The sequence below is a fragment of the Polaromonas sp. YR568 genome (genome assembly GCF_943371715.1).
Taxonomy (GTDB): Bacteria; Pseudomonadota; Gammaproteobacteria; order Burkholderiales; family Burkholderiaceae_C; genus Polaromonas.
Genome location: NZ_CALRVW010000029.1, coordinates 1 through 46,566 on the forward strand (window position 1 = coordinate 1; position 46,566 = coordinate 46,566).

The 46,566-nt window shown below is 63.4% G+C and carries 40 protein-coding genes and 2 pseudogenes; 22 read left to right on the forward strand and 20 right to left on the reverse strand.

The genetic code is table 11. The features are described 5' to 3' along the window. Nucleotides 1-213: pseudogene (gene recA, locus AAG813_RS17000) on the reverse strand (recombinase RecA); the annotation flags it as partial. A gap of 165 nt (nt 214-378) precedes the next feature. On the opposite strand from recA, the gene AAG813_RS17005 reads away from it, so the two are divergent. The 4 genes from AAG813_RS17005 (at nt 379) to AAG813_RS17020 (ending at nt 4,130) form a co-directional block, all read left to right on the forward strand. Next, nucleotides 379-879 carry a MarR family winged helix-turn-helix transcriptional regulator gene (locus tag AAG813_RS17005; protein ID WP_341916942.1) on the forward strand — a complete coding sequence of 167 codons (501 nt, stop codon included), beginning with the start codon at nt 379-381 and terminating at the stop codon, nt 877-879. Between the two features lie 114 nt (nt 880-993). Then, on the forward strand, nt 994-1,668 hold the full coding sequence (locus tag AAG813_RS17010) for a response regulator transcription factor (RefSeq protein WP_096666079.1): 675 nt from the start codon (nt 994-996) through the stop codon (nt 1,666-1,668). Between the two features lie 136 nt (nt 1,669-1,804). Continuing rightward, on the forward strand, nt 1,805-3,241 hold the full coding sequence (locus AAG813_RS17015; protein ID WP_341916999.1) for a sensor histidine kinase N-terminal domain-containing protein: 1,437 nt from the start codon (nt 1,805-1,807) through the stop codon (nt 3,239-3,241). A gap of 79 nt (nt 3,242-3,320) precedes the next feature. Further along, entirely contained in the window at nt 3,321-4,130 is an 810-nt protein-coding gene (locus AAG813_RS17020; protein WP_341916945.1) for a type 1 glutamine amidotransferase, read from the forward strand. A 593-nt stretch (nt 4,131-4,723) separates the two neighbouring features. Here the strand turns inward: AAG813_RS17020 and AAG813_RS17025 are convergent. Together AAG813_RS17025 and AAG813_RS17030 are read right to left on the reverse strand one after the other, a co-directional pair. Continuing rightward, nucleotides 4,724-7,696 carry a DNA topoisomerase III gene (locus AAG813_RS17025; RefSeq protein WP_341916947.1) on the reverse strand — a complete coding sequence of 991 codons (2,973 nt, stop codon included), beginning with the start codon at nt 7,694-7,696 and terminating at the stop codon, nt 4,724-4,726. After that, the gene (locus tag AAG813_RS17030; protein WP_341916948.1) at nt 7,693-8,211 is read right to left on the reverse strand and encodes a TlpA disulfide reductase family protein; all 519 of its coding nucleotides are present in this window, start codon (nt 8,209-8,211) and stop codon (nt 7,693-7,695) included. The genes AAG813_RS17025 and AAG813_RS17030 overlap by 4 nt, the downstream gene beginning before the upstream one ends. A 74-nt stretch (nt 8,212-8,285) precedes the next feature. On the opposite strand from AAG813_RS17030, the gene AAG813_RS17035 reads away from it, so the two are divergent. Genes AAG813_RS17035 through AAG813_RS17045 form a run of 3 tightly spaced genes read left to right on the forward strand, consistent with a single transcriptional unit; the run spans nt 8,286 to nt 10,569 of the window. Further along, a complete protein-coding gene (locus AAG813_RS17035; RefSeq protein WP_341916949.1) occupies nt 8,286-9,011 on the forward strand; it encodes an SET domain-containing protein-lysine N-methyltransferase in 726 nt (241 codons plus the stop codon). Nucleotides 9,012-9,031: 20 nt separating this feature from the next. After that, nucleotides 9,032-9,892, forward strand: coding sequence for a biotin--[acetyl-CoA-carboxylase] ligase (locus tag AAG813_RS17040; protein ID WP_341916951.1), 861 nt, complete (start codon nt 9,032-9,034; stop codon nt 9,890-9,892). Further along, nucleotides 9,886-10,569 (forward strand): SPOR domain-containing protein, encoded by a 684-nt coding sequence (locus AAG813_RS17045; protein WP_341916952.1) that lies wholly within the window; start codon nt 9,886-9,888, stop codon nt 10,567-10,569. The genes AAG813_RS17040 and AAG813_RS17045 overlap by 7 nt, the downstream gene beginning before the upstream one ends. A gap of 92 nt (nt 10,570-10,661) precedes the next feature. On the opposite strand, the gene AAG813_RS17050 is transcribed toward AAG813_RS17045, so the two are convergent. After that, on the reverse strand, nt 10,662-11,594 hold the full coding sequence (locus AAG813_RS17050) for a LysR family transcriptional regulator (RefSeq protein ID WP_341916953.1): 933 nt from the start codon (nt 11,592-11,594) through the stop codon (nt 10,662-10,664). Nucleotides 11,595-11,795: 201 nt separating this feature from the next. Here AAG813_RS17050 and AAG813_RS17055 point away from each other — a divergent pair, with 201 nt between their 5' ends. The 5 genes from AAG813_RS17055 (at nt 11,796) to AAG813_RS17075 (ending at nt 18,570) form a co-directional block, all read left to right on the forward strand. Beyond that, nucleotides 11,796-13,982 (forward strand): indolepyruvate ferredoxin oxidoreductase subunit alpha, encoded by a 2,187-nt coding sequence (locus tag AAG813_RS17055; RefSeq protein WP_341916954.1) that lies wholly within the window; start codon nt 11,796-11,798, stop codon nt 13,980-13,982. 140 nt (nt 13,983-14,122) lie between these two features. Beyond that, a complete protein-coding gene (locus AAG813_RS17060) occupies nt 14,123-15,586 on the forward strand; it encodes an indolepyruvate oxidoreductase subunit beta family protein (RefSeq protein ID WP_341917001.1) in 1,464 nt (487 codons plus the stop codon). Nucleotides 15,587-15,676: 90 nt separating this feature from the next. Then, nucleotides 15,677-16,654: a TRAP transporter substrate-binding protein DctP gene (gene dctP / locus AAG813_RS17065; RefSeq protein WP_341916957.1), complete on the forward strand. Its 978-nt coding sequence runs from the start codon at nt 15,677-15,679 to the stop codon at nt 16,652-16,654. A gap of 66 nt (nt 16,655-16,720) precedes the next feature. After that, entirely contained in the window at nt 16,721-17,251 is a 531-nt protein-coding gene (locus tag AAG813_RS17070) for a TRAP transporter small permease (protein WP_341916959.1), read from the forward strand. Continuing rightward, nucleotides 17,248-18,570 carry a TRAP transporter large permease subunit gene (locus AAG813_RS17075; RefSeq protein ID WP_341916961.1) on the forward strand — a complete coding sequence of 441 codons (1,323 nt, stop codon included), beginning with the start codon at nt 17,248-17,250 and terminating at the stop codon, nt 18,568-18,570. Before AAG813_RS17070 ends, AAG813_RS17075 begins: the two co-directional genes overlap by 4 nt. Nucleotides 18,571-18,577: 7 nt before the next feature. Here the strand turns inward: AAG813_RS17075 and AAG813_RS17080 are convergent, their stop codons facing one another. The 11 genes from AAG813_RS17080 to AAG813_RS17130 form a co-directional block, all read right to left on the reverse strand. After that, on the reverse strand, nt 18,578-19,285 hold the full coding sequence (locus AAG813_RS17080; protein ID WP_341916962.1) for an ABC transporter ATP-binding protein: 708 nt from the start codon (nt 19,283-19,285) through the stop codon (nt 18,578-18,580). Then, on the reverse strand, nt 19,278-20,066 hold the full coding sequence (locus AAG813_RS17085; RefSeq protein WP_341916963.1) for an ABC transporter ATP-binding protein: 789 nt from the start codon (nt 20,064-20,066) through the stop codon (nt 19,278-19,280). The genes AAG813_RS17080 and AAG813_RS17085 overlap by 8 nt, the downstream gene beginning before the upstream one ends. Next, entirely contained in the window at nt 20,063-21,094 is a 1,032-nt protein-coding gene (locus AAG813_RS17090; RefSeq protein ID WP_341916965.1) for a branched-chain amino acid ABC transporter permease, read from the reverse strand. Before AAG813_RS17090 ends, AAG813_RS17085 begins: the two co-directional genes overlap by 4 nt. After that, the gene (locus AAG813_RS17095; protein ID WP_341916966.1) at nt 21,087-21,980 is read right to left on the reverse strand and encodes a branched-chain amino acid ABC transporter permease; all 894 of its coding nucleotides are present in this window, start codon (nt 21,978-21,980) and stop codon (nt 21,087-21,089) included. The genes AAG813_RS17090 and AAG813_RS17095 overlap by 8 nt, the downstream gene beginning before the upstream one ends. 63 nt (nt 21,981-22,043) lie before the next feature. After that, a complete protein-coding gene (locus AAG813_RS17100; protein WP_341916967.1) occupies nt 22,044-23,213 on the reverse strand; it encodes an ABC transporter substrate-binding protein in 1,170 nt (389 codons plus the stop codon). A 47-nt stretch (nt 23,214-23,260) separates the two neighbouring features. Beyond that, entirely contained in the window at nt 23,261-24,073 is an 813-nt protein-coding gene (locus AAG813_RS17105; RefSeq protein WP_341916968.1) for an enoyl-CoA hydratase/isomerase family protein, read from the reverse strand. Beyond that, nucleotides 24,070-25,638, reverse strand: a complete 1,569-nt coding sequence (locus tag AAG813_RS17110; RefSeq protein WP_341916970.1) for an AMP-binding protein — start codon at nt 25,636-25,638, stop codon at nt 24,070-24,072. Before AAG813_RS17110 ends, AAG813_RS17105 begins: the two co-directional genes overlap by 4 nt. Beyond that, entirely contained in the window at nt 25,631-26,179 is a 549-nt protein-coding gene (locus tag AAG813_RS17115; protein ID WP_341916971.1) for a (2Fe-2S)-binding protein, read from the reverse strand. The genes AAG813_RS17110 and AAG813_RS17115 overlap by 8 nt, the downstream gene beginning before the upstream one ends. Next, the gene (locus tag AAG813_RS17120; protein ID WP_341916972.1) at nt 26,176-27,021 is read right to left on the reverse strand and encodes an FAD binding domain-containing protein; all 846 of its coding nucleotides are present in this window, start codon (nt 27,019-27,021) and stop codon (nt 26,176-26,178) included. Before AAG813_RS17120 ends, AAG813_RS17115 begins: the two co-directional genes overlap by 4 nt. Then, nucleotides 27,018-30,011, reverse strand: a complete 2,994-nt coding sequence (locus AAG813_RS17125) for a molybdopterin cofactor-binding domain-containing protein (protein ID WP_341917003.1) — start codon at nt 30,009-30,011, stop codon at nt 27,018-27,020. The genes AAG813_RS17120 and AAG813_RS17125 overlap by 4 nt, the downstream gene beginning before the upstream one ends. Before the next feature lie 197 nt (nt 30,012-30,208). Further along, nucleotides 30,209-31,093 (reverse strand): AraC family transcriptional regulator, encoded by an 885-nt coding sequence (locus AAG813_RS17130; protein ID WP_341916973.1) that lies wholly within the window; start codon nt 31,091-31,093, stop codon nt 30,209-30,211. Between the two features lie 310 nt (nt 31,094-31,403). Here AAG813_RS17130 and AAG813_RS17135 point away from each other — a divergent pair, with 310 nt between their 5' ends. Continuing rightward, nucleotides 31,404-31,823 carry a response regulator gene (locus AAG813_RS17135; protein WP_341916974.1) on the forward strand — a complete coding sequence of 140 codons (420 nt, stop codon included), beginning with the start codon at nt 31,404-31,406 and terminating at the stop codon, nt 31,821-31,823. Between the two features lie 194 nt (nt 31,824-32,017). Further along, nucleotides 32,018-33,211: an MFS transporter gene (locus AAG813_RS17140; protein WP_341917005.1), complete on the forward strand. Its 1,194-nt coding sequence runs from the start codon at nt 32,018-32,020 to the stop codon at nt 33,209-33,211. An 18-nt stretch (nt 33,212-33,229) separates the two neighbouring features. On the opposite strand, the gene AAG813_RS17145 is transcribed toward AAG813_RS17140, so the two are convergent. After that, complete coding sequence (locus AAG813_RS17145; RefSeq protein ID WP_341916976.1) at nt 33,230-34,939, reverse strand: ATP-binding protein; 1,710 nt, start codon at nt 34,937-34,939, stop codon at nt 33,230-33,232. A 296-nt stretch (nt 34,940-35,235) separates the two neighbouring features. Further along, complete coding sequence (locus AAG813_RS17150) at nt 35,236-35,388, reverse strand: hypothetical protein (RefSeq protein WP_341916978.1); 153 nt, start codon at nt 35,386-35,388, stop codon at nt 35,236-35,238. A 412-nt stretch (nt 35,389-35,800) separates the two neighbouring features. Here AAG813_RS17150 and AAG813_RS17155 point away from each other — a divergent pair, with 412 nt between their 5' ends. Continuing rightward, nucleotides 35,801-36,598, forward strand: coding sequence for a transglutaminase family protein (locus AAG813_RS17155; protein WP_341916980.1), 798 nt, complete (start codon nt 35,801-35,803; stop codon nt 36,596-36,598). Between the two features lie 309 nt (nt 36,599-36,907). Continuing rightward, on the forward strand, nt 36,908-39,634 hold the full coding sequence (locus AAG813_RS17160) for a PAS domain S-box protein (RefSeq protein WP_341916983.1): 2,727 nt from the start codon (nt 36,908-36,910) through the stop codon (nt 39,632-39,634). Nucleotides 39,635-39,830: 196 nt separating this feature from the next. Here the strand turns inward: AAG813_RS17160 and AAG813_RS17165 are convergent, their stop codons facing one another. Then, nucleotides 39,831-40,589 (reverse strand): class II aldolase/adducin family protein, encoded by a 759-nt coding sequence (locus tag AAG813_RS17165; RefSeq protein WP_341916984.1) that lies wholly within the window; start codon nt 40,587-40,589, stop codon nt 39,831-39,833. A gap of 60 nt (nt 40,590-40,649) precedes the next feature. Beyond that, nucleotides 40,650-41,270 (reverse strand): flavin reductase family protein, encoded by a 621-nt coding sequence (locus AAG813_RS17170; protein ID WP_341916986.1) that lies wholly within the window; start codon nt 41,268-41,270, stop codon nt 40,650-40,652. Nucleotides 41,271-41,700: 430 nt separating this feature from the next. On the opposite strand from AAG813_RS17170, the gene AAG813_RS17175 reads away from it, so the two are divergent. The 3 genes from AAG813_RS17175 to AAG813_RS17185 are packed head-to-tail and all read left to right on the forward strand — an operon-like array spanning nt 41,701 to nt 43,683. Next, a complete protein-coding gene (locus tag AAG813_RS17175) occupies nt 41,701-42,537 on the forward strand; it encodes a bis-aminopropyl spermidine synthase family protein (RefSeq protein WP_341916988.1) in 837 nt (278 codons plus the stop codon). 1 nt (nt 42,538) lies between these two features. After that, nucleotides 42,539-43,099: a hypothetical protein gene (locus AAG813_RS17180; protein ID WP_341916990.1), complete on the forward strand. Its 561-nt coding sequence runs from the start codon at nt 42,539-42,541 to the stop codon at nt 43,097-43,099. A gap of 5 nt (nt 43,100-43,104) precedes the next feature. Beyond that, nucleotides 43,105-43,683 (forward strand): ATP-binding protein, encoded by a 579-nt coding sequence (locus AAG813_RS17185; RefSeq protein ID WP_341916992.1) that lies wholly within the window; start codon nt 43,105-43,107, stop codon nt 43,681-43,683. A gap of 8 nt (nt 43,684-43,691) precedes the next feature. Here AAG813_RS17185 and AAG813_RS17190 read toward each other — a convergent pair whose 3' ends face one another. Continuing rightward, nucleotides 43,692-44,375: a hypothetical protein gene (locus AAG813_RS17190; RefSeq protein ID WP_341916994.1), complete on the reverse strand. Its 684-nt coding sequence runs from the start codon at nt 44,373-44,375 to the stop codon at nt 43,692-43,694. Between the two features lie 163 nt (nt 44,376-44,538). Here AAG813_RS17190 and AAG813_RS17195 point away from each other — a divergent pair, with 163 nt between their 5' ends. The 3 genes and pseudogenes from AAG813_RS17195 to AAG813_RS17205 form a co-directional block, all read left to right on the forward strand. Further along, complete coding sequence (locus AAG813_RS17195; protein ID WP_341916995.1) at nt 44,539-45,552, forward strand: ImmA/IrrE family metallo-endopeptidase; 1,014 nt, start codon at nt 44,539-44,541, stop codon at nt 45,550-45,552. Between the two features lie 167 nt (nt 45,553-45,719). After that, complete coding sequence (locus tag AAG813_RS17200; RefSeq protein WP_341916997.1) at nt 45,720-46,214, forward strand: hypothetical protein; 495 nt, start codon at nt 45,720-45,722, stop codon at nt 46,212-46,214. 87 nt (nt 46,215-46,301) lie between these two features. Then, a pseudogene (locus AAG813_RS17205) lies at nt 46,302-46,427 on the forward strand (VOC family protein); the annotation flags it as partial. Between the last annotated feature and the right edge of the window lie 139 nt (nt 46,428-46,566).

The window sequence follows — 46,566 nt, forward strand, 5'->3', positions numbered from 1 at the left end:
CACCCGGCCGCGTGGCAGGCCGCCGACGCCGAGCGCGATGTCCAGGCCCAGCGAACCGGTGGAGACCACCTGGATGTCCTCGATCACCTCGCCGGCGCCCAGCTTCATGATGGTGCCTTTGCCGAACTGCTTTTCGATCTGGGCCAGGGCGGCTTGCAGGGCCTTGGCTTTTTCGGTGTTCAGGGCGGGGTTGGCTTTGTTCGGCAGGTCCATGGAAAACTCCTTGAAAATCAGTGAGGGTGAAACTTTTGCTCTGGAACCAGAATCTGCTTTTAATCACAGTACTGGGTGCATGACCAGTACTTTATGGCTGCCGTATAAATAAGTAAACCTTGTTTTTAGTCAGTTTGCCTGATCAATCGGCTTTATCATTTCTGCATGGATTCCAGCCCCGTTCCCGCGCCCCTCAGCCACCCCGACGAGGAGAACTGGCGCCTGACCCACCTGGGCCGCCTGCTGGGTCACGCCCTGCGCCGCTTCGACGAGCGGGTGCTGGTGCTGATGGCGCGCAACGTGGATGTGCCGCTGGCGCTGTCCAACCTCGCGGCGCGCGCGCAGGTGGGCGCGGCCCACATCCACATCACGCGCCACCTGGCGGTCGGCGGTTCGCGCCTGACGGATCTGGCGCAAAGCGCCGGCATGAGCAAACAGGCCATGGGCGACCTGGTGGACCAGTGTGAAGCCTGGGGCCTGGTCACACGCCAGCCCGACCCGCACGACAAACGCGCCCGCACGGTGGTGTTCACCGCCGCCGGCCTGCTCTGGCTGCAGGCCTTCCGCGACGCCGTGGCGCAGGCCGAAGCCGAGTTCCGCCAGGCCGTGGGCACCGACGTGGCGACAGTCGTCGCACTGGGCCTGGAAGCCTATGCCGGCGCCTGAGGCGTGTCAGCAAACAAAGGACGATAAAAGCCTAGAATTTGGAAAACGGCCCCAGAGCCGTTTCACCCTGAACGTTCCGCCGGAGCGCGCCAGGGACCCCATCAGGAGACAAGCATGCGTATTTTGATTGCCGAAGATGACCAGGTGCTGGCCGACGGTTTGCTGCGTACGCTGCGGGCTTCCGGCGCAGCGGCCGACCACGTGGCCAGCGGCACCGAAGCCGATGCCGCGCTGATGACCAACACCGAGTTCGACCTCTTGATCCTGGACCTGGGCCTGCCGCGCATGCACGGGCTGGAAGTGCTCAAGCGCCTGCGCGCGCGCGGCTCGGCCATGCCGGTGTTGATCCTCACCGCCGCCGACAGCGTCGAGGAACGCGTCAAGGGCCTGGACTACGGTGCCGACGACTACATGGCCAAGCCTTTTTCGCTGCAGGAGCTCGAAGCCCGCGTGCGCGCGCTGATCCGGCGCGGCATGGGCGGCGCCAGCAGCACCATCAAGCACGGCCCGCTGGTGTACGACCAGGCCGGACGCGTGGCGACGATTGACGGGCAGATGCTGGAGCTGTCGGCACGCGAACTCGGCCTGCTGGAGGTGCTGCTGCAGCGCGCCGGCCGCCTCGTCAGCAAGGACCAGCTGGTCGAACGCCTGTGCGAATGGGGTGAGGAAGTCAGCAACAACGCCATCGAGGTCTACATCCACCGGCTGCGCAAGAAGATCGAAAAGGGCCCGGTGCGAATCGCCACGGTGCGCGGACTGGGCTATTGCCTTGAGAAGATTCCCGGCTAAATATGGCCCCCACGCTTTTCACTGCGTGTAATGCGCTGCCCCCCGAGGGGGCCGCTGCGCCTGCGGCCCGGCAAAGCCGGTTCCGCGGCCCCGGCTGGCGTGAAGACAACGCATACGCGTTTCCCGATCAGTGGCGTTGAGGCTTTTCCAGCGCGAACGGCGCAGCCTGTTCGGCGAGATCCTCGACTGGATGCTCACGCCGCTGTTGCTGCTGTGGCCGATCAGCCTGGCGCTGACCTGGCTGGTGGCGCAGAACATTGCCGGCAAGCCGTTTGACCGCGCGCTCGAGTACAACGTGCAGGCGCTGGCCAAACTGATCGTCGTCAAAAACAAGCAGGTGCAGTTCAACCTGACCGCGCCGGCGCGCGAAATCCTGCGTGCCGACGACACCGACCTGGTGTTCTACCAGGTGCTGGGCGCGCGCGGTGAATACATCAGCGGCGAACACGACCTGCCCCTGCCGACGGACGAGGAGATGACCTTTGACGGCGAAGTGCGGCTGCGCGAGGACATCATGCAGGGGCAGGATGTGCGTGTGGCCTACACCTGGATCAGGACCGACGTACCGGGCGGCCATCCGGTCCTGGTGCAGGTGGCCGAGACACTGGAAAAACGCAAGACGCTGGCCACCGAGATCGTCAAGGGCGTGATGGTGCCGCAGTTTGTCACGCTGCCGCTGGCCGTGCTGCTGGTCTGGCTGGCGCTGGTGCGCGGCATCAAGCCGCTGGACCAGCTGGAAAAACGCATACGCGCACGCAAGTCCGACGACATGAGCCCGCTTGACGAAACCATCGTGCCCGAAGAGGTCGCGCCCCTGGTGTCGTCCATCAACGACCTGCTGGGCCGGCTAAGGGTGCTGCTGAGCACGCAAAAGCGTTTCCTGGCAGACGCTGCCCACCAGCTCAAGACCCCGCTGGCCGGACTGCGCATGCAGGCCGACCTGGCACAGCGCGAAACCGACGCCGACGAACTGAAAAAATCCCTCAAGCAGATCGGCCGCGCCAGCATCCGCGCCACCCACACCGTGAACCAGCTGCTGGCCCTGGCCCGCGCTGAAACCACCGGCCGCAGCCTGGCCAAGCAGCGGCTGGACCTGGTGCACATCCTGGCCGAGGCCATCCAGGACTCGGTGCCGCGGGCGCTGGAAAAACGCATCGACCTCGGCTACGAAGGCCCGCCGGCCGGTGAGGCCGCCAACATGCTGGAAGCCAACCCCACGCTGCTCAAGGAGCTGGCGCGCAACCTGCTCGACAACGCGCTCAACTACACGCCCGAGGGCGGGCAGGTCACGGTGCGCCTGCTGACCGACCGCTTCAGCGGCGTGGTGGTGCTGCAGGTCGAGGACTCGGGCCCGGGCATCCCGGCCGTCGAGCGCGAGCTGGTGCTGCAGCCGTTTTACCGCGCCCTCGGCACCAATGTCGACGGCTCGGGACTGGGGCTGGCCATCGTGGAGGAAATCGCCAAACAGCATGGCGCCACGGTTTCGGTCGATGACGCCATGCCCGGACACACGCCGCCGGGGACTCGCATCACCGTCCGGTTCATGGGGTTTGCCGACCTGCCGCAGGAATAAAAGCCGGCACGTCACTACACTGGGGCACTGCCCCCGAACCGACGACCTGCCACTGGATCCGATGCGTAAAACAACAGCCATGAACAGCCAGCGCCACATGCGCACCCGGCTCAAGATCGGCCTCTCGGCCTGTTTTTCACACGCCGACCCGACCCGCTCGCTGTTCACCGGCAAAACCCTGCAATACGTCGAGCAGTCGGTTGCCCACTGGATCATGTCCTCGGGCGCGATGGTGGTGATGGTGCCCTGCCCGACCGGCGCCACGCAGCGCGGCGATGTCGGTTTTGACGACTACGCCCAGTGGCTCGACGGCCTGGTGCTGCACGGCGGCGCCGATGTCTGGCCCGGCAGCTACGGCGAAGAGCCGCTCGAGGAACGCTGGTCCGGCGACCGCGTGCGCGACGACTATGACAAGGCCATGGTCGCCTCCTTCGAAAAAGCCGGCAAGCCGGTGTTCGGCATCTGCCGCGGCCTGCAACTGCTCAACGTGGCCTTCGGCGGCACGCTGTACCAGGACATCGCCACCCAGGTGCCCGAATCCTTCCTGCATCGCGACGCGGTAATTTACGACCAGAACTTCCACAGCGTGGAGATCGTGCAGGGCACGCAGCTGTCGCGCCTGTATCCCGGCGTGGAGCGCGCACGTGTCAACAGCATCCACCACCAAGGCATCAAGGACCTGGCGCCCGAGTTCGAGGCCGAGGCCTTCAGCGTGCCCGACGGCATGGTGGAAGCCATACGCCGCAAGGACAAGTCAAAAAGCTACATCGCGGCGTTGCAGTGGCACCCCGAGTTCCACCAGCCGGGGTCGGACACGATTGACGATGCGGCAGTGCTGGAGGATTTTCTTTCTGCGGTGGCCGCTGCGAAAAAGCACGTGACAGCCTGAGGCGCCGCCGCTTTTAAGCAAAAAGCCTTTACCCCCAATTGGGGTGAGCGCCGATAGCTATTGAATTCATAGCATTCTTACGCGCTCCGACTGAACCTGTTGAAGCTGGTTCTTCGGTTACGTTTTGCGGTGCGCCAGCAAGCCGGGTCTCGCCCCGGCGCGCGAGGCACTTTTCTTTGTCTCGCCAAAGAAAAGTACCCAAAAGAAAGGCGACCCGATGGTCCGGGTCCCCTGCGCTGCGCTTCGGGGCAACCTGCGGTGCTCGACAAAAGCGGGGTCTCGCTCGAACTCGCCTTCGGCTCAGACAATCGCGAGCCCTGATCCGCTTTTGCCTGCGCTCCTCGGCCCAGCCCGACGGGTGGGAGATTGAAAACCAATACCAATTCGGGGAGACATGACGCGCACAGCGCGTCATGTCGAAGAACGTGGCCGTCATGTTTGCACGCGGATGCAGCACACGCAGCCAAATGAAGTCCCCCTCCATCGCCCAGCGGGGCGAGGGAGGGGTTAGGGGTGGGAGTGGGAGTGGGGAGTTAGTCCTACTGCCGGAAGAGGACCGGGAACGCTGCGTGATGCAGCGAATGGCGCGGAATTTACTCTGCCGTCAAATGCTTCCCGACAATCCCCGCCAGCTCAAACATCGTCACCTGCGGCTTGCCGAACACGGCCAGCAGCTTGGCATCGGCGTTGATGGCGCGTTTGTTGGTGGCGTCCTGCAGGTTTTCGGCCTTGATGTAATCCCAGAGTTTCTTGATGACCTGGGTGCGGGCCACCGGTTCGGCGCCTATCACCGCGGCCAGGGCGTCGCTGGGTTTCAGGCCGCTGCCGGGCTTGGCCACGCGTGGCACTTTCGGTTTGGCGGTTTTGGCAGCGGGGGCCTTTTTGGCCGCGACTTTCTTGGCCGCCACCTTCTTGACGGCGGGTCCGGCCGCTTTTTTGGCAGCCACGGTTTTGCCGAACGGGGTTTTCACCGTGCCGGTGCGCGGCGGGCCGGCGGTCTTGCGCGGCGGGAATTTCGACGGCGCAAACTCGAAGTTCACCTTGCCGGCTTCCGCGTCCCAGGCCAGCATGGCCTTGAACGGCCGGCGCGTGCGCATGGAGACAAACTTGTCGAGCAGGTCGGTCTTGCCGGTGGTGAGCAGCTTGACCATCTGCTCGCGCTCGACCGGCTGCTGCAGGATCATCTGGCCGGTCTTGAAGTCGCAGCTCGGCGTCGGCTGCGCGTTGGTCGGCACCGACTTTTCACACACATAGTTCTTGCCGTGTTCGAACACGCCCGCGCCGCACTTGGGGCAGGCGCCCAGCGACTGCTGGCCTGAAAAATCGACGATCTCGCCGGTCTCGCCGGCCTTGTCGTCGCCGAAATCGAATTCGAGCTTGTAGTTCTTCGTCTCTTCGTCGAACTTGATCACCATCTCGGCGGTGAACGGCCAGCCGGCCTTGGAGCGGAAACCGTCCAGCGGCCCGATGCGCTTGTCGCGCAGGAACTGCTCGACCTCGGCCACCTCGAAGGTGCGTCCGGCCGGCGTCTTGCCGAACGAGAAGCCGCAGCCATCGTCGCCCTTTTTGCCGACGCAGGTGTAGCGCCGGTAGTTCTCCTTGATCACACCGCCGCAGTTGGGGCAGGGCGCCGTGAGCGTGGCGTAGTCGCCGGGGATGGTGTCCTTGTCGTAACCCTTGGCCTTGTCGACCAGCTTCTTCGTCATGGCGGCAATTTCGGCCATGAAGGTCTCGCGGCTCAGCTTGCCGTGTTCCATCTGCGCGAGTTTGTATTCCCACTCGCCGGTCAGATCGGCGCGCGAGAGTTCTTCCACGCCCAGGCCGCGCAGCAGCGTCATGAGCTGGAAGGCCTTGGCCGTCGGGATCAGCTCGCGGCCTTCGCGCAGCATGTATTTCTCGTTGATCAGGCCCTCAATGGTGGCTGCGCGCGTGGCCGGTGTGCCCAGGCCTTTTTCCTGCATGGCTTCACGCAGCTCGTCGTCGTCAATCGTCTTGCCGGCGCCTTCCATCGCGCCCAGCAAGGTGGCTTCCGTGTAACGGGCGGGTGGCCGTGTCTTCAGACCCTTCGCTTCGACCACCTCGGCGCGCACCATCTCGCCGGGTTTGACCGGCACCAGGCTCTGGCCCTTGTCGCCTTCCTTGGCGTCGGCCACTTCATCGGCGGCTTCCTTGCCGTAAATCGCCAGCCAGCCCGGCTTGACCAGCACCTTGCCCTCGGTCTTGAAGCTGTGGCCGACGGCCTGCGAAATCCGCGTGGTCACCAGGTATTCGGCGCTCGGGAAAAACACCGCCATGAAGCGGCGCACCACCAGGTCGTACAGCTTCTGCTCGGCATCGCTCAGGCCGCTGGGGGCCTGCAGCGTAGGGATGATCGCAAAGTGATCGCTCACCTTGCTGTTGTCGAAAATGCGCTTGCTCGGCTTGATGTAGTTGCCCTTGAGCGCCGTGGCCGCGTGCGGCGCCAGGTGTTTCATGGAGCTGGCGGCCAGCATCTCGAAGGTCTGCTTGACCACCGGCACATAGTCTTCCGGCAGCGCGCGCGAATCGGTACGCGGGTAGGTCAGCGCCTTGTGGCGCTCGTACAGGCTTTGCGCAATCGACAGCGTGGTCTTGGCCGAAAAGCCGAACTTGCCGTTGGCCTCGCGCTGCAGCGAGGTCAGGTCAAACAGCAGGCCCGCGGCCTGCGTGGTCGGCTTGCTTTCTTCAGTCACCGTGGCGGCCTTGCCGCGCACCGCGTCGGCAATCGCCAGCGCCTCGCGCTCAGACCAGACGCGGTCGGCCTTCAGTTCGGCATCGGGCTCGGCGTTGTCCGCATTCGCGGCGGCCTTCTTCCACTTCGGGTCAAACCACTTGGCCGGGTACTCGCCGGCCTCGGCCAGAAAACTCGCGTGGATTTCCCAGTAATCGCGGGAGACGAACTTGCGGATTTTTTCCTCGCGCTCGACCACCACCGACAGGGTCGGCGTCTGCACGCGGCCCACGGTCGTCAGAAAGAAACCGCCGTCGCGCGAGTTGAAGGCCGTCATGGCGCGCGTGCCGTTGATGCCGACCATCCAGTCGGCCTCCGAGCGGCAACGCGCTGCATCCGCCAGCGGCAGCATCTGCGCGTCGGTGCGCAGGCTGTCAAACCCCTCGCGGATCGCGGCCGGCGTCATGGACTGCAGCCACAGCCGCTTCACCGGGTGCGCGCTCTTGGCGTACTGCTGGATCAGGCGGAAGATCAGCTCGCCCTCGCGGCCCGCGTCGCAGGCGTTAACGAGGGCACCCACGTCCTTGCGTTTGGCCAGCTTGACGATGGCATTGAGCCGCGTCTTGGTCTTGTCAATGGGTTTGAGGTCGAAGTAGGGCGGAATCACCGGCAGGTTGGCAAAGCTCCATTTGCCGCGCTTGACGTCAAACTCCTCCGGCGCCTGGATTTCCACCAGGTGGCCCACGGCCGAGGTGACCAGCCAGTCGTCGCTCTCAAAGTACTCATCGTGCTTTTCAAACTTGCCCACGGTCGGCGTCATCGCCCGCACGATGTCCTGTGCGACCGAGGGTTTTTCTGCAATCACCAGCGTTTTCATAAGTACTTCTTCAAACCTTCTACATCTTCGGGGAACATTTCCCCGGCTTCGGCAAACAGCACTTTTCCGCGCTTGCCACTGACTTTCACCACCACCACCACCGGCAGACCGTCCGGCTTGGGCAGAACTTTGGCCACGTCAGGGGTCAGCATCCCGGCGGGAAAGCTGTAACCCCTGGCCTTCATATAGTTGACCGCCGCAGCGGCCTCCTTATCAATCGACAGCGCCAGAACCTCCAGGCCCCGCGCCTTCTGCGCCCGCCACAAAGCCTCGATGTGCGGCGACTGAACCGCACAAAAAGGGCACCAGCTGGCCCACCAGTACACCACAAGCACCTTTCCCTCCACCTGCTCGGGCGTCCAGGGGCGTCCGTCCAGCAGTCTCAAGGCCGGCAAGGCCAGGGTGCTGCCGACCGGCGGCAGGGGGCTGTCCGAGCCCCGGGCCCACGCGGGCAGCCCCAGGCCCGCGGCGGCCAGCGCGGCGACGGATTCGAGGGCCTGGCGGCGGTTCATCATGGCTTGTTCCTTGCGTGCTTCACTACAATAGCGGCTTCGCGCGTACGCACGCGCGCACCCGCATGTGCGCGCACATGCATGAATTAACCATACCAAAAAAATACGTCGTGTCAAAAACTCAGGTCTCTGCCCCCCTTTCCAGCCCGCCCGCCCGGCCCGCCGCTGACGCCGGCCGCCGTATTCAGACGCGCGTCTCCAACGTTCATGGCAAGGGCGTGTTTGCCGTGCAGGACCTCGCCGAAGGCGAAACGCTGATTGAATACGTGGGCGAAGTGATCACCTGGAAGGAAGCCCTGCGCCGCCACCCGCACGACCCGAAGGACCCGAACCACACCTTCTACTTTCACATCGATGAAAAGCATGTGATCGACGCCAAGTACGGCGGCAACTCCTCCCGCTGGATCAACCACAGCTGCAACCCCAACTGCGAGGCTGACGAGCAGGACGGCCGCGTCTTCATCAAGGCGCTGCGCAACATCCCGGCGGGCGACGAGCTGTTTTACGACTACGGCCTGATCATCGACGCGCCCTACACCAAGAAGCTGCTGGCCGAGTACCCCTGCTGGTGCGGCGCCAAGAACTGCCGCGGCACCCTGCTGGCCCCCAAGGACGACAAGCCGGGCAAGAAAAAAGACAAAAAGAAGAGCAAGCCTGAAAAAACCGCCAGCGCCGACAAGCCCGTGAAAGGCAAGCAGCTCAAGAAAGAGCTCAACAAGGAACTGAAAAAAGTCCTGAAGAAGGCCGGCAAGACCGGTAAAGCCCCCAAACCAATCAAACCGGCCAAAGGCAAAAAGCCCTGACCTGTCATCGCGGGCCCGGCATGACAGACACCGTCCCCATCCGCTGGCCCGCCGAGGCCATCTGGGAAGCTGTGGCGCCGGTGTTGCCCGGTTTCACGGTCGAGGTGTTGCCGCAGCTGGACTCGACCAACACCGAACTGATGCGGCGCTTTCGGGCCGCCGGGCCGGACGCGTGCGGGCCCGTGCTGCTGGTGGCCGAGCAGCAAACCGCCGGCCGTGGCCGCATGGGTCGCAGCTGGCAAAGCAGCATCGGCGACAGCCTGACCTTTTCACTGGGCCTGCCGCTGCAACCGGCCGACTGGTCGGGCCTGTCGCTGGCAGTGGGCATCAGCATTGCCGAGAGCCTGGAACCCGGCAACCCCGCCGCACCCGCCATCCGCCTCAAGTGGCCCAACGACCTGTGGCTGAGCGATGCCCGGGGCGAATCCAAGCTGGCCGGCATCCTGGTCGAAACCGCCAGCTGGGGCGAGCAGCGTTATGTGGTCATCGGTGTCGGCATCAACGTGCGTCCGATGGCGCAGCCGCTGGCGCCCTCGGGCACCGGCCAGCCGGCCGCCCTGGCACCCGGCGCCCTGCAGACGCTGCTGCCCGGCATCGACGTGGCCCAAACACTGCTGCGCGTGGCGGCGCCGCTGGTGCAGGCGGTGCAGGCCTTCGGCCTGTTTGGTTTTTCGCCGTTTCAGGCGCGGTTTGCGGCGCGTGATGCACTCGCCGGGCGCGCCGTGCAGCTGTCCGACGGCACCCAGGGCGTGGCCCACGGGGTCGGGGAAAACGGCGCGCTGCTGGTGCATACTGCGGCTGGCATGCAAGAAATCACCAGTTCCGAAGTCAGCGTCCGTCCCGTGACGCCCCCCACCGCAGGCAGCACACGCCCATGCTGAGGCTGCTGGTGTTGCTGCTGGCGCTGGCCAACGTCGCCTACTTCGCCTGGTCCCGGGGTGCGCTGGCACCGCTGGGCATGGCGCCCAGCGTACAGACCGAGCCCCAGCGCCTGGCCACACAAATCCGGCCCGAAGCCATCCGCCTGCTGACGGCCGACGAAGCCCGGCAACTGGAAACCAGCGGCACGGCCCGCCCGGCCAATGGCGCCAGCGCCACGGCCGAAGCCGCCGAATGCCTGCAGGCCGGCCTGTTCAACGAGCAGCAGACCACGGCGTTGCGGGCCAGCCTGGAAAAAACCCTGCCCGCCGGCAGCTGGCAATTCGAAAGCAGCGCCGAACCGGCACGCTGGATTGTTTATATGGGCAAATACCCCAGCGAAGAGGCCCTGGCCAAAAAACGCAACGAGTTGCGCCAGCTCGGCGTGTCCTTCCGCTCGGTCAACAACGAAGCGCTGGCGCCCGGGCTGGCACTGGCCAGCTTTGCGCAGCAGGCCGACGCCGACAAGGAGCTCGCGCGTATTGCCGGCAAGGGCGTGCGCACCGCCCGCGTGGTGCAGGAGCGCGCCGAGGCGCGCGGCCAGACCCTCAAGCTCGCCGCGGTGGATGCCGCGCTGCGCGCACAGCTCGACGCGCTCAAGCCACAGTTCGAAGGCAAGCCGCTGCGGCCCTGCCTTTGAAGCGCCACGCGCCCGTTTCGCTACACATTCCATAGCTGCTCACGCCCGCTGCACTTGGGCTGGCGGCCAATTCGGCTTCAAAACCGGTCGACTCAGCGGACCTCCGCACGCACCGGCCGCTTGAACAGCTTGTGCACCAGCGCGCGCATCCACTGGTGCGCCGGGTCCTTGTCGGTGCTGCTGTGCCAGACCAGGCGAACCTCGTAGGCCGGCACGCCGGGAATGCCCCAGACCCGGCAGTCGTAACGCTGGCGCAGGTTGCGCGCATACATTTCGGGCACGATGGACAGCAGGTCCGAGGTCAGCGCCAGCTCGGGCAGCGCGCCGAAATGACGCGCCCGCAGCACGATGCGGTCTTCCAGTTTCATGCGCGCCAGCATCTGCTCGACGCTGCCGTGAAAGGTCGCCGTCGGTGCGGCCACCACAAACGAGGCCTCGGCCAGTTGCTGCGCCGTCAGGGTGCGGCCACTGCGGCCGGAGGCGGGCCGCCACTGCGGCGCGGCGATCGCCACATAACGCTCGCGAAACAGCAGCTCGGTGCGTATGCCGCGGTGGCGCGGCTGCAGGATGCCGATGGCCAGGTCGATCTCGCGCGCCTCGAGCGCCGCCGCCACGTCGGACGAAGCCACCGAGATGTTGGACAGCCGCGCGCCCGGCGCCTGGCTGCGCATCGCGCCGGCCAGTTCCGGCAGGAACAGCATTTCGCCGAGATCGGACAGCGACAGCCGCCAGTGCATGTCGCTGCTGGCCGGGTCGAACTCCTCGTGGCCGGTGACCAGCGTCTCCAGCGCCAGCAGCTGGGCCAGCACCGCGGGCGCCAGCTGCTCGCACAGGCGCGTCGGCTTCAGGCCTGACGGCGCGCGCACAAACAGCTCGTCTCCAAAAAAGTCGCGCAGCCGGGCCAGGGCATTGCTGGTGGCCGGCTGCGACAGCGCCAGGGTCTTGCCGGCCAGCGTCACCGAGCCGGTGCGATGAATGGCCGCCAGCACCCGCAGCAGGTTGAGGTCGAGTTGACGGAAATTCATCGCCGCGCCTTTCGCGAAAGGCCCTGTGAAGGGTTCTCAGGGTTGTCCCGAATTATTGATCAAACGGATGTGCTCCATTCATACAATCCATTTGCATGATGCCTTCAAGCTGCGTAAATTGCGCTGGAAACACAGGCGGATTGATGCACCCAGGACACATTTCCCAGACAGACGGCGCGGCTCAGGCCAGCGGAGTGGCGCATGGCTGAACGTTCATTTGCCGCCGAGGTGGAAAAACTGCGCCTGGGCGCGGGGGAAGAGTTCCGCGGCGAAGGCATCCTGGCCGTCACCAAGGCCCTGCTGCAGTCGGGCGTGTCCTATGTCGCCGGCTACCAGGGCGCACCGATTTCGCACCTGATGGACGTGCTCACCGACGCCAACGACATCCTGCAGGAGCTCGGCGTGCGTTTCGAGCACAGCGCCTCCGAAGCCACCGCCACCGCCACGCTGGCCGCGTCGGTCAACTACCCGCTGCGCGGCGCCGTGACCTTCAAGTCCACCGTCGGCACCAACGTGGCCTCCGACGCGCTGGCCAACCTGGCCTCGGGCGGCGTGACCGGCGGTGCGTTGCTGATCGTCGGCGAGGACTACGGCGAGGGTTCGAGCATCATGCAGGAGCGCTCACACGCCTTTGCCATGAAGTCGCAGGTCTGGCTGATGGACCCGCGCCCCAACCTGGAAAGCATTGTGCAGGCCGTGGAAATGGGCTTTGAACTCTCCGAAGCCAGCCGCACACCGGTGATGCTGGAGCTGCGCATACGCGCCTGCCATGTGCACGGGCGTTTCCCGACCAAGGACAACAAGCGATCGGCCTTCACGCTGAAGGACGCGATGGAAAACCCGCAGCGCGACGCCAGCCGCATCGTGCTGCCGCCGGCGAGCTACGCGCAGGAACAGGAAAAAATCACCGAGCGCTGGCCAGCCGCGGTGAAGTTCATCCAGCAGCACCAGCTCAACGAATTTTTTGCCGAAGATGCGAAAGACTTCGGCATCGTCATGCAGGGTGGCCTGTACAACAGCGTGCTGCGTTCGCTCGAGCTGCTGGGCCTGGCCGATGCGTTCGGGCAGTCGCAGGTGCCGCTGTATGTGCTGAACCTGACCTACCCCCTGATCGACGACGAGTTCAAGCGTTTTTGCGCCGGCAAGCGCGGCATCCTGCTGGTCGAGGAAGGCCAGCCCGACTTCATCGAGCAGAACGTCAACACCATCCTGCGCCGGGCCGACCTGCAGACCCGCGTGCACGGCAAGGACGTGTTGCCCATGGCCGGCGAATACACCGGCGGCGTGGTGCTCAAGGGCCTGGCCCGCTTCATCGCCCTCTACGCGCCCGAGTTGCTGGAAGGCCGGGAGCTGCCGCTGGCGGCGCGGCCTGCGGCCACCGGCCTGGCACTGCTGGACGGCAACCCCAAGGCCTTTGCCATCCAGGCGGCGGCCGCCGAAGTCCAGGCCCGCCCGCCCTCGTTTTGCACCGGCTGCCCCGAGCGCCCCATCTTCACCGCGATGAAGCTTATCGAGCGCGAGCTCGGCCAGCACCATGTGAGCTGCGACATCGGCTGCCACCTGTTTTCCATCCTGCCACCTTTCAACATCGGCGCCACCACCATGGGTTACGGCCTGGGCTGGGCCGGCGCCTCGGCCTTCAACACCACCGAAACCTCCAAGCGCACGATCGCCATGATGGGCGACGGCGGCTTCTGGCACAACGGCCTGACCAGCGGGGTCGGCAACGCGGTGTTCAACCAGACCGACAACGTGCTGCTGGTGGTGGACAACGGCTACTCGGCCGCCACCGGCGGACAGGACGTGCTCTCGTCCAAGGCCGTCAACCCGCTGCGCAGCACCAACAACCCGATCGAGAAAGCCGTGCGCGGCGTCGGCGTGAAATGGGCGAAAACGGTGACCAACACCTACAGCCTGACACAGATGCGCGACACCCTGCGCGAAGCGCTGACCACGAAGGAAAAAGGCCCCAAGGTCATCATTGCGCAAAGCGAATGCATGCTGAACCGCCAGCGCCGCGTCAAGCCGCAGATCCGCAAGATGATTGCCGGCGGTGAGCGTGTGGTGCGCGAACGTTTCGGCATCGACCCCGACACCTGCACCGGCGACCACTCGTGCATCCGGCTGTCCGGCTGCCCCTCGCTGACCATCAAGCCCAACCCCGACCCGCTGCGGCGCGACCCGATTGCCACCGTGATCGACAGCTGCGTGGGCTGCGGCCTGTGCGGCGAAGTGGCGCACGCCGCCGTGTTGTGCCCCTCGTTTTACCGCGCCGAAATCATCAACAACCCGACCGCCTGGGACGGCTTCAAGTTGAAGCTGCGCACGGCGGTGATCGGCTGGCTGCAAAACCGCATCGAGCGCCGGCTCGAAGGGATTGCGGCATGACGGAAACACTGCTGACATCGGGCAATCCCGCACTGAGCGCCGCCGGGCCGCCCCAAGGCGCGAGCGCCCCCTCGGGGGGCAGTGCAGTACACGGAGTGACAAACGTGGGGGCCCGTTCAATCACGATTGCCATTCTTGCGATGGGCGGCGAAGGCGGCGGTGTGCTGGCTGACTGGCTGGTGGATCTGGCCGAGCAGAACGGTTACTTCGCGCAGACCACTTCGGTGCCCGGCGTGGCGCAGCGCACCGGCGCCACCGTGTATTACCTCGAGATTTTCCCCGAAGCCGCCGTGCCCGCGGGCCGCAGGCCGGTCATGGCGCTGAGCCCGGTGCCCGGCGAGGTCGACATCGTGATTGCCTCGGAACTGATGGAGGCCGGCCGCGCGCTGCAGCGCGGCCTGGTCACGGCGAACCGCACCACCTTTGTGGCCTCGACCCACCGCGTGTATTCCATGACCGAACGCACCGCCATGGGCGACGGCCGCGTCAGCTCGGACAAGTTGCTCGAAGGCGGACGCGCCGCGGCCCGGCATTTCATCAGCGCCGACTTCGCCCAGCTGGCCGAAGACACCGGCAGCCTGATCAGCCCCACGTTGTATGGCGCGCTGGCTGCCACCGGCCGCCTGCCCTTTACCCGCGAACAGTTCGAAGCGACGATCACGCGCGGCGGCGTCGGCGTGACCTCCAGCCTCAAGGCCTTTGCCGCCGGTTTTGCCGTCGCGCAGCAAACGCTGGCACCGCCTGCCGCCGCAGCCCTGCCAGCCGCCGCGCCCATGCCGCCAGTCGGCGCGCGGCTCGCGGCACTGGCGCAACGCATTCAACAGGACTTTCCCGCCACCAGCCATGTCACGCTGGCCGCGGGCATCGTGCGCGCCGCCGACTACCAGGATGTGGCCTACGCCGCGGCCTACCTGGACCGCCTGCAGCCGCTGCTGGCCCGCCTGCCGGCCGACCCTGCGCTGGCCGCCGAGCTGCTGGACGAAACCGCGCGCCACCTGGCGCTGTGGATGTCCTACGAAGACACGGTGCGTGTCGCCGACCTGAAAACCCGGCGCTCGCGTTTTGCGCGCGTCGGCGGCGAAGTCAAATTGAGCCACACGCAGCACATGGGCATCAACGAGTTTCTGCACCCGCGCGTCGAGGAAATTGCCGACACGCTGCCGGCCGGCCTCGGGCGCTGGCTGCTGGCCACGCCCTGGGCGCGCGCCTGTATCGAGCCCTTCACGCGCAAGGGCCGCATCGTGCAGACCAGCTCGATACGCGGCTACCTGCTGCTGTACACGATTGCCGCGCTGCGTCCGCTGCGCCCGCGCTCGCTGCGGTTCCAGGTCGAGCAGCAGCGCATCAACGACTGGCTGGCCAGCATCACAAGCCTGGCGCCGACCCATCCGGCGCTGGCGCTGGAGGTGGCGCGGTCGCAGCGCCTGGTCAAGGGTTACGGCGACACCCATGAACGCGGCTGGCGCAGCTACCAGCGCGTGATGGCCAAGCTGCCGCAACTGCAGGCCCAGCCGCAGGGCGCCCAGACATTGCAGGCACTGAGCCGGGCCGCGCTGGCCGACGACAGCGGCAAGGCGCTGGAACAGATGCTGGCCACGGTGTAGGCCGTCAGCGTGAGAGTGGTAGTCGCCCGCATTGACGGGTGTTTGTGCAGAGCGGATCATCGATAGCAAATCCAACAGGAGACAGACCCCATGAAAGTCAGCTTTTCAACCACCCTCAGGACGGTTTCAGCCGTGCTGGTCGCCGCCAGCTTTTCGGGTGGCGTCGCCGCGCAGGAAGTCACGCTGCGCCTCGTCAGTGCGTTTGCCGAAAACGGCATCTACGTGCAGCGCCTGCAGCCCTGGATCAACAAGGTCAACGCCGAAGGCAAAGGCGTGCTGCAGATCAACTTCCTCGGCGGCCCGAAAGCCATCCCGACCTTCGAGGCCGGCAATGCGGTGAAAACCGGCGTGGTCGACATGGCACTGAACACCGGCGCGTTCTACACCAACGTCATGCCCGAGGCCGACTTCCTCAAGCTGACCCAGATCCCCGTGGCCGAGCAGCGCAAGAACGGCGCCTTCGACGCGATCAACAAGGTCTGGAACGAGAAGGGCAACATGCAGTACCTCGCGCGCATGGTGGAGAACCAGCCCTTTCACATCTATACCAACAAGAAAGTCGACAAGCCTGACCTGACCGGCCAGAAGATCCGCATCACCCCGGTGTACCGCGACTTCTTCCAGTCACTCAACGCCAACGTCATCACCACGCCACCCGGCGAGGTCTACACCGCGCTCGAGCGCGGCGTGGTCGACGGTTACGGCTGGCCGATCGGCGGCATCTTCGATTTGAACTGGCATGAAAAAACCAAGTTCCGCATCGACCCCGGTTTCTACGACGCCGAAGTCTCGCTGATCATGAACCTGCCGGCGTACAAGAAGCTCACCGACACGCAGCGCAACTACCTGCAAAAGCAGCTGCTTGCGCTCGAAGCCGAAAACACCTTCTGGGCCAAGTACACCACCACGGAAACCGCACGCCAGCAGGCCGCCGGCATCCAGACCATCACGTTTGATGCCGCCACGGCCAAGGCTTTCCGCGACAAGGCTTACGACATCGGCTGGGCCGGTGCGACCAAGCAGAGCCCGGACATTGCCGCCCGCTTCAAGGCGCTGTTTTCCAAATGAGCGCCCAACCGCAGGCGGCGCTTGGCCGCCTCACCCGCCGGTGCCCTGGCTGCGGTGGCTTGATTCATGATTGACCGCCTGTCGTCCCATTACGGCAGGGCGCTCAGCGCGCTGGCCATGCTCGGCTGCGCCATCCTGATGGCCATGATGCTGATCATCGTGGCCGATGTGGCGCTGCGCAACCTGCCCATTCCCGGCCTGCCGCAAGGCCTGGCCTGGAGCAATGAAATCTCCGAACTCATGCTCTACCTGATCACCATGTGTGTCGCGCCCTGGCTGCTGCGCCAGGGCCAGCACATCCGGGTCGACATCCTGCTGCAGGCGCTGCCGCCCCGGCTGGCCTGGACCCTCGAATGGCTCGGCGACCTGATCGGTTTTGCCTGCTGCGTGGTGATCGCCTGGTATGGCACGCAGGCCGCCTGGTCAAGCTACACCTCGGGCGCCGTCAACATCAAGACCCTGGTCACCCCCGAGTGGTGGGCGCTGGCGCCGCTGCCGCTGGTTTTTGTTCTTCTTGGAATTGAAATGATTTTTCGCATGATCCGGCTGCAACGCGGCCCGCGCGGTCCGCGCCACGACGCGGTGAGCGCAGCATGAGCGGCTGGGGCCTGGCCGCCTGGCTGATGCTGGGCGGCTCCACCGTGCTGCTGTTCATCGGCATGCCGGTGGCGCTGACTTTCATCACCATCAACATCATCGGCGCCTGGCTGTACATGGGCGGCGAACCCGGGCTGATGCAGCTGGCACGCAGCAGCGTGACCTCGGTCACGGCTTTTTCACTGACGCCGATTCCGCTGTTTGTGCTGATGGGCGAGATCCTGTTTCACACCGGCCTGGCCCTCAAGGTCATCGAGGGCGTGGAGCGCCTGATCAAACGCGTGCCCGGCCGTCTCGCGGTGGTGGCCGTGGTCGCCGGCACAGTGTTCTCGGCGATCTCGGGCTCGACGATTGCCACCACCGCCATGCTCGGCTCGCTGATGCTGCCCATCATGCTGGCGCGCGGTTACCACCCGACGATTGCCACCGGCCCCATCATGGCCATCGGTGCGGTGGACATGCTGATTCCGCCGTCGGCGCTGACAGTGCTGCTCGGCTCGCTCTCGGGCATCTCGATTTCCAAGCTGCTGATAGGCGGCGTGATTCCGGGTGTGATTCTGTCGGTGGCCTTTGTGCTGTGGATCATCATCCGCGTCAGCATCAGCCCCAAGCTCGCGCCGGCCGACAGGGACGACGTGGTGCAACATCGCGGCTGGGCACGCTGGAGCCTGTTTTTTGCTTATGTGCTGCCGACGCTGTCGATCTTCGGCGTGGTGGTGGGCGCGCTGGCTGCCGGCTGGGCCACACCGACCGAATGCGCGGCGCTGGGCGCCTTTGCCACCATGCTGCTGGCCCTGTGTTACCGCGTGCTGACCTGGGACGCGGTGATCAAGGCACTCAAGGGCACGGCCGGCATCTCGGGCATGATTCTGTTCATCATCCTGGGCGCCACGACCTTTGCGCAGATCCTGTCGTTCTCGGGCGCCAGCAGCGGCCTGGTGCAGTTCATCACCGGCCAGGGCCTGTCAACCAACATGATTGTGGTCGGCATGATGCTGATGCTGATTTTCCTGGGCATCTTCGTCGACCAGGTCAGCATGATGATGATCACGCTGCCGATTTTCATGCCCATCGTGCAGGCGCTCGGCATCGACCCGATCTGGTTCGGCGTGATGTTCCTGATCTGCATGCAACTGGGCCTGCTGCTGCCGCCGCACGGCCTGCTGCTGATGACCATGCGCGGCGTGGCGCCGCCTTCGGTCACCATGGGCCACATCTTCACCGCGGTCGTGCCTTATGTGGTCATGAGCCTGATCCTGCTCGCGGCGGTGTTCTGGATCCCGGCGATTGCGACCTGGCTTCCCAAGCTGATCGGGTAGTGCCGTCTCAAACAGCGATGCGCTCAAACAGGGCTTGGCGATGTGCGGGATTGGACGCATCGCCTTCGAGCAAAACCTGGCCGCGTTCTAGCGCATAAAAGCGGGTCGACAGATCGATGGCGCGGCGTACGTTTTGCTCCACCAGTACGATCGGGATGCCGTCGCGGCGCAGACCTTCCATAATGTGGAAGATCTCCTCCACGATCCGGGGCGCCAGCCCTTCGGTCGGTTCGTCGATCAGTAGCAATTTGGGTTTGCCCACCAGCACGCGTGCCATGGCCAGCATCTGCTGCTCTCCGCCTGACAGGGTGGTTCCCATTTGCTGGCGGCGTTCACCCAATCGCGGGAAGCGCTGATAAATTTCATCGAGTCGTCGTTTCGATTCCGCGCCCGAGCGACTTGGGCATTGCATGAAACCCAGCACCAGGTTTTCTTCCACCGTGAGACCGGGAAAGATGCGTCGGTCCTCAGGCACAAAGCCAATGCCACGCCGGCAGATCACGTCCGAGGCCACGCCGCCAATCTCCTGGCCGTCGAAAGCAACACGCCCCTCCGATGGCGTGAGCCATCCGGCGATCGTCTTCATCACGGTGGTCTTGCCCACGCCATTGCGGCCAAACAGGCCAACCACCTCGCCGGCGCGCACGCGGATCGACACACCCTGCAGCACATGACTCAGTCCGTAATGGGCATGAACATTTGTCAGTTCAAGCATGGGAAGTATCTCCAAAGTAAGCCGATTGCACGGCCGGATTGCTGCGCACCATCTGCGGCGTGCCTTCGGCCAGCTTGGCGCCCTGATGCATTACCACAACATGGTCCGACAGACTCATGACCAGATCGACATCGTGCTCGACCAGCAGAATGCTCAGCGACTCGCCTGCCAGACCACGGATCATGGCCCCCGTTTCCTGTGTATCGGCATGACTCATGCCCTGGGTGGGTTCGTCCAGCAGGAGCATGCGTGGACGGGCCGCAAGGGCCACGGCAATTTCAAGCCGGCGCTGCTCCCCGTGCGACAGGAAACCGGCCAACTCATCGAGCTTGCGTTCCAGCCGAAAACGCTCTACCAGCTCGTCGACCCGCTGCAGCGCCAACCGGCTGGAACTGACGGGCCGCAGCAGGCCGCGGCCGTGTTCAAGGAATTGCGCCGCCAGGCGCAGATTCTCGCGGACCGTCAGTTCGAAAAACAGGTTGGTGATCTGGAACGAGCGCGCCAGGCCTGCCGCCAGCATGTGATTGGGCGCAGAACCGGTCAGGTCCTGCCCGTCAAATATCACACGGCCAGCGCTCGGCCGGATCGCCCCGCTGATCAGGTTGAACAAGGTGCTTTTGCCGGCGCCGTTCGGCCCGATCACCGAGGTGATCTGCCCGCGTTGCGCCTCAAAGCTCACCCTGTTGACGGCCACCAGTGACCCAAAGCGTACCGAGATGTCGTTCACCGAGAGAATGGCGTCCGGGGGGGCGGCGACCACGGCTACAGGCACTGCATTCATGACGATTTCTCCCTGTTGGCATGACGCCGTTCAAGCGCCTCAAGCACATAACCGATCAGCCCCTTCGGAAAGAAAATCACCGAGATCATGAAGATCACACCGATCACGAGCTGGTGGTGGGCCGTGAATGTGCCGATGACCGATCTCAGCACCGTGAGGATCGCCGAACCGTAGAGCGCACCGATCAGCGTGCCCGTGCCACCCACGATGACATTGATAATGGCGTTGCCTGAGACTTGGAAGAACATCAGCTCGGGCGATACAAAACCGCGCAGCATCGGATAGAGAGCGCCCGACAGTCCCGCCACGTTGGCCGCCAGCACAAAAACAGCAAGCTTGTACCGCCAGGGGTCGACGCCAAGGAACGAGACGCGGTGTTCATTGGTACGGATCGCCGCCAGCTGGTGCCCAAAGGGCGTTTCCATCAGGTAGGCCAACAGGCCGTACAGGACGGCTATAAATGCCAGCACCAGCAAGAAGAATCCCGCCGGGCTGGCCGCATCAACACTGAACAGCCCGAACGAAATCTGCGGTACCGGCACACCGATGATGCCGTCCGACGCACCCAGCTCGCGCGTGTTGAACACCACCTTGGAGACCACTTGCGCCAGCCCGAAGCTGATCAGCGCAAAGTAAACGCCCTTGGCGCGAATCGCAATCACCCCGGCCAGCAACCCGACCAGCGTGGTCGTCACCAGCACCACCGCCATCGCCAGCCAGAACGAAGGCAAGCCCTGTTTGAGCACCAGGGCCGAGACATAGGCGCCAAACCCGAAGAAAAGGGCCTGCCCCAGGGGCAGCAGACCGGTCCGTCCGAGCAGCAGATCGACCGACAGCGCCAGCCCACCAAAAATCAGTGATTCAGTGGCCAGCCGGAAGAAAAACACGTCGCCAGTTATACCCGCCACCACCGCAAACAGCAGTGCAAGGCCGAAGAACAGCCAGGCCAGCGCAAGAGTCGGGCGACGCAGAAGGCGAGGCGTCACGGCGGTAGACAGTGCCACCGGATCAGCGGTCATTTCACGCATGGCCCAACCTCCCGAACAGCCCTTGCGGACGCCACATCAACACCAACACCATGATCGCGAACAGCAGCGGGTCGCTCCACACCGGGGAAATATAGAGGCTGGAGATCGACTGGATTTGGGTCAACACCAAGCCAGCGATGACCGCGCCCTTGATCGAACCCATGCCGCCGATGATCACGACGGAAAAGGCAATCAGCACAAAGTCACGCCCCATGGTCGGGAACACCGAATAGATCGGCGCCAGCAATACGCCGGCCAGGCCTGCCAGCGCCACACCAAACGCAAACGTGCCGGCGTACACCACGGCCACCGGTACGCCAAGCGACGCGGCCATATGACGGTCATAGGCAGCTGCACGCACCATGGCACCGAGACGTGTGCGAAACACCACCAGCCAGACCGTGGCAATCACCACGCTACCCATCGCCATCACGAAAAGACGGTAGTTCGGAAAGAACAGGCCGAAGACCTCGCTAGCTCCGGAAATCGGTGGTTCCAGACGCAACGGGTTGGCACCGAACACGATCTTGAGCGCATCCTCGAGAATGATCGCCAGGCCAAAAGTCAGCAGCAGCGTCAACGTGTGCCGCTCCTTGGAATGGAACACGCGCTGGATAAGTGCGCGTTCCGTTGCATAGCCCACTACCGCCATCAACAGCGGCGTCAGACCCAGCGCCCACCAGAAGGGCAGGCCTACTCCCAGCAGCGCCACCGCGGCGTAAGCGCCAATGGCATAGAACTCGCCATGCGCCATGTTGATGACATCGAGCAGGCCGAAGATGATGGTCAGGCCGAGGGCCATCAACACCACAGCCACGCCGATCGACGCTCCGTTGATCACCTGCGGCGCCAGCACAAACTGCAGCCACTCCAGCATTTCACCCATGTCTGTCTCCTGAAGTGCAGCGGTGCCAGGCCAGGCCCGGAGCGCGCGCTGCATCTGCTGTTTTTAGAATTTCGTGCAGGTGTCGGGGCCAATGGCTTGGGCCGCCGCCACCTTGCCGACGATCTGGAATTCGCCGCCCTTGACGCGTACTGCGTACATGTCCTGCATTGCCTGGTGGTCGCCCGCGCGCAGCGTCTTCACGCCCTGTGGCGTGTTCCACTGCAGGCCACGCATGGCGTCGCGGACCTTGTCCGTTTCGGTGCTCTTGGCTTTTTCGACGGCTGCCTTGTAGAAAAACAGCACGCCATACGAGTCCGCGCCATACAAGTCGGGGAGGGTCTTGTTCGCGGCCACGAAGTCGGTGACAAACTTTTTGTTCTCCGGACCTTCGATGTTGGGCGAATAACCCACGCCGGTGACAAATCCGTCCGCCGCCTTGCCGATCGCAGCGAGGTTTTGCGAAGTCACGGTGCCCGAGGCTCCCACAATCTGAACGTTGCGGCCCAGGCCGAACTCGGCCATCTGGTTGAACAGACGCACCGTGTCGTTGCCGGCCACCGAGGTGTAAATCACCGCCGGTTTGGCCGATCGCACCTGGCCAAAAAACGGCGAGTAGTCTTTGTTGTCCAGCGGTGCATACACCTCGCCGACGGTCTTGGACCCCTTGGCTTCGGCGGCCGACTTGAACGCCGCCACGGTGCTGCGGCCCATCTCGTAATCAGGGCCGAGGTAGAACACGTTGGCTTGCGGTTTTTCCCTGGACAACCACTCGGCAAGTGCGGCCGACTGCATGCCGGCCCGCGCATTGACGCGGAACACATTGGGCGAGCATTTGTCGGCTGTGATGGCGTCAGAGAATGACACCGTGGTCGCCATCAGCTTGCCATTACGCTCGGCGACTTGGCCGACGGCCAGCGTCGAGCCGGAGTTCACCGTCCCGGTGAGGAAGTCGACCTTGTTGACCTGGAACAGCTTCTCGGCCTTCTGGGTCGCGACGGCCGGATTGGCTTCCTCGTCCTCATACAGCAGTTCCAGCTTGCGCCCCGCCACGCCGCCGGCGGCGTTGATCTGCGCCGCCGCCAGATCCAGGCCCCATTTCACCTGCTGGCCGATGCCCGCATAGGTGCCTGACAGCGGCGTCACCACGCCGATCTTGATGGGGCCGGTCTGGGCCAGGGCGAGCAAGGGTGCTGTGCCCATGACAGCGAGGATGGTGCGAATAGAAGTTTTCATGTTTGTCTCCTTCGTGGTTAAAAAGTGTGGTGTGTTTCAAATTTCCGTCACTTGCCGGTGAAATTCGGACGGCGTTTGGCGTGAAAAGCCTCGACCCCCTCGCGGAAGTCATCCGAACTGCGCAGGCGCGAGTAACAATGGCCTTCGAGTTCGATGGCGATGGAAAGCGGCGAGTCCTCGGTGTCGTTGAGCAACTTCTTGGCTGTGCGCTGGGCCAGCGGCGAAAACGAACGCAGTTCATTGACCAGCGCATCGGTGGCCGTTTCCAGTTCGGCGTCGGGTACACATTCGGTCGCCACGCCCCAGTCCGCCGCCTGCGTGCCACTGATGCGGCGCGATCGCATCACGATGTCCTTGGTGCGTGTGATGCCCACCATCTTCTGCAGCCGGGCCGAGCCGCCGGAACCGGGGATCTGGCCCAGCTTCTGTTCAGGCAAGGCGTACAGCGTGGTTGGCGTCACCAGGCGGAAATCGCAGGCCAGCGAGAGTTCGAATCCCACGCCAAAACAGTAGCCTCTTGCCGCGGCGATGACCGGCTTGCCGCAACGCGTCGGCGCCGCCACATTCCAGGCGAGCTTGGACACATGTTCGGGCGAGGCTTCGAGAAAGCCCCGAATGTCGCCGCCGCTGGAGAAATGCTCGCCTTCGGAACGCAGCACGATGACGCGTACCCGGTCATCGACGTCGAGCGCCTCGAAAACAATGCGCAGCTGATCGCGCTGGCCCATGTTGATCACATTCAACGGCGGACGCGACAGCACTATGTCGGCGCGCTCGCGTTGCGGATCGATGTGCAGCGAAAAGCCGTCGAATTCCGCCGGCAGGATGGCCGCCGGGTGTGCAAGATCATTCAGTTTCATGGTTCTCTCCTGATTGGGATGGGGATCGGATTGGTCAGTGCTGCCGGCAGGTCGGCCTCGAACTCGCCAGCCACCAGCTTGCGGCGCAGCACTTTGCCCACCGGGGATTTGGGGATCTCGCGCACGAAAACGTATTCGCGCGGCCGCTTGAAGTTGACGAGGTCGGATAGGCGGCAATGGGTGTCCAGCACATCGGCCGCCACGGGCTCGCGGGTCTTCACGAAGGCCACGACCCGCTGGCCCCAGCGCTCGTCCTGCAGGCCGGCGACCGCAACTTCATCCACCGCCGGGTGCAGCGACAGCACAGATTCGATGTCGACGGGCGAGATGTTTTCGCCACCGCTGATGATCATGTCGTCCACCCGGCCGGTGACATACAGGTCGCCGTCGGCATCGAAATAACCGGTGTCGCCGGTGAAGTACCAGCCCTCGCGCAGGCTCTTCGCATTGGCGTCCGGCCGGTTGTGGTAACCCTCGAAGGCCTCGTCGCCGGCCAGCTCGGCCAGGATCTGACCTTCTTCGCCCGGGGCCGCAAGTGCCCCTGGGCTGACGCTGTCGAGCTTGACCACGCGCAGGCGGGCGTTTATGCCAGCCCGTCCCGCCGAACCCGGCTTGGCCACCGCGCTCTGGTTGATTGCGAAGGTGTAAATCTCCGAGCTGCCGTAATGGTTGACAAAAAGCTCAGGGTTGAACGCCTTATTCAGCCTTTGTAGCAGTGCATCGTGCATGGGTGCTCCAGCAAAGCCGAGTTTGCGAATGCTGGAAATATCGATCCGGGAAAAATCTGGCTGCGACAGCAACTCGTGGTACAGCGTCGGCACCAAATACAGGTGGGTCAGCTTTTCATCCTGGATGGCTAGAAGTGCGCGGTGCGCATCGAACTTGGGCATGCAGACAAAACGGCCATCGATGAGAGCCAGCGCCAGCAGTGAGCGCACGCCCATGGTGTGGTACAGCGGCATCACACCCAGCGTACGTTCGCCCTGTGCGTAGCGGTTTTGTGCCACATGGGCCAGCGCTGCAATGCGCTCGACACGCTGGCGACGCGGCACGCCCTTGGGTTTGCCGGTTGTGCCCGAGGTGTAGAGCATCAGCGACAGGTCTTCGGCGCTGGCCTGCGGCGTCGGTTCGATCGGAGCAGCCATCCAGTCCTCAAAATTCACCGTTGCCCCTTGAACCGCGCCGACGCCAATTCTCAGGATGCGCTGCGCTTCGGAGGAGCCCTGGACTGCCTCTTGCACCACCGGCTCGAACACCAGAGCACGGGCACCCGCGTCGCTGATGCAGTAGTCGATCTCGTCGGCCTTCGCTCGCCAGTTCAGCGGAGTGATGACAATGCCGGCAAACTGGCAGGCCCAGTGCAAGGTGGCCATTTCCCACCGGTTTTGCAGCACCGCCAGCAGGTGGTCGCCACGCCGCAGCCCCAGCTCGGCCAGCGCGCGCTGCACGGCGCCGACCCGTAGGGCCCACTGCGCATAGCTCAGGCGCAGCTCCCCGTCGACCAGCGCCACGGCATGCGGACTGCGCTCCATGCTCTGCAAGAAGGTTCGGCCAAGATCAAGCATGGGAGACCTTTCGGGCTGCATGCCGCGCGCGTGCCACTTCGAGCACTGCCGCAACAATCGGTGTGTAGCCAGTGCAGCGGCAAATATGCCCTGACAGCATCTCCCGCACCTCGACCTCACCGGGTTCGGAGGCTTCCGCGCCGGCCGCTTCCAGGCGCTCCAGCCAGTGCGCACACGACATCAAGATGCCGGCCGTGCAAAAGCCGCACTGCAGCGCGTGATGCCGCTTGAAGGCTTGCTGAAGATCGTTCAGTGTCCCATCGGCTTGCGCCAGACCTTCAACCGTATCGACCTGCCGGCCATCCACCTGCACCGCCAGGGTCAGGCAAGCCCGGCAGGCAACGCCGTCTATCCGCACCGTGCAAGCACCGCAGACACCGTGCTCGCAGCCGACATGTGTGCCGGTCGCACCGAGCTCCTCGCGCAGAAAGTCGGTCAGCAGCATGCGCGGCGGAGCATGGCCGGTACGCCGCTGCCGGTTCAGCGTGAGTGCCACCGGATGGAGAACATGGCGGGACAGTGGGGGAGAAGCTTGGGTCATGCGGTACTCCGTTCGGGAATGCGGTTGGACAGGGCTTGCTGCACGGCGCGACGCCCCAGCGTGCGCACCAGCTGGCGCCGCAGCTGAGCACTGGCTTGCGGCTCGTCGCGGGCCTCGAGCGACCAGGCCAGTTCATTGAGAGCGTCGTCCAGCGCACTGCCTTGTAGCAGTGGGAAATCGCGCGCAGTCGGGCGGTCGGCCACGCCGCCAACCGCGATGCGCAGGCGCTGCGCATCGGCCACCACGGCCACCGCACAGACGGCGAAGTCGCCGTGGCGCATCGAAAACTCCTCAAAGCCGTGGCCGGTGCCGCTTTTGGCGAGGGGAAAGCGCACCTCCTCCAGCAGTTCATCGGGCGCGCGCGCCGTGAGCAGCATGCCGGTGAAGAAATCCGCGGCCTTGACCACACGGCGGCCACGAACGCGTCGCAACACGACTTCGCCTTCCAGTGCCAGCAGGCACAGCGGCAGCTCGGCCGAGGGATCGGCATGGGCGAGGGAGCCGGCCACCGTGCCGCGGTTGCGGACCTGAAAATGTGAGATATGCGGAAAAGCCAGCGCCAGCAGCGGCAGCTCGCTGGCAAGCCCTTGCCGCCATTCGACCCGCGCCTGGGTGGCTGCGGCGCCAATGCACAGCCGACCATGCTCGATACGAATCTGAGCCATGGGCTCGCTGCGCGAAATGTCGATCAGCAGCGCAGGATTCGCGAGCCGCATGTTGAGCACCGCCATCAGCGACTGGCCGCCGGCAAGAATGCGCGCGTCTTCGCCATGCTGGGCCAGGGCCGCCACGGCAACGTCGGCCTGGTCGGCGCGCAGGTAGTCGAATGCTGCGGGCTTCATGCGGACACTCCCAGTTGCTTGAGCAGACGTTGCCACCACGTCAATCGCTTGGCGCCTGTCGCTTGCCGGCCCAGCGACTCGAACAGTTGCGCGAGCACGATGCGAGCCGCGCCTTCGAGCATCCGGCTGCCCACCGCAGCGACCTTGCCGCCCACCTGCGCGGCGTAGTCGTAATGCAGGCGCGTGCCTTCCGCAGTTGCCTCCAGGCGCACCGTGCCGCTGCCAGCGCCGGTCCCGAGGGACGAAGCGCCCTGCCCTGCGAGGCGCAGACTGCGAGGTGCATCGATTTCCGACAAGGCGATTTCGGCGGCATAGCGCGCCTTCACCAGACCCACGCCCACCGTGACGTCGGCGCGGTAGCGGTTTTCGCCAATCAAGACCAGCTCATGACAGCCCGGGATGACTTGCGCCAGCGCAGCGGGGTCCAGCAGCACGGCAAACACTTTTTCCGGGGGGGCCGCAATTTCGATCACCCCGGCGGCATGCAGGGACAGGCCGTCTTGCGCGGCCGACACCGGCCGCGCGGCCATCGCCTGGGCCATCGCAGCCGGCGGCGCGGGCTCAACCGCAGCGATCAAGGCCAGCACCCTGGACGGCGTCAGCGGCAGGCGTATGTCGCTGACATCGCCGATCCGGGCCTGAAGCGGTTTGAGCGCATCGGCAAAGGCATTGGCAATGCACACCGGCGTGCTCATGTTGTTGCCCTCGCCCAGGCCCTTGGCACCCAGCGGCGTGAACGGCGATGGTGTTTCCATGTGGACGATCTGTGGATCAGGCACCTCGCAGGCCGTTGGCATCAGGTAGTCGGCCAGGGTCCCCGACTGGAAGCCACCATCGGCGGCATAGCGGAATTCTTCCAGCAGCGCGGCGCCCAGACCCTGTGCGAAGGCGCCACGAATCTGGCCATCGGCCATGCCGGGGTGCAGGATGCGGCCTGCGTCGTGCGCCGTGATGTAGCGGTCCACCCGGACGCGGCCGGTCTCGGGATCGACCTCCAGGCCACAGATATCAAACACAAAACCATAGGCCGCCGAGGTGTTGACGCGGTCTTGCGCGTCGGGCGCGGCCAGCGTTGGGGCGGTCCAGAACGCGGTTTCGCGCAAGCCGGGCTCGATGCCTTCGGGCAGCAGACCCGGGGCCCAGTGCGGACTGGCGGCCAGCCGGGTGAAGGCCTGCGAGCGCTCGGGCTCCAGCGCATTGAAGACCTTACCGGCTTCGAAGCGCACCTGCTCGGGCGCACAACCGAGTGAGGCGGCGGCGATGCGCGCGAGTTTGTCGCGCATTTTGACGGCCGCAAGATGGACCGTGCCTGCCACCGCGCCGGCGAAGCGGCTGGAGTAGTTGCCGGCGGCGACCGACCATGCATCCTTGGCGGTATCAAACTCGACGTTGACAACAATCTGACCGGGCTGCAGGCCCAGCACGTCGGCCACCACCTGCGCGCAGACGGTCATGTGGCCCTGGCCGGCTGGTGCCGACGCGATGTTGACGTTGACACCACCCAGCAGATCAATGGCCACCGTGGCGCTGGCGATAGCCCCGTTCTTGGGGCCGGCTTTGGCGCGCTGCTCGACGGTCAACACCGTGCTGATGTAACCCATGTTGGAGACCGAGGGCTCGACGATGGCAGCACAACCGATGCCGTAGAGTTTGCCCGCCGCGCGGGCCGCATCGCGCCTTGCATACAGGGCCGGCATATCGGCTTGCTGCTGCGCGAGCGCCAGCGCCCGCGCATAGTCGCCCGAGTCGAGCACGGCACCCGCAGCCGCCTGGTAGGGAAACTGGTTCGCCTGCACAAAATTGCGGCGGCGCAGCTCGAACGGATCAATACCCAGTTCGCTGGCTATGCGGTCCATCAGCCGCTCCAGCGCGAAGTAAACCTGCGGTCCGCCAAAGCCTCGCACGAGGCCGGTCGGCATCTTGTTCGTGAGCACCACCCGGTTGCGCACCTGCAGGTGGGCTATGTCGTAAGCACCGGTCATGGCGCCGTGCATGCGGTAGAACGTCGCTGGTTCGGGAGCACGCAGGTAGCCGCCGACCTCGTCCATCTGGTCGTAGCGCAGCGCCTCCACCCGGCCGTCGGCACTCACGGCGGCTTCAATCGTGGTCAGGCGTGCGGTTGCCGACGTCGCGGCTGTCAGATGTTCCAGCCGGTCCTCCACCCATTTGACTGGCGCACCGGCCTTGCGGGAAGCCAGGCACATCAACACCACATATGGAAAGACGGCCTGCTTGACGCCAAAACTCCCTCCCGAATCGCGCGGAATACGGTGGCGCAGCTTGTTCCCGGGCACCTGCAGCGCCAGGGCCATCACCGCATGCAGCGAAAACGGTCCCATGAAGTTCGACAGCACGTCGTAGCCTTCATCGCCCGGCAGGTGTTCGGCCACCACGACACCGCATTCGATCGGTGTGCACGAGTTGCGCGGGTAGCGCACGGTCAACGACACCCGGTGCGCCGCCTGCGCAAACGCGGCGGGTGCATCGCCATACGCAAAGCTGCGATCCGACACCACGTTGCTGCCAACGGCCGGGTGCAGCACCGGGGCGCCGGCGTCGATCGCCCGCTCGATGTCGACCACGGCAGGCAGGCCCCGGTAGCCCACGCGAATCGCATCGATCGCGTCTTCGGCGAGGTAGCGGCTTTCGGCAATAACCACCGCCACGGGCTCCCCGACATAACGCACGCGGTCCACCGCCAGTGCCCAATGCTGCATGGGCTGCTTGACGCCCACCACAAAGGGCTGCGACCAGCGCTGCACGTCTTCCCCCGTCAGCACGGCACGAACGCCCGGCATGATCAACGCGGCAGACGCGTCCAGCGCCAGCAGTTCGGCGTGCGCGTGCGGCGAACGCAGCACCGCCGCATGCAGCGTGCCCGAGGGCACCCCCAGATCGTCGCCATATCGGCCGCGGCCGCTCAGCAGCGCGTCGTCTTCGACGCGTGCTACCGACTGGCCGACATGGGATGAGAGGGAGGGCTGACGCATGAACTGCGTTGCGCCCGGGTCGCTGTGCACTGAATATCTCCTGCTTGTTTGTCTATGCGCTTAGCGTAGGCAAACGCACAGGACGGCGTGAACAGGAAAGTCCAGCAAAGGACCAATTCGTCTGATCCTGGCTCAGAAAGTCCGGCGACTTTCATGCTGCAATGCAGCAACCAGCTGAGTGGCGCGGCCAGCGGCCGCTAGAGCAAATCGGAGTCGGGTGGCGAGCCGGCTGGCGGCTCGTAGAGGTTCACGGCGCGACGGTAATCGGTGGGCGTGATGCCCAGGTGCTGCCGGAAAAAACGCGCGAAATGACTGGAGGCCGTGAACCCCAGACTGTGGCCAACGTCGCCCACCGGCTCGCTTGAATGCGCCAGCCGATCGACGGCGGCCTCAAAGCGCAAGACGTTGGCATACACCAGCGGGGTCACATGGGTATCCCGATGGAACAGCGAAAAAAAATGCGCCCGCGACAGCCCGGCGAAGCTGGCGAGATCGTCCATGTCAAAGTCACGCGTCAGGTTCTCGCGCATGTGAACAATGACTTTTCGGGTTCGCGGGTCAATTGCCGAGGGCGGGCGGGTGCGTAACAGGCCGGCCATGTCGCGCCAGCCCGAGTAACTGTCGATCACCGAGATCACCAGGTTGAACAGAAGGTTTTCCAGACGGGTTGCAGCCACTTCATCTGCCCACCACAGCTCCATCACGAATTCCTCGACGAACTTGCGCGTTTCCGGCCGGATTTGCACGCAGGATTGCGGAAAGAAGCGGGGGTGTGATGACAGGGTCAGTGAGCGCTGGATTTCGGACAGCCACGATGGTTCAATGTACAAGGCCAGGATCAGGGTTTGCTCGCCCGGAGGCGCCGCGTGCGTGTAGGCATGCGGCTCCCAGGCGTTGACGAGCACCGCCGTTTCACCGGTGAGCGGCTGACGCTCGCCACGCACCAGGAAAGCGCTGTCGGCTCCGCCGGCCTTGATCAGAATGTGGCAATGGTGGTGCGCGTGCGCCACCAGCGAGGCATTCATGTCCAGCAAGGCCACACGACCAAAACGTCCCTGGAAGATTTTGATGGCTGTCGACATGTGTACAGGGCAGGGGCGGTCCGTGTGGTAGAGATAGCTTTGCATGATAGCGCCGTCCACCCTGATTGCACCAGAGTGGTTACAGCCAGGGCGCAGTCCAAAACCCGGCTGATTCGGGTACAGCTGCGCACCCTTGAGTTGCTACGATTTTCATAGTGTCTTGCGTCCGTGGTCCGTGCGCGCGGGCGCTATTTCCTTATTCGTCCGGGTAAGCCGGCGTGGGATAACGCCTACAGCCCGAGACGGCCACAACCCACAGTCGTTTCCCCGCATCGGGTTTACGGTAATCCCTTCATTAAAAAGGGGAGCCATGCTGCTCAGCACCTTCCTTGTCGAAGACAAGCCCGAAATACGCGACACCGTGGTCGAAGCCATGGAAGAAGTGGCGCCGCTCAAGTTTGTCGGCCATGCCGCCAGCGAAACCGCGGCCCGCCAGTGGCTGCGCACCTTCAACGACGACTGGCAGCTGGCCATCGTGGACCTGTTTCTCGCCGAGGGGTCCGGCTTTGGCGTGTTGCGCGACTGCCAGAGCCGCAAGCCGAACCAGAAGGTGGTGGTGCTCACCAGTTATTGCCACCAGAACATCACCGATCGCTGCCTGCAGCTGGGCGCCGACCGGGTGTTCGACAAAGCCGCCGACATTGAAGAACTGGTGGCCTATTGCAGGGCCCATGCCGACAGCCTCGACAGCCTGGCGCTACCGCCCAGCCAGACCGGCCTGATGCACTGAACCCGAAGCTCCTTCCCTTTTGATCCGTTCTGATCCCGCGTCCGGCTGTCGCGACGGACCCGACCCCACGCCCCTGACGCCACAGGTCGTGTAACCTCACCGGCATGTCCGCCGCCGCACCGCCACCCCACGCCGCCCACGCGTCGCCCGCCTTGCCCGACCCCCGCGCCCTTCCTCCGCGCGCCATCTGGGTCATGCTGTTTGCGCTCATCACCGCCTTTGCGCTGAGCCAGGCCTGCCGCACCGTGGCAGCCATCATGGCCACGCCGCTGCAGGCCGACTTTGGCCTGAGCGCCCAGGCGCTGGGCCTGTTTGCCGGCGCCTTTCACTTTGCCTTTGGCGCCATGCAGCTGTTCATGGGCATAGGCATCGACCTGCACGGCGTGCGGCGCACCGTGCTCACCGCCTTTCCGGTGGCGATTGCGGGCGCGGCGGTATCGGCGCTGTCCACCAGCTTCGGCATGCTGGTGGCCGGCCAGGTGCTGATCGGCATCGGCTGCGCGCCGGCCTTTCTGGTCTGCACCGTGTTCATTGCGCGGCACATGCCGGCGCACCGCTTTGCCGCCATCTCGGGCCTGGCCATGAGCCTGGGCGGCATTGGCCTGCTGCTGACCGGCACGCCGCTGGCCTGGCTGATCGAGGCCAGCTCCTGGCGCATGGGCTTCTGGGTGCTGGGCGCCTGGGGCGTGCTGGCCTGGGGGCTGATCTGGGCGCTGGTGCATGAACCGCCGCACCCGATGGACGCGCTGAAAAAGAAGGAGTCGGTGGGCCAGGCCCTGGCCGGCTTTGGCGCGCTGTTCACGCTGCCGCACACCTGGGGCATCTTGCTGCTGGCCAGCGTGGGGTATGCCTCCTTCGTCTCGCTACGCGGCCTGTGGCTGGGCCCGATGCTGATCGAGCGGCACGGCTTTTCGCTGGTGCAAAGCGGCAACGTGGCGCTGGTGATGTCGCTGGTGTCGCTGGCCGGCCCCCCGCTGTTCGGCCGCTTCGACCCCGGGCCGGCCACGCGGCGCCGCTGGATCACCGGCTTCACGCTGGTGGTGGCCGGCCTGTTTGCCGCCTTTGCCTTCACGCACAGCGCGATCATCGACGTGGCCGCACCCATCGTCATCGGCCTGCTGTCGGGCTACATGATTCTTCAGTACGCCGACGTGCGCGCCGCCTACCCGGCGGCCATGACCGGCCGCGCACTGTCGGTGTTCACCATGGCGATGTTTCTCGGCGTGGCCACGATGCAGTGGTTCACCGGCGTGGTGGCTTCGGTGGCCACGGCCCACGGCGTGGAGCCTTTCACCGCCGTGCTGGCCAGCATTGCCGCGCTGCTGGCGTTGGGCGCGCTGGCCTTCACCGTGTTGCCGCAGCCGGCAGCGCAGGCCAGCCACGCCTGAGCGCAGCCACCAGCCGCGTCAGTCTTCGGCCGGCGCCTCGTTCGCCAGATCCGCCTCATCCGTCCCCGGCGCGTCCTGCGCCACCACCGGCAGCGCGAAATGGAAAACGGCGCCGTGGCCAACCTGGCTTTCCGCCCAGACGCGCCCACCATGCTGCGTGACGATGCGGTGCACGATGGGCAGGCCAATGCCGGTGCCCTCGAACTCCTGGTCGGTGTGCAGGCGCTGGAACACCGCAAACAGCTTGTCGTAGCTGGCCATATCAAACCCGGCGCCGTTGTCGCGCACGGTGTAGATCACCTCGCCGCCCTCGGTGCGGCCACTCACCTCCACCTGCGGACGCGGCGCCTGGCGGCTGTACTTGACGGCGTTGGACAGCAGGTTGACCCAGACCTGCCGCAACAGCGCGGCATCGGCCTGCGCGGGCGGCAGCGGCCCCAGCGTGATGGGGGTGCGGATGGCGACGTCCGGCTGCAGCTCCGCGATCACCGAGGCCACCAGCGCCTGCATGTCCACCGTGCGGGTGCTGACCGCCCGGTGGCCCAGCTTCGAGAAAGCCAGCAGGTCGTCGATCAGCTGGGCCATGCTTTTGGCCCGCCCGCCGATGATGGCCAGCCAGCCGCGGCCCTTGTCGTCGAGCAGCGGGCCGTATTTCTTTTCCAGCAGGCCGGCATAGCCCGCAATCACGCCCAGCGGTGAACGCAGGTCATGCGTGGCCGCGGCGGAGAAAACCTCCAGGCTGCGGTTCATGGCCTCGAGGTCGCTGGCCTTGGCATGCAGCACCGCATTGAGTTCCAGGATCTCGTCCTGCATCGCCTTCTGCTGCGTCACGTCTTCGGCAATGCCCAGGATGTGCGTCAACACGCCCTGCGCATCGCTGACCGGCACCTTGCGCGTGTGCAGCACGCGCACGCCGCGCCGGGAAGAGATCAGCTGGTCCACCGACTCGAAGGCCGGGTTGTTCACCGCTACCTGGCGGTCCTGCTCTTCCAAAATGTCGGCCTGGTGCTGCCCGAACAGCTCGGCCGCGCCTTTGCCGATCAGCTCGTCGCGTCGCATGCCCATCATGTCTTCGGCCGCGCGGTTGACGCGCACATAGCGCAGCTCGGTGGCGTCCTTGATGTAGACCGCGGCCGGAATGTGCTCGATCATCGAGTCCAGAAACAGGTTGGCCGACACCAGCTCGGACGAGCGTTTGTCCAGCAGCGCACGGCTATCGTGCAGCTGCCGGTTGCGTTGGCTGGTGGCCAGCAACGCCATCACCATCTGCGACAGCTGGGACAGCGCCCGCTGCTGCGCCGGGCTCAGCAGCCGCGGCTGCAGGTCCATCACGCACAGCATGCCCAGGTTGGCGCCGCTGTCGGTGGTGAGCTGGCTGCCGCCGTAAAAGCGTATCTTCACCTCACCATTGAGCGTCGGGTTGCCGATGAAGCGCTCATCGAGGCTGAGGTCGGGCACCTCGAAATAGTCTTCCTGCAGGATGGCGTGGGCGCACAGGCTGTGATCGCGGGAGATGTCACTCTGCCCGACACCCATGCCATGCTCGGCCTTGAACCACTGCCGGTCCTTGTCGATCAGGGTGACTGCGGCGAAGGGCGTGCCGCAGAAGGTGGCGGCAAGTTCGGCCACGCCGTCAAACAGGCTGTCGGCCGGCGTGTCGAGGATGTCGTACGCGTGCAGCTCGCGGAGCCGCGCCACTTCGTTGTGGGGAATGTCTGGTGTAAGCATCCGTTTGCCTGGGTGATCTGCGGGCGGCGGCGGGCGCCACGAACCGGTTTGCCGAAATGCCGAACTGGCAGCCCCGACGGATGAGCTGCAATTCATCGTACGCCATATCGGCCACGGGCATTGCCTGCAAGAGAAAGGTATTTCGCCCTCTGTTCGGGCAACAGCCGGCTCCGCCCATAGCCCGAGGCGTTTCGGGACACGCTGGCCGACGCTCCTGTATTCATAGCTGTCTGCGCCCACTGCACAAGGGCTGCATCCCGATTTGATCAGAAACGGCGCACGGCAGCTGCCCGGGATCAGGGCGTGGTTTTCTTCTCACCCTTGTTCTGTGGGCCGGTCGGGGACTGCGGGTTTTTGGAGGTGGTGTCCGCCGGCTTGGCGGAACTGCGGCCGGTGGTTTTGCTGGGGTGGCTTTTTCCGCCGTTGCTGTCTTTGGTCGATTGAGGCATGTGTTTTCCTTGGTTGAAAACTCCACCTTAGGTGTGCGCAGCATGCCGGAATGTCGGCAATTGCAGGAGCGGCTGTAGGACGCCAGCGTGTCCCTGCGCAGATCACGCACTGGGCGACGTCTTCATTGAGCAGCCAGCAGCAGTGGTCCGCCTCCATCTCCACGCCACGCCTGGTCGCCGGCTGTAGAAGCGAGAAGTGAGCGCCGCGCAGCCAGGCATGGCGTGCCTGGACGGGCGATCGGCATCGCGCTGTCACTGGTGAGCGAAGCACCCTGGCCGGCCGCACAAAACCGCCGCCTGCACCCACAACACGCCTTGGCCTACAGACGCGTCGGTGGCCGGCAGGTAAGGTGAGCAATCGTTTTTAGACCCCGCCCTTGCCGCCACCCCTGCCCACAGCACCTGCCCGACCATGAAACTCAAAGCCACCTGCACCATGACCGTGAACACGGCCGCCGACTGCCCCATTGTTGCCATGCTGCGACCGCGCAGCGGCCAGGCGCAGTGGATCGTCAGCGACCGTTATGAGCTGCAGCCCTGGGTGCCGACCACCGAGTACGTGGACAGCTACGGCAACCTGTGCCAGCGCCTGGTGCTGCCGCCCGGCGAGATGCGCATCGAGGTTGAGGTGGTGATGGAGGTCGAGGACCAGATCGCCGTGCAGCCCGACGCGCCGCACACGCCCGTGGCCGAGCTGCCCGACGACGTGCTCCTTTACCTCCTGCAAAGCCGCTACTGCCCGTCGGACAAGATGTCGGAGAAGGCACACGAGATCGTCGGCAGCGCGACGCCCGGTTACGCACAGGCGGAAACCATACGCGCCTGGATCAACACCCACCTCGACTACCAATACGGCGTGAGCGACGCCAGCACCGACGCCATCGACTCGCTGGCCCACGGCGCGGGCGTGTGCCGCGACTTTGCGCATGTAGGCATTGCGCTGTGCCGCAGCCTGCAGATTCCGGCGCGCATGGTCGTCGGTTACCTGCACGCGCTGGACCCGATGGACCTGCACGCCTGGTTCGAGGCCTTTGTGGGCGGGCGCTGGTACACCTTCGACGCCACGCAGAAAGAGCCGCGCGGTGGCCGCATCGTGCTGGCCTATGGCCGCGACGCCGCCGACGTGGCCTTCATCTCCGACTACGGCCCGCAGCCGCTGGAAGTCAGCGACATGAAGGTGCAGGTCAGCACGGTGGCGGAGTCCAGCTGACCGTTACACGCCAGGGGCGTGGCTATTGCCGCCGTTGTGGTCTTTGCCCGATTCAGGCAGGGTGCCAGCGGCCCTGTCCGTCACGGCAGGAAACGCTGCAGGCCAATTTCATGTGCAGCCGTGCCCTGTCGACAGATGAATATCGGCCCCCGGCGGCGCGGCTTGCATGCCGCTAGGGATAACCCCCTCAAAAGTCCATGCCCAGCCCTACTCGCTGCAGTTGAAATAACCCATACTGCTTACATTCCAGTGGCACGCGCCCGACCCGCGACAAACGGACGCTGACCCGCCAGGCAAGCAGCAACAAGCATGAATCAAACCCCGCAAAACCTGCAGGACCGCCTGCAGGCACTGACGCAATTGAACGAGGACCTGCAGCAGCAGGTACGGGAGCAGGCCGCCCGACTCGAGGCCCTGGAGCGCGCCAACGGCGACGCGGCCAGCGCGCAGTTCACCAGCGCCTTCGAGAATGCCGCCATCGGCATGGCCGTGTTCGGCGCCGATTTCCGGCGCTTGCGCGTGAACCGGGCCTTCTGCGAGATGCTGGGTTATTCCCAGGCCGAACTGCTGGCGCCCAACGCCCCCGAGGTGACGCACCCGGATGACGCGGCCGAGGACACGCTGCAGCGCAGCCGCGCACTGGCCGGAGAGATTGACACCTACCAGCGTGAAAAACGGTACCTGCACAAGTCGGGCAGCGTGGTCTGGGCCGCGCTGACCTGTTCCCTGGTGCGCGACGCGCAGGGTCAGCCCCTGCACTTCATCTCGCAGTTGCAGGACATCACCGAGCGCAAGTTCGCCGAGCAGCAGTCACGTGCCAACGCGGAGCGCTTTCGCGCGCTGGTGGAGTTGTCCAACGACTGGTTCTGGGAGCAGGACGAGCATTTCCGCTTTGTCCAGATCGCCGGACAACTCGCCGACATGGGCGCGCTCACCAGCAACAGCAGCATTGGCAAACTGCGCCGCGAGCTGCCTTATGTGAACATGAGCGAAAGCGAATGGGCGGCGCACGAGGCACAGCTCGAGCGGCGCGAGCCCTTTCGCGACTTTGAAGTCACGCGGCTGGACGGCAAGGGCCAGGTGCGCCACTTCTCGATCAGCGGCGTGCCCATCTTCGATGCCTCGGGGCGCTTCACCGGCTACCGGGGCACGGGCCGCGACACCACCGAGATGCGTCGTTCCAGCGACCGCCTGCGCGCCAGCGAGCTCCAGTTGCGCGAGATCACCGACACCGTGCCGGCGCTGATCGCCTATGTGGATGCCGACCAGCGCTGCCGCTTTCACAACCGCGCCTACCAGGATGCCTTCGGCCTCTCCAGCGAGGAGATCCTGGGCAAAAGCATGCGCGAGCTGATGGAGCCGGCGTTCTACGAGAAGCTGCGCCCCTGGGTGGAAGAGGTGCTGTCCGGTTACCCGGTGGTCTACGAGCGCAGGCAGCGCTCGTCGAACGGCGACGTGCGCGACTACGTGGTCAAGTACTTCCCGCGCTACGGCGATGACGCGGATGAAGGCAAGGTCATCGGCTTTTATTCCCTGGCCACCGACATCACCGAGCTCAAGCGCATCGACCGCCTGAAGAGCGAGTTTGTTTCCACTGTGAGCCATGAGTTGCGCACCCCGCTGACCTCGATCCGCGGCTCGCTCGGCCTGGTCGCCGGCGGCATGGCCGGCCCGCTGCCCGACATGGCGATGAACCTGATCGGCATTGCCAAGAGCAACTGTGAGCGCCTGATCCGGCTGATCAACGACATCCTGGACATTGAAAAAATCGAGTCCGGCAAGATGCGCCTGGACCTGCAAGCCCTGCAACTGCGGCCGCTGCTGGAACAGGCCATCGCCGCCAATGAAGGTTACGGCCTGGCCAACCAGGTCAGCCTGACGCTGCACTGTGCCGATACCGGCCTGCAGGTCCATGTCGAGGCCGACCGGCTCACGCAGGTGGTGACCAACCTGCTGTCCAATGCGCTGAAGTTCTCGCCCGCCGGCGGCAGTGTGGACGTGCATGTGAGCCGTGCCGGGCTGGGTGTGCGGGTGGAGGTGCGCGACCACGGCCCGGGCATCCCGGAGGAATTCCGAAAGCGCATCTTCCAGAAGTTCTCGCAGGCCGACTCGTCCGACACCCGGCAAAAGAGCGGCACCGGCCTGGGTCTGAACATCTCGCGCGCCCTGGTCGAACGCATGGGCGGCACCATCGGATTCGACACCCGGCTCGGCGAGGGCACGACGTTTTTCTTCGAGCTGCCCCTGTTGCAGGGGCCCAGCGAGGCGGTGCCGCCGGCGCCCCGCTCACGTATCCTGGTGTGTGAATCCGACGTGGACGTGGCCCGGCTGATCGGCATCATGCTGGACAAGGCCGGTTTTGACTCGGACCTGGCGCACAGCGCCGAGCAGGCCCTCTCGATGATCCAGTCGGGCAGCTACGACGCGGTGACGCTGGACCTGCGCCTGCCCGGCCAGACCGGCGGCGCATTTCTCAACGGCCTGCGCCAGAACGAAACCACCCGCAACCTGCCCGTCATCGTGATTTCCACGCTGGCCGGTGACGGGCAACTTCAGCTCGACCACAAACCGTCAGCAGTGTCGGACTGGCTGTCCAAGCCGATTGACGAGGGGAAGCTCGTCTCGGCCATGCAACGCGCGGTGGCCGACCTGCACGGTCGCAAGCCGCGCATCCTGCACGTGGAAGACGATCCGGACATCCAGCACATCGCCGCCGCCATCGCGGACGGCTTCGCCAGCTTTGAATTCGCCAGCTCCCTGGCCGAAGCGCGCGCCCGCCTGCGCGACACAGCTTTTGACCTGGTGATGCTGGACCTGTCGCTCGGCCAGGAGTCCGGCTGGGACCTGGTGGAGCTGATCGACAGCCTGCAGCCCCGGCCTGCGCTCGTGGTGTTTTCTGCCAGCGAAGTGCTGCCCGCCCGCGCAGGCGGGCGACCCGACGCGGTGCTGCTCAAAGCCTCGACCTCCAACACCGACTTGCTTCAGACCATTCGGCGTGTGCTGAAGATCCCTGCGGAGCCGGCTGCGGGCGGGTGAAAGCGCGCATTGCGCTGGCCTGTCCGCAGCAGCTGGAAGTCAGTGACATGAAGGTGCAGGTCAGCGAGGTGGCCGCAACCGCCGCTGCCTGAGGGCGGCCTGCGGGCACTTCAAGCGCTCTGCTTTTGATAGCTGCTTGCGCCCGCCACACAAGGGCTGGAGGCCGATTTGATGCATAAATCGCGGAGGAATGGCTTCAGTCCTTGTAGCTGGTGTCGATGCGGTCCAGCTTGCGCAGCAGCGCCGGCCAGACAAAGGGGCCGCCCATGCCGCCGCCGCGCACATACACCGCCGCGCGGTCGTCACCGGTGTAGATCTCTTCCTCAAAGTGAATCAGTTCACCGCCGGCCTGCGCGCTGAGCTGGATCTGGCAGGTGCTTTCAAAGCGGTACATGTTCATGAAGGCGTCGGCAATCGTCTCGCCCACCGTCAGCAGGCCGTGGTTGCGCAGCACCAGGTGCCGGGCTTGCCCCAAGTCTTTCTGCAGGCGCGGCTTCTCGTCGTCGCGGAAGGCCACGCCTTCGTAGTCGTGGTAACCGAGCGAGGCCAGCACAAAGGCCGACTGCTGCGAGATCGGCAGGATGCCGCACTTCTGCGCGCTGACCGCCACGCCCGCGCGGGTGTGCGTATGCAGCACACACTGCATGTCGTGCCGCGCCTCGTGCACCGCGCTGTGAATCACAAAGCCGGCCGGGTTGACCGGATACGGCGAGTCAATCACCTTGTTGCATTGCCCGTCCACCTTGACCAGTGACGAGGCCGTGATCTCGTCAAACATCAGGCCGTAGGGGTTGATCAGAAAGAGATGCTCCGGCCCCGGCACGCGCGCGCTGATGTGCGTGAACACCAGGTCGCTCCAGCCATACAGCGCCACCAGGCGGTAACAGGCGGCCAGGTCCACACGCAGCTGCCATTCTTCGGCGCTGACAACTTCCTTGAGCGAGGCGATGTTCATGATGATGCGATTTTCAATAGATGAGAGGTGAACTGACTTTAATCGGGCGGGGCCACGGCGCTATCGCGGCCGGTACATGCGAAACAGCTGCTCCGGCCCGACGGTGAAGTAGTCGCCCGGCCCGCCGCCGCGCAGCACATGGCCGGCGTTTGCCGTGTCGTACACGCCGTCTTTCAGCAGCGCCTTGGCAATGTGCACCGCCACCACCTCGCCCAGCACCAGCCAGGTGTCGATCTTGCTGCCGTCCACACCTTGCAGTTGCAGCACCTGCGTGCGCCGGCATTCAAACGACACCGGGCTCTCCAGCACACGCGGCACCGCCACCACGCGCGAAGGCGCGGGCGTGAGGCCTGCGAGCTCGAATTCATTGACCTCAGGCGGCACCGCGGCGCAGGTCTGGTTCATCTGCTCGGCCAGCGCCCGCGTGGTGAGGTTCCACACAAACTCGCCGGTGGCCTCGATGTTGCGCACCGTGTCCTTGTAGCCAATGCTGGCAAAGCCCACGATGGGCGGCACGTAGTTGAAGGCGTTGAAAAAGCTGTAAGGCGCCAGATTCAGCGCCCCGTCCGCGTTGTGCGACGAGATCCAGCCAATCGGACGCGGCCCGACGATGGCATTGAACGGGTCATGCGGCAAGCCGTGGCCGTGGCGGGGTTCGTAGAAGTGGATGGCGTCTGGCAAGGGGAAACCCTGAAGGAATGAAAAGATGGAGCAACGATACCTGATGCAGCGCGCCTTCCGGGCCTGCGGGCCTTGCGGCCCCCGCAAGGCAAAAGCCCCACGCCTGTGCGGCGACAGGGGAAAAAGTCAATAAAAGACCCGGCACTCCTGCGCACGATCAAGGGCATAAGTTCGTAAACAATGTTAGGGATGGCGGCGCAGAACGCTTTCCACGATGGCGGGTGCCATCCGCGATCCTGTGATTTATTTACATCGAGGTCGCTCCAATGGATAGCCCGGCTATCAATTTGCAGCGGTGTCCGTCATGATGGTTGTCACAAAGTGTTAAGACGATCTGCACCCCAACTCACACGTCCTTAATCCTTCTAGGACCGAGGCGCTGGTTGAGCTTCATTGGACTACAGAGGCCAAGAGAATTTAAGGGAATCTAATGATTGAAAACAAGGTCGACCTGAAACGCGCAATAAATGCAGTATCTGACGTAATTCAAAACCGGCCCCAGCCTCTGAGGGAGTTCGACCAGATCTATATGAAAGCTGGGGACATGGTTCTCCAAACCAGCCTAATTGCCCAAAGATTTGCAGGTAAAAAGCTGGTATTCATCGGCGATGGTGACAGCATCAGTCTATGCATTGCGTACTTGATGCACTCCAAGGTCATTGACGAGGGTCCCTCCGAAATACTGGTTCTCGATTTCGACCAAAGAATGGTGAACGCGGTTACACGCTTTGCAGATAGAGAACGTATTTCGCACTTAATTAGCGCTGAACTCTACAACTGCATTGACAAGCTACCGGAAAAATATATTGGAGCTTATTCAGCGTTCTACACCAACCCACCATGGGGCGCGAGCAACTCTGGGGAGAGCGTAAAGGTTTTTGCTGAGCGCGGAATGGAAGCTTGCGGAAGCGACGCCGTCGGCGTTGTCGTCATCGCGGATGACTCTAAAGTGGAGTGGTCCCGTGAGGTCCTTTGGGAAACTCAAAGCTTTGCACTCGGCAAGGGATTCTACGTTCAAGAAATGCAAACCAATCTGCACGAATATCACCTGGACGACGCGCCAGATTTGCGCTCGTGCAATCTATTCTTTCGAGCGCGGCCACATCGAAAGGCTCCCACGAAGAGCTATGTATTGCATGGAAGTAGGCTTGAAAGTTTTTATGGTCGCGAGAAAAATCTTCGAGTGAAATATGTGAAAGAAGTTGCTCGCGTGGACTACGGCAAAGCACCTGATAGTACATATTTTTTAGAAAAGTTGGAGAAGTAACATGCAAACTCTCACTCCAGGTAATCCCTTCATCTATATGAAAGTGGGAGTGCACGCGAGCGAAGATTTGACTAGCATCATCATAAGAAAAAGAGCCGAGATTTCTAAGGCGGGCGTGGCATTCTGGGGTTACGGCGGTAATACTTGTCACCCCCTAACGGCGGTCCAACCGTTTGTGGAAGAGGCGGTAAAGGATGGAATTTCCGTTCATCTTCTTATGCAGGAAATCAAGTCAAACCATTTTGCCGAACCGCTGAGGGCGGAGCAATGCAGTGCAGATGGTGTGACATACAAGAAAATTCATCCAGATATACATGTACTGGGCTCGCGATATGCACTTGTTATCGACAGCTTGGACGCGACCGAGATTGGTGTTCATTTAAATCAGACTAAAGTAGGTATCGGCAGGCTCGCGGGAAATACTGGTGAGTCATATCTGCGCGGACGCGTCGACAAGGCCTGCTTAATCTACGCACCGGAGCTCCCATCAGCAGAAAGTCCTGAAGTTAAGCTAGTGTTGTCAGCGCGCCTTGCGCCGCCGTACGCCGTTTTGCTCAAATAGGTACCATGCGAAAAGTCGTCTATTTAACAGGCGCGCCAGCTACAGGCAAATCCACATTAGGACAGGCTCTCTCCCGTCGGATCAGCAATCTGAAGGTATTTTCTTACAGCCAAGAGCTGCGCAGTCATGTTACCTCTGTGGGTCCCATTACCGAGAGCGACTTGAGGCGAGAATCGTCTCGGATAGTCACCCCCGAACACGTTGCGGCCGTGGACACGAAGCTGGCGCATCTGGTGGCGCGGGAGCGCAAGGTGAGCTCCATAGTTATTGACTCCCATGCTGTGACCAAGGAGGACTACGGATTTCGAATTACACCGTTCTCAAGCCGGACGCTGGAAGAAATCGCGCCCGATGCAATCGTGTGCCTATACGCCGCACCTGAAGTCGTTACGGGGAGAATTGCTTTGAATGCAGCCGGCCGGCCGTCAATATCTTTAGATGAGGCTAGCATGCATTGCCAGCTACAGAATGCCGTTGCCGCACAGTATTCCGTCATCCTTGGAAAGCCGTGCTATTTAATAGATAGCGGAGTAGATGAGGATGAACTGCTCAACAAAGTCATCACTTGCCTCAAACTAACATAAACAAATTACTACTTTTTCAACAGATCAAGCTCGGGCTGAAGAGTTTTCGCGCGCTGTTTTGCCCGCCCGGCTCCTGGTGTGACTAACACTGGTTCGGTGAGCTCCAAAAAATATGGGTAAACCAACTCGGCAACGAAGCCAACGGGATATTTGAGTCGACTAGAGCTGCTCTTTGTATCCAAAGTTTGAACCACAGAAGTCACCTGCGAGAAGCCTAGCTCCCCTCCGCTACTAAGGTTTCGTAAGTTGTCTAGGTCCACTTCCATTGGAGAAACGACATGTCCTAGCGGCTTGTCAGAGTGACAAACTAATGCATAGTGTTTCTTCTTTGTACCGCTAGCCAGAGAGCCTGCGCGGCTAGTTACTATTGAGCCATTTGGAATATCCCACTCCTGCCCCCCAAGTCCAACAGCCCGCATCCACTCAACAACTGCTGGGGGCGATATATCAATCGCTTTTGCCGGAGAGCGCATTGGGGAAAAGATCACACTAGGACGCACCTCAGTTTTAACAAGAATTCGAAGACCAGGTGCGACGCTATTCCCCACGCCCCAAAGAAATATCCCGTGATTGGCCTGCCGCTCTTTTTCTTTTCTAGCAAAAATTTCATCGAACGACTCGCCAGCCTCTGCGCCAAATTTTGTCCAGCAAAATTTCCTCGGGAGAAGTGTTTGTCGCGTAGAAGTTGCCATATAACCTCCCGTCAATTAAATACTGAATTATGATCCTTGACTTGCTAGTGGGCGCAATCGGTCCTAGGGAAAAGCCAACTTTTCATTCGACGAACTGCACGAAACTAAGAGCCGGCGGTCGGCTTGAGCCACTCTGAGCGGGCGCGAGTAGCGAGAAACGAACATGTCCAAAACTGACGCTTTATTGCAGCGATTGGGGAACGCCGGGTTTTCCGAAACTTTCGTCAAAGCGTCATTGCCCGTTGGTTGGATTGAAGAACAAGACGAGTCTTCTTCAAGTCAGATGCTGGCTCGATTACTCTTGGCGCGCCGTTTAAATCTCGATCCAATTACGTTGATGGACGACGGAGTTCCACTGGGGTTTCTTCATTCAGGGCCAGTCAAGTTTAAACATTTGCGACTGGGGCCTGGCCCGCGGCGCGAAGCACTCACAGGTTTCGCCATCGGTGTTGCTCGAATTCTGTTTTCCGCCTGCAGTTTTTCTTCCCAAACTGGCCACGCTTTCTCCGCAACTGAAATGCGCAGGTCGGTTTTGGCTTCCGGTCGAGATCACATTGGCTTCGGTGATGTTCTTAGCCTCTGTTGGTCGTTGGAGATTCCGGTGCTGCACCTGCAGCTCTTTCCCGCCCAAACAAAGGGAATAACCGCGATGGCCATCAGAATAGGTCATCGTCATGCGATATTGGTTGCAAGGGAATCTGGCCCTCCCGCCCAATACATGTTTCATGTAGCGCACGAGTTGGGCCATATCGCCTTAGGGCACCTTGCTGATAGCGCTGCCATCATTGATGCGGACCCGAATGATCCCGCAAACGACCCCAACGAGCTTGTTGACGACGAAGAAGAGCATGCTGCAGATAGGTTTGCTCAAGAGTTGCTCACTGGAACTTCAAATTTTCGCGTAGACCGCGACATCAAGGCTGCTCGCGGCAATGCTAACGAGTTAGCAAAACTGGCCATGATTTCTGCTAGGAAGCTGGGTATAGATCCTGGACATATCGTTCTTAGCTTCGCCAATACGACCGGGGAATGGGCATTGGCGATGGCTGCGATCCAGCTTATTCCCGACCAAGAGAAGAAGCCTTCACACCTGGTGAATGAGGTTTTGTGGAGCCAAATTGAATCTACGGTGGACGAGCAGTCCTGGGCGTTCCTGCGAGCCGTAGCCCCGCCATGACTCAAGTAACGCTTTTAATCGACAACGACGTCGTAATAAAACTCGCACAGATGGACGCGTACGGAGACGCTTTAGGGGCTCTCGAAACACCGGCGAATGAGGTAGGTTCACTTGGATACATGCTTCGGTATATGGGTAAGGGATCCAGTGAAAAGAGGAAGCTTTTCATGAGGGACGAAGCAGGTGTCGATAGATTGGCCGCCATTCTTTCGGGCATGATCGAGATCGAACCCACCAAGGAAGAAGAGTCCACGGCTGCGCTCATTATGAAATGCGCCCTGATGAACGAACTAGATCTTCATGAAGGCGAAGTTGGACTCATAGCGGTGGCGCTGCACCGACAATCCCCCGACATCGCGACTGGGGACAAGAAGGCAGTGAGAGCACTTCCGGTGGCCTCGCAAACAGAATCCGCGCTACTCAAGCTAAAGGGTCGGGTAATTTGCTTTGAGCAAATAATAGGTCGCTTTTGCACTCGGTATGGAATTGATCGGGTGAGACTCGCAGTACAAACCGCGCCATACGCCGATGAAACAATTACCCAAGCATTCCAAAACTTTGGCTCCAAGGGAGCCGCAATCTTCAACCAGCTTCTAACTTTTCTTGTCGATGAGCAAATTGCGAGCTCGGCCCCTGGCTGGCTTAAAAGCTACCCTAAGTAAGCCTGAAGTTCTTGGACTATCCGCACTAGACCCTGACGCAACCCGCTCGCCCGCCTGCCCCCACGCACCCCACGGAGACAAAGCCCAATGTTCAGCCACGTCATGGTCGGCGTCAGCGACCTGGAAGTTTCAAAGAAGTTTTACGATGCGGTGCTCGGCTCCCTGGGCATAAGCCCCGGCGTTGCCAACAAGAACCGTTACTTCTACGTAAGCGTCTGCTCTGCACCCTCTTGAGAGTGGGCTAAGTATTGTCCAAGATGGTGCCCACCAAGTAGTAGAAGGTGGGCACCATGTCAGAGCTGGTTGAGGGGTCGAGAGTTGTAAAGATTGGGCCCACGGGCAGGCCCGTGTA

Bases quoted from the DNA above. Each gene is read 5' to 3' on its own strand.
- AAG813_RS17005 (WP_341916942.1), top strand. From the start codon at position 379: ATGGATTCCAGCCCCGTTCCCGCGCCCCTCAGCCACCCCGACGAGGAG.
- AAG813_RS17010 (WP_096666079.1), top strand. From the start codon at position 994: ATGCGTATTTTGATTGCCGAAGATGACCAGGTGCTGGCCGACGGTTTG.
- AAG813_RS17020 (WP_341916945.1), top strand. From the start codon at position 3,321: ATGAACAGCCAGCGCCACATGCGCACCCGGCTCAAGATCGGCCTCTCG.
- AAG813_RS17025 (WP_341916947.1), bottom strand. From the start codon at position 7,696: ATGAAAACGCTGGTGATTGCAGAAAAACCCTCGGTCGCACAGGACATC.
- AAG813_RS17030 (WP_341916948.1), bottom strand. From the start codon at position 8,211: ATGATGAACCGCCGCCAGGCCCTCGAATCCGTCGCCGCGCTGGCCGCC.
- AAG813_RS17035 (WP_341916949.1), top strand. From the start codon at position 8,286: ATGCATGAATTAACCATACCAAAAAAATACGTCGTGTCAAAAACTCAG.
- AAG813_RS17040 (WP_341916951.1), top strand. From the start codon at position 9,032: ATGACAGACACCGTCCCCATCCGCTGGCCCGCCGAGGCCATCTGGGAA.
- AAG813_RS17045 (WP_341916952.1), top strand. From the start codon at position 9,886: ATGCTGAGGCTGCTGGTGTTGCTGCTGGCGCTGGCCAACGTCGCCTAC.
- AAG813_RS17050 (WP_341916953.1), bottom strand. From the start codon at position 11,594: ATGAATTTCCGTCAACTCGACCTCAACCTGCTGCGGGTGCTGGCGGCC.
- AAG813_RS17055 (WP_341916954.1), top strand. From the start codon at position 11,796: ATGGCTGAACGTTCATTTGCCGCCGAGGTGGAAAAACTGCGCCTGGGC.
- AAG813_RS17060 (WP_341917001.1), top strand. From the start codon at position 14,123: ATGGGCGGCGAAGGCGGCGGTGTGCTGGCTGACTGGCTGGTGGATCTG.
- dctP (WP_341916957.1), top strand. From the start codon at position 15,677: ATGAAAGTCAGCTTTTCAACCACCCTCAGGACGGTTTCAGCCGTGCTG.
- AAG813_RS17070 (WP_341916959.1), top strand. From the start codon at position 16,721: ATGATTGACCGCCTGTCGTCCCATTACGGCAGGGCGCTCAGCGCGCTG.
- AAG813_RS17075 (WP_341916961.1), top strand. From the start codon at position 17,248: ATGAGCGGCTGGGGCCTGGCCGCCTGGCTGATGCTGGGCGGCTCCACC.
- AAG813_RS17080 (WP_341916962.1), bottom strand. From the start codon at position 19,285: ATGCTTGAACTGACAAATGTTCATGCCCATTACGGACTGAGTCATGTG.
- AAG813_RS17085 (WP_341916963.1), bottom strand. From the start codon at position 20,066: ATGAATGCAGTGCCTGTAGCCGTGGTCGCCGCCCCCCCGGACGCCATT.
- AAG813_RS17090 (WP_341916965.1), bottom strand. From the start codon at position 21,094: ATGCGTGAAATGACCGCTGATCCGGTGGCACTGTCTACCGCCGTGACG.
- AAG813_RS17095 (WP_341916966.1), bottom strand. From the start codon at position 21,980: ATGGGTGAAATGCTGGAGTGGCTGCAGTTTGTGCTGGCGCCGCAGGTG.
- AAG813_RS17100 (WP_341916967.1), bottom strand. From the start codon at position 23,213: ATGAAAACTTCTATTCGCACCATCCTCGCTGTCATGGGCACAGCACCC.
- AAG813_RS17105 (WP_341916968.1), bottom strand. From the start codon at position 24,073: ATGAAACTGAATGATCTTGCACACCCGGCGGCCATCCTGCCGGCGGAA.
- AAG813_RS17110 (WP_341916970.1), bottom strand. From the start codon at position 25,638: ATGCTTGATCTTGGCCGAACCTTCTTGCAGAGCATGGAGCGCAGTCCG.
- AAG813_RS17115 (WP_341916971.1), bottom strand. From the start codon at position 26,179: ATGACCCAAGCTTCTCCCCCACTGTCCCGCCATGTTCTCCATCCGGTG.
- AAG813_RS17120 (WP_341916972.1), bottom strand. From the start codon at position 27,021: ATGAAGCCCGCAGCATTCGACTACCTGCGCGCCGACCAGGCCGACGTT.
- AAG813_RS17125 (WP_341917003.1), bottom strand. From the start codon at position 30,011: ATGCGTCAGCCCTCCCTCTCATCCCATGTCGGCCAGTCGGTAGCACGC.
- AAG813_RS17130 (WP_341916973.1), bottom strand. From the start codon at position 31,093: ATGTCGACAGCCATCAAAATCTTCCAGGGACGTTTTGGTCGTGTGGCC.
- AAG813_RS17135 (WP_341916974.1), top strand. From the start codon at position 31,404: ATGCTGCTCAGCACCTTCCTTGTCGAAGACAAGCCCGAAATACGCGAC.
- AAG813_RS17140 (WP_341917005.1), top strand. From the start codon at position 32,018: ATGCTGTTTGCGCTCATCACCGCCTTTGCGCTGAGCCAGGCCTGCCGC.
- AAG813_RS17145 (WP_341916976.1), bottom strand. From the start codon at position 34,939: ATGCTTACACCAGACATTCCCCACAACGAAGTGGCGCGGCTCCGCGAG.
- AAG813_RS17150 (WP_341916978.1), bottom strand. From the start codon at position 35,388: ATGCCTCAATCGACCAAAGACAGCAACGGCGGAAAAAGCCACCCCAGC.
- AAG813_RS17155 (WP_341916980.1), top strand. From the start codon at position 35,801: ATGAAACTCAAAGCCACCTGCACCATGACCGTGAACACGGCCGCCGAC.
- AAG813_RS17160 (WP_341916983.1), top strand. From the start codon at position 36,908: ATGAATCAAACCCCGCAAAACCTGCAGGACCGCCTGCAGGCACTGACG.
- AAG813_RS17165 (WP_341916984.1), bottom strand. From the start codon at position 40,589: ATGAACATCGCCTCGCTCAAGGAAGTTGTCAGCGCCGAAGAATGGCAG.
- AAG813_RS17175 (WP_341916988.1), top strand. From the start codon at position 41,701: ATGATTGAAAACAAGGTCGACCTGAAACGCGCAATAAATGCAGTATCT.
- AAG813_RS17180 (WP_341916990.1), top strand. From the start codon at position 42,539: ATGCAAACTCTCACTCCAGGTAATCCCTTCATCTATATGAAAGTGGGA.
- AAG813_RS17185 (WP_341916992.1), top strand. From the start codon at position 43,105: ATGCGAAAAGTCGTCTATTTAACAGGCGCGCCAGCTACAGGCAAATCC.
- AAG813_RS17190 (WP_341916994.1), bottom strand. From the start codon at position 44,375: ATGGCAACTTCTACGCGACAAACACTTCTCCCGAGGAAATTTTGCTGG.
- AAG813_RS17195 (WP_341916995.1), top strand. From the start codon at position 44,539: ATGTCCAAAACTGACGCTTTATTGCAGCGATTGGGGAACGCCGGGTTT.
- AAG813_RS17200 (WP_341916997.1), top strand. From the start codon at position 45,720: ATGAGGGACGAAGCAGGTGTCGATAGATTGGCCGCCATTCTTTCGGGC.